Origin of the sequence: Providencia sp. PROV208 (assembly GCF_028479465.1) — a bacterium.
In the GTDB taxonomy this organism is placed as follows: domain Bacteria; phylum Pseudomonadota; class Gammaproteobacteria; order Enterobacterales; family Enterobacteriaceae; genus Providencia; species Providencia alcalifaciens.
In genome coordinates this window covers 1-57671 of record NZ_JAMPNS010000007.1, presented here as the reverse complement: position 1 = coordinate 57671, position 57671 = coordinate 1, and the positions used below count along the sequence as shown (strand labels likewise).

The following is a 57671-nucleotide window of genomic DNA, read 5'->3' as shown; positions in this document are numbered from 1 at the left end:
TAGTACATCACGACAAATGCGATTACTCAACAACAAGAGTCATGATTAATAATGATCCCGCGTATATCTGAAGCACCACATCTTAGCCAGTTAGCCATACAATTTCTGCACGAGTTACAACAGCAAGGTTTTACTGGTGATACTGGCACCAGCTATGCTGAGCGTTTGTCTATGGCAACGGATAACAGCATTTACCAATTATTACCTCACGCAGTTATATTTCCACGTTCAAGTGCTGACGTGCAAATTATTACGCGCGTAGCAGGGCAAGATAAATACCGCGAACTCAGCTTCACTCCACGGGGAGGTGGTACGGGCACAAATGGGCAGTCACTCACCGAAGGTATTGTGGTGGATATGTCCCGTTATATGAATCGAATTTTAGAAATTAACCCAGAGCAAGGATGGGTAAAGGTTGAAGCGGGGGTTATTAAAGACCAGCTTAACCAGTTTCTAAAACCGTATGGGTATTTCTTCTCCCCAGAATTATCAACGAGTAACCGTGCAACACTGGGTGGCATGATTAACACTGATGCATCTGGGCAGGGCTCATTGGTGTATGGCAAAACGTCAGATCACGTTTTGGGTGTTAAAGCGATGGTTTTAGGGGGCGCCTGCCTAGATACCCGAGCTATGCCTATCGAACTCGCCCAAACGATTGCGTTAGAGGATTCAGTAGAAGGTCGAATTTATAAAACCGTACTTGAGCGTTGTTTAGAGCAACGTCCGTTAATCGAAGAAAAATTCCCAAAATTAAACCGATTTTTAACGGGCTATGACCTACGTCATGTCTTTAGTGATGACCTTACCCAGTTTGACTTAACTCGTATTTTAACAGGTTCTGAGGGATCTCTGGCGTTTATTACCGAAGCCACATTAGATATTACGCCGTTACCGAAAGTACGTCGCCTAGTGAACGTTAAATATGATTCGTTTGAATCTGCGCTACGTAATGCACCATTTATGGTACAAGCACAGGCACTATCAGTGGAAACAGTTGATTCCAAAGTGCTCAATTTAGCGAAAGAAGATATCGTCTGGCACTCAGTAAAATCACTAATCACAGATGTCCCGAATAAAGAGATGTTAGGGCTGAACATTGTTGAGTTTAGTGGTGATGATGCGAATGAAATTAATCATTTGACCGATAGCTTATGCCAACGTCTTGATGAACTGATGGCAAACAACCAGGCTGGAGTGATTGGTTATCAGGTCTGCCATGACCTGGATGATATTACACGTATCTATAATATGCGCAAAAAAGCAGTGGGATTACTGGGTAATAGCAAAGGCGCAGCAAAACCGATCCCTTTTGTTGAGGATACTTGTGTACCACCAGAACACCTTGCGGATTATATTGCCGAGTTTAGGGCTCTGTTGGATAGCCATAAATTGAATTATGGCATGTTTGGTCACGTCGATGCCGGTGTGCTACATGTTCGTCCTGCATTAGACATGTGCGACCCTCAACAAGAAATATTGATGAAGCAAATTTCTGATGAGATCGTTGCGTTAACTGCAAAATATGGCGGGTTACTGTGGGGGGAGCACGGTAAAGGCTTTAGGGCACAATATAGCCCTGAGTTCTTTGGCGAGGTGCTATATGGTGAACTGCGCAATATAAAAGCGGCTTTTGATCCCGATAACCGTTTGAATCCAGGTAAAATATGCCCACCTGCAGGTATCGATGCCCCAATGAAGCAAGTCGATGCGGTGAAACGAGGTACTTTTGATCGTCAAATTCCAATTCAAATGCGCCAAGAATTTCGGGGAGCTATGGATTGTAATGGTAATGGGCTATGTTTTAACTTTGATGTGAAAAGCCCAATGTGCCCATCAATGAAAATCAGTGGTCAGCGGGTTCATTCACCGAAAGGTCGCGCCACGTTAGTCCGTGAATGGCTACGCCTATTGGCAGAGCAAGGCGTAACACCAGAACAGATTGATAAAGGTGTCAAAAGCGATTCTCCATCGCTGCGTGGGCTAATTGAAAAAACGCGTAATTCATGGCGTGCTAAACAGGGGGACTATGATTTTTCCCATGAAGTAAAAGCCTCCATGTCAGGCTGTTTAGCCTGTAAAGCGTGCTCCACTCAATGCCCAATTAAAATTGATGTGCCATCTTTCCGTGCAAAATTCCTTGCTCTTTACCATAGTCGCTATTTGCGACCTGTGCGTGACCATATTGTGGCGAATGTGGAAGTGAGTGCACCATTGCTGTCAAAGGCATCGGGTGTGTTTAACTTCTTTTTACGCCAAACATTGGTGCAAAAGCTTAGTGAGCGCACCATTGGTATGGTGGATTTGCCGCTGTTTTCACAACCGACGTTGAAACAAGAGTTATCGGGTCATGCCGCAACATCAATGACGTTGGAGCAACTTGAGGGAATGTCAGCGAGCCAACGTGAAAAACATGTGTTAGTCGTGCAAGATCCGTTCACCAGTTATTATGATGCGAAAGTGGTCGTTGACTTTGTTCGGCTGATTGACAAATTGGGTTATAAGCCTGTCTTATTGCCGTTTTCACCGAATGGCAAAGCGCAGCATATTAAAGGTTTTTTAAGTCGCTTTGCAAAAACCGCACGTAAAACATCGGAGTTTTTAAATCGGGTTGCTAAGCTGAAATTACCTATGGTCGGGGTCGATCCTGCGCTGGTACTATGTTATCGCGATGAATATCATGAAATATTGGGCGAGCAGCAGTGCCAATTTACGGTGATGCTAGCTCATGAATGGCTAATTTCATTACCGGCGCAAACAGAGACGAGTGGAGCGGATGAGCAGCCTTGGTATTTCTTTGGTCACTGTACAGAATCCACCGCATTGCCTAATAGTGCTAATCAGTGGGCGGCATTATTTACGCGTTATGGACGCAAGCTCATCAATGTTAGCGTGGGTTGTTGCGGTATGGCGGGTACTTATGGTCATGAAGTTGCGAACCTCGAAAACTCAAAAGGTATTTATAATTTGTCGTGGAAACCTGCGATAGAAAAATTACCCTTAGAGCGTTGTTTAAGCTCGGGATATTCCTGCCGTAGCCAAGTAAAACGAATGGAAAAAACGGCAATTAAACACCCAATTCAAGCCTTACTGGAGATTGTTTCATGATTTGGAAGCGTCAATTTAACTTACAACAAATGGCAGCAATGGCTGAAGGCTGTATGTTAGGCCACTTGGGGATTGAAATCACTGGCTTTGGTGATGATTACCTTGAAGGGACGATGCCGGTAGATCACCGTACTAAGCAACCCTTTGGGTTATTACACGGTGGAGCATCCGTGGTATTAGCGGAATCTTTAGGTTCCATTGCCGGTTATCTTTGCAGTGAAGGTGAGCAGCGAGTGGTTGGTTTGGAAATTAATGCTAACCATGTTCGTGCCGCTCGGGAAGGTATAGTGAGAGGTGTCTGCAAACCGATTCATTTAGGACGTCGTCAGCAGGTGTGGAATATCGAAATTTTTAACGAGAAAGGGCAGCTGTGTTGTACTTCTCGTTTAACCACCGCGATTTTGTTTGAATAATCAGCAATTTCGCCTGATAGATACCCTCAGTTTATTTGAGGGTATCATCCATTTATTTGTCTTTCATATCAAAACTTTATAACCTATCTGAATTATTTATTTTTACTCAATTAATTTCGTCCTATATCAAATATTACTTTATTAATTTGTGTCATTTTTATGTACTCAATAATACATAATAAATATCATCATAATCTAAAATTATTGCTTAATAATTAATTGGTTAGACTTTATCTTGTGTGGAAATGGCATCAATAATGTCCTCTCATCGCTATAACCTCTTAAAACAAGTGGTTGAAGTCATATGCGTTATCATTACCATGTCATATAGAGAAAAAATATCTGATAACAGGCTGAAAAACCATAAGAAAAGTGAGGTCAATATGACTGATGGTGTAGAAACATTTTCACTCGATGAAAATTCATGGCAGGGCGTCAGCCTAACCCCGAATGCCGCTAAACAGATTAATAAATTGGTTCTTCAAACACCGAATAGCAAGGGACTGTCGCTTGGCGTCAAACAGTCAGGATGTGCGGGTTTTGGATATGTCTTCGAGATGATTGAAAATCCAACCGATGACCACTTGCTGTTTGAACTCGATGGTGCACACCTATATGTACCAAAACAAGCTATGCCATTTATTGATGGCACCGTAGTGGATTATGTCCAAGAAGGGCTTAACCATATTTTTAAATTTAATAACCCGAAAGCTCAGCATGCCTGTGGGTGTGGTGAAAGCTTCGGCGTTTAACTTGTGAAGCTAGATTATGTCTCAGAGCAATGTAGAAGTTGGCGAAGATGTTCAAAGCTGGCTTGATGAAAAACGTTATAAAGAAGGCTTTTTTACCCAAGTTGCCACCGATGAGATGGCTAAAGGGCTCAATGAAGATGTCGTTCGCGCCATTTCAGCTAAACGTAATGAACCTGAATGGATGTTGCAGTTCCGTCTAGATGCATTCAATCATTGGAAAGGAATGGAAGAGCCGCATTGGCTCAAAGCACATTATCCAAACTTAGATTATCAAGATTATAGTTATTATTCAGCACCTTCCTGTGGGTCGTGTGATGATACCTGCGGTTCACAATCAGGGGCGACGCAATCAACGGGTACGGCTGAAGAGGCAAATTACCTGACGAGCGAAGTTGAAGATGCCTTCAACCAACTCGGTGTCCCTGTTCGTGAAGGAAGCAAAGTCGCCGTGGATGCGATATTTGACTCTGTTTCTGTATCAACAACCTACCGCGGTGATTTGGCCAAACACGGGATTATTTTTTGCTCGTTCAGTGAAGCTATTCAAGAATACCCAGAACTCGTCCAAAAATATTTAGGTAGCGTAGTCTCGAGCCATGATAATTTCTTTGCCGCACTGAATGCCGCAGTGGCATCAGATGGAACGTTTGTTTATATCCCGAAAGGGGTTCGCTGCCCGATGGAATTATCAACGTACTTCCGTATTAATGCAGCAAAAACAGGGCAATTTGAGCGTACCATCTTAATCGCAGATGAAGGCAGCTATGTGAGCTATATCGAAGGCTGTTCAGCGCCTGTGCGCGATAGCTATCAGTTACATGCAGCCGTAGTCGAAGTGATTATCCAAAAAGATGCTGAAGTCAAATATTCGACGGTGCAGAACTGGTTCTCTGGTGGCGATAGCGAAACTGGGGGGATCCTCAATTTCGTGACTAAGCGAGCCCTGTGCGAAGGTGAAAATTCCAAAATGTCGTGGACCCAATCCGAAACAGGCTCTGCGATTACATGGAAATATCCGAGTGTGATCTTAAAAGGGGATAACTCGGTAGGCGAATTTTTCTCTGTCGCGCTGACCAACGGTAATCAGCAAGCGGATACAGGGACCAAGATGATCCATATTGGTAAAAATACTCGCTCAACCATTATCTCGAAGGGAATTTCGGCTGGTAAAAGCCAAAATAGCTATCGTGGTCTAGTCAAAATTCTTCCTAGCGCCCATAACGCTCGTAACTTTACCCAGTGTGATTCGATGCTCATAGGTACTCAATGTGGAGCGCATACCTTCCCGTATGTGGAAGTGAAGAACAATACGGCACAATTGGAGCATGAAGCGACAACCTCCCGTATTGGGGAAGACCAGCTATTTTATTGCTTGCAACGTGGGATCAGCGAAGATGATGCTATCTCAATGATTGTTAACGGTTTCTGTAAAGATGTTTTCTCAGAACTGCCATTAGAGTTTGCCGTTGAGGCACAAAAATTATTGGCTATCAGCTTAGAACATAGTGTGGGCTGATCCTAACCGAGTTTAGTTGCGCTTAAGCGCCAAAGGCATGTTGATATGTTAAGTATTAAAGATTTGCATGTAAGTGTAGAAGGTAATGAAATCTTAAAAGGCTTATCTCTGGAAATTAAACCAGGGGAAGTTCACGCTATTATGGGACCAAATGGTTCGGGTAAGAGTACGTTATCCGCGACCTTAGCGGGACGCGAAGATTATCAAGTTGATAGCGGTGAAGTGACGTTCAATGGTAAGGATTTATTAGCGTTAGATCCAGAAGATCGGGCTGGTGAAGGTATTTTTCTTGCATTCCAATACCCAGTTGAAATTCCTGGCGTCAGTAACCAGTTTTTTCTGCAAACTTCAGTGAATGCAGTTCGTGAATACCGCCAACAAGAGCCTCTAGACCGTTTTGATTTTCAAGATTTTATTGAAGATAAAATCGAATTATTAGATATGCCCCAAGACCTGTTAACACGTTCTGTGAACGTGGGTTTCTCGGGTGGCGAGAAAAAACGTAATGATATTTTACAGATGGCGGCATTAGAGCCGAAGTTATGTATCTTGGATGAAACTGACTCTGGTCTAGATATCGATGCGTTAAAGATTGTCTCTAATGGGGTGAACTCTCTGCGCACACCTGAGCGTTCGTTTATCATCGTGACGCACTATCAACGCATTTTAGATTACGTAAAACCCGATTTTGTGCATGTCCTTTATCAAGGAAAAATTATTAAATCAGGTGATTTCAGTTTAGCGAAAAAACTGGAGGAGCAAGGCTATGGCTGGCTTATTGACCAACAGTGAAAGAACTGAAAAGCGGGCTGCCGTTGATGCACTAAATCAACAGGCGATGCGCCGTTTTGAAACGCTATATGAGCAGGGGGCAGGTGGAAAATCTCAGCATGCTCAAACTCATTGGAGCCTTGCTAAGCATGTAGGGCTACCAGCGTTTCGTCATGAAGATTGGCACTATACGCCGCTTAATAGCGTGTTAAATACCCAATATCGTTTTAGTTCGCCCAACCAGCAGGTACAACTGAGTGAAGCTCTTGCGTTACCTATCGATGCGTATCGCATTGTGCTGGTGGATGGTCGGTATAATGCGGAACTGAGCTCTGTGGATACAGGGGAATTTCAAGTTTCACTACTTGATAGCCAAGATTGGTTGCCAGACGCAGTGAGCAGCGAGATTTTCTTGCATCTCACGGAATGTTTAGCGGTTCAGCCGCTGATTATTCAGCTTGCTGCCAATAAAGTGGCAGCTAAGCCGCTTTATTTATTGAATATTTCCAGTAGTAGCCATGATCCAGAAGCGATGAACATGAGCCAGTATCGTTATCATCTTACGCTGGGAAATAATAGCGAATCTCACGTCATTGAACATTTTGTTAGCTTAGATGATCAACCGCATCTCACTGGCGGGCGTTTGACTGTTGAAGTAGGGGATAATGTTCAATTTACCCATTTCAAGCTCATGACAGAGAACGCTTCGGCTCAGCATTTTGCTCATAATGACATTATCGTAGGTCGCGATAGCGTAGTGAAAAGCAGTAGCTTTTTATTGGGTGCTGGACTGACTCGTCATCATACGAGTAGCCGTCTTGAAGGTGAAAATACGGAATTTGAGTTAAATAGTTTGCTGTTACCGCAAGGCAATGAAATTGCGGATACGCGCAGTTATCTTGAGCACAATGCAGGTTATTGCTCAAGCCATCAATTGCACAAAGTCATTGCTATGGATAGCAGTAAAGCGGTATTTAACGGCATGATCAAAGTTGCGCCGAATGCACTAAAAACAGATGGGCAAATGACGAACAACACCTTATTACTGGGTGAAAAAGCGGAAATCGATACGAAACCGCAACTTGAAATTTATGCCGATGATGTGAAATGTGGACACGGTGCGACAGTCGGGCGTATTGATGACGAGCAGCTCTTTTATTTGCGCTCTAGAGGAATTGATAGCCAAGCTGCGAAACAGATGATTATTAACGCATTTGCCGCCGAGTTAACGGAATCTATTGCTATTGATGGGCTGAAACAGGCAGTAATGTTGAGTATTCACCAGCGCTTAGCAGAGGTGTAAACCGATGGCCTTTGATGTTGAAACAGTGAGGCAGGATTTTCCTGCCTTAGCGCAATCAGTAAATAACCATCCACTGGTATATCTGGATAGCGCAGCCAGCGCCCAGAAACCGTTATCCGTTGTGGATACTGAAAGCCAATTTACGTTGCACGAATATGCCGCGGTTCATCGTGGCGTACATACGCTGAGCGCAAATGCGACTACGCGAGTCGAAAATGTACGACAAAAAGCCGCTGATTTTTTGCATGCCACATCCCCTGAAGAGATTGTGTTTGTTAAAGGCACGACAGAAGGGATTAATCTCGTTGCGAATAGCTTCGGGCGTGAGTTTATCCAGCAAGGTGACAATATTATTATCACTGAAATGGAACACCATGCGAATATCGTCCCATGGTTTATGCTGGCAGAAGAACGTGGATTTGAAGTCCGCATTTTGCCGATTGTTGAAGATGGCACACTGGATACGGCTCAACTAACACAACTGATTGATGCGCGGACTAAATTATTCAGCTTTACCCATATTTCCAATGTGTTGGGTACAGTTAATCCAGTGAAGGCATTGATTTCACATGCGCGCGAAATTGCCAGCCAATATGGAAATCCCCTCGCTATTGTCGTGGATGGCGCGCAAGGGGCTATGCATCAAACAGTGGATGTTCAAGCGCTGGATTGTGACTTTTATGTTTGCTCTGGGCACAAGCTGTATGGACCAACGGGGATTGGGATTTTATACGGCAAAAAGGCATGGTTAGAAAAAATGCCCCCTTGGGAAGGAGGCGGAGCGATGATCCGCCAAGTTAGTCTCACAAAAGGGATTACATTTGCAGATATTCCTTGGCGATTCGAAGCCGGAACCCCGAACATTAGTGGTATCGTTGGTTTAGGGGCTGCTTTTGATTATCTCAATGGTTTGGGACTTAGCGACGTTTTTGAATATGAAAAGCAGCTGATGCAATATGCCACAGAGTTGCTGAAGCAAGTACCTTCCCTTCGATTATATGGGAATGATCAACGAGAAGGGGTGATCGCCTTTAATTTAGGTGAGCATCACGCCTATGATGTTGGCGCATTTCTTGATAGATATGGGATTGCTATTCGTACAGGGCACCATTGTGCGATGCCGTTAATGGAGCACTATCAGGTTCCAGCTATGTGTCGAGCGTCTATAGGCATTTATACGACAAAGCAAGAGGTTGATGCTTTGTATAATGCGTTGTTGCGGATTAAACAATTACTCGGCTAAAACAGGCTTTATATAAAGACAAGTCGTATTTAGCAATGGATAGTAAAGGAAATATTATGTCGGCGTTACCCGATGAAACTAAGCTATTACGCAATTTCGCCCGTTGCCAAGATTGGGAAGAGCGCTATTTGTATATGATTGAGCTGGGTGGGCGACTCCCTGAATTATCTGAAGCTCAAAGAGTGGATGCTAATTTGATTGCAGGTTGCCAAAGCCAAGTATGGATTGATATGCAAAAGCAACCGGACGGTCATGTGGCTCTTGCGGGAGACAGTGATGCAGCAATTGTTAAAGGTCTAGTCGCGATTGTGATTATCCTTTTTCAAGGGAAAACACCCGAGCAAATTCTTGCCGTGGATGTGAAGCGGTTTTTCCAACAATTAGCGCTTGAACAGCATCTTACACCTTCGCGTACGCAAGGTTTAAATGGCATGATCAAGTCGATTTTGACGCGGGCCAGCCAACTAATTTAATGCCTCAGTGGGAAATCTTCAGAATTTCCCACATTTTTCTTTTATTCCTCTTATTCTTATACTAGAACTTATAGTTAAGTAACTTACTGTATTCTATTGTTAAATTAACAATGTCTTACGGTAGCTATCGCTTATTCTAATGATTAGCTGGCTAAAATATTTATTAAGTATTAAAGATATTCGAGATAGTTGCTATTATGAGCGATATTGTTTGAATTTTGTAATGAATCTTATTTTCCTTGGAGTAGGTATGAAAAGAGTTTTGACGGCGGTAAGTTTGTTTGTCATGAGTGCGGTGCTGGCACCAGCACAGGCTAAAGATTATCCATTACCCAATAACAATACGCGCCTAATCGGGGAAAATATCACGTATGTGGTGCCTAACGATGGGCGCCCACTGGAAGCAATTGCAAGTGACTACCAAATTGGTTTACTGGCAATGTTAGAAGCAAATCCCGGCACCGACCCTTATTTGCCTGAAGTGGGTAAGCCACTGATTATTCCAGCGCAGATGTTATTACCTTCAACGCCGCGTACAGGCATTGTGATCAACTTAGCGGAACTTCGTCTCTATTACTATCCAGAAAATAGCCGCAAAGTGGTTGTGTATCCAATTGGAATTGGCCAACTAGGACGTGATACCCCTGAAATGGTCACATCCATTAGCCAGCTGATTAAAGACCCAACATGGACACCGACAACCAATATTCGTAAGCATTATGCGCAACAAGGTATAACGTTGCCTGCGGTAGTACCAGCTGGACCTGAAAACCCAATGGGGCTATATGCGCTGCGTCTGTCTTATGGTCGAGGTGAATACCTGATCCACGGTACTAATGCTAATTTTGGTATTGGTATGCGAGTGAGTTCTGGCTGTATTCGTTTACGCCCTGATGATATCAAGGCGTTGTTCACGAATGTGCCAAAAGGTACCCGAGTTCAAGTTATTGATCAGCCTGTTAAGTATTCGAAAGAGCCGGATGGTAGTTACTATATTGAAGTGCATCAGCCGTTGTCTCGTAAAGACAGTGATAACCCACAAACGATGCCAATTAAGCTGACAGACGATTTCCAAGCGTTTTTAGCGAATCCAGGGGTTGATAAAGCGAAGGTTCAAGCAGAGCTCTCTAGACGCTCAGGGCTTCCTGTAAAAGTGAATGTTGGCGAAAACTCGGAAACGATGGGACGCGATTATCAGCAATTAAAACCGATTGCACCATTTACGATCACTCAACCTCAACCTGTGTTTGAAGGGGAAGTGAAGTCATCTATTCCTGCCAAATATCAGTCATTTAAAAGTTAATGACTACCTATCTTGAGCGAGAGTCGACGTAAAAAATAAGGGCCTATAAAATAGGCCCTCAATAATAATTCAGCTGTTAAGCTTTTCTAGATAACATCAAGTCGAACTTATTTTTTGTAAGTACGTACTTGGTTGTCCAGACGTTGGTTTGCACGAGCTGCTTCTTCTTGTGCAGTTTGTACATCAGAACGCAGAGACTGAACGTCATTGCTCAGCTGGTCAACTTTACCGTTCAGAGTTTGCACGTCTGAAGAGAGCTTTTGCACTTCAGTGCTGTTAGAACAACCCGCCAGTAATGCTGAAGCTAATACGATAGAGCCCAGTACAATTTTAGTACGAATCATTATTTTACCCTCTAGATTGATTTATCTTGAAAATATAAAAGCAAGCAACCAAAAAATAGACTTAAGAGCGTTATCTTAAAGCTACCTCTATCCCTTTAAAACAACCTAATGTAAATTAGGGTATGGTACTTACTAAGTCTTATGCTAGTACGTAATTCAAAGTTTTGCTAGAAATACTTTATATTTAACAGGGTGAAAACGAATAAAAATTTCAATTAAGGGATTGTTAGTTTGAAATTTGAGCGAATGGTTATCGTTTTATGATTAATTTTGTAAATGATTTGTAATTGAGATTTGCGTGAATTAGATTTTCGAAGATCATAACGTAACTTATTGAAATTATATTTCGCACGAATCACTAAATTCCAGTTATGTTAGCGAATAAAAAACCCTACTGCGGTGAAGCAATAGGGTTATTGTCATTCTTACTAAGGCTAAATGATTACAGAACGTGCACTGATGACGTATTCGTTGTACCGCTTTGTACTAATGCACCAGAGACCATAACCACTGCATCACCGGATACAGCTAAACCACTTTCCAGTGCAGCACGTTTACCTTCGCGATAGAAATCATCGGTTGATTCAAATGGGCCCACGATCATCGGAATAACGCCTTTAACTAACAGTAACTGACGTGCAGTTTCTTCATTCGTTGTTAGAGCTAGAATTGGCGCGGTAGGGAAGTATTTGCGTACAGATTTCGCTGATTTACCACCGTAAGTCGCTACAACGATTAATGGTACATCCAGTTTTTCTGACATTTCAACGGCACCACGACAAACCGCTTCAGTGACACGTAAACGCTGAGTTGGTTTTTGGTTTTCAATGCGAGTAGGCATTACGCGGTCAGTACGCTCACAAATTGTTGCCATGATGGTCACAGCTTCAACTGGGTATTTACCTTTCGCGCTTTCCCCTGACAACATAACTGCATCAGTACCATCTAAGATAGCATTCGCAACGTCACCTGCTTCTGCGCGGGTAGGGCGTGGGTTTTTGATCATTGAATCTAGCATTTGCGTTGCAGTAATAACCACTTTACGAGCATTAACGCATTTTTCAATCATCATTTTTTGGGCGAAAATGACTTCTTCAACTGGGATTTCAACCCCTAAGTCACCGCGTGCAACCATGATGCCGTCAGAGGCTTCAAGGATTTCGTCGAAATTGTTTAAACCTTCTTGGTTCTCAATCTTAGAGATGATTTGAATATTCTCGCCACCGTGTTTTTTCAGATGAGCACGAATCTCTTCAACGTCTGAACGTTTACGGATAAATGAAGCTGCAACAAAATCAACGCCTTGTTGGCAGCCAAAAATGAGGTCTTCTTTATCTTTTTCTGCCAGAGCCGGTAAACCGATAGAAACGCCTGGTAAGTTAACGCCTTTTTTCTCACCAAGGTCGCCATTGTTTAATACTTGGCAAACGACTTCTGTGTCAGTGATATTGGTGACAGTCATACCAATTAAGCCATCATCGACTAAAACGGTATCACCGACTTTTAAATCTTTAGTTAAGCCAGGGTAAGTAACAGCAACACGCTCTTGGTTACCGATGACGGAAGTATCTGTTGTGAAAGAGAAGGTTTGACCTGCAACGAGAGAAACGTCATTGCCGCCTTCTAATTTCATGGTGCGGATTTCTGGACCTTTAGTGTCCAGCAGAATAGCTGCTTGTTTACCGGTTTTTGCACAGACAGAGCGGAGGTTATTGATACGTTGACCATGTTCTTCATAGTCGCCGTGGGAGAAGTTAAGGCGCATGACATTCATGCCTGCATCCAGTAATTGGGTTAATTTCTCTTCTGATTCGGTTTTTGGTCCGATGGTACAAACAATTTTGGTTTTTTTCATGGCAGTCTATCTAATGGTTATAAAGGAAATCGGTATTGCCGCCGATGCTTAATGCGCAAGATAGTCTATGTTGCGCAACTCATTTATAAGAATAGGCGACAGTCTGGTATTCAAAATCTATTTATTGGAAAAGCGTCAATTTTTGATTCTTAGTATAGTGTAGATGACATTTTTCATTAAAGCTAACATGCTGATTTGTCTTTGTTGAAACCTTTCAGCTCATAGGGGTATTATAAACAACATCAAACTGTGAGACAAATCAAATTTTACTAAATTTGATTCAGAAGTAATTAAGATCAAACAACCGCGAGATTTTCAACTGAATGTGGGTTGCGCAACAAAATAAGGGAAAATAAAATCACAATCAAGACAAATATGATGTTTGAAAAAAGTATGTTTAAGCAGGATAAATAGAGGTTCAGAGTCTTTATTGATTTGAATAATTAGAATGGTGCGTCCGAGTAGACTCGAACTACCGACCCCCACCATGTCAAGGTGGTGCTCTAACCAACTGAGCTACGGACGCACTGAATTTGATGCTTTGTTTGTCGATGAAGACAAATTTAAATGGTGCGTCCGAGTAGACTCGAACTACCGACCCCCACCATGTCAAGGTGGTGCTCTAACCAACTGAGCTACGGACGCACTGAAATGATGCTAGATTTGTCGCTGATGGTAATTTAAATGGTGCGTCCGAGTAGACTCGAACTACCGACCCCCACCATGTCAAGGTGGTGCTCTAACCAACTGAGCTACGGACGCATACAATCATTACTGCTTTAACGACGGGGACGAATATTAACGTTCTGTCGTCAATCTGGCAAGGGGAAAATGTAATTTTGCGAGAGTTTGCTCGTATTTAAAACTATTCGCAAAAAAACAGAGTCTCCCTTGCCATAAAACGCTGAAAATTACGTCAATTATCGAGTTGAACGTAATAGAACAACACTATCCGACTGGCGATGGATCCACAAAATACGTGTTGCCATACCAATGGCTGCTGCGGTTAAGCCAATAATAAATCCTAGCCAAAAACCTTTTGGTCCCATAGGGTCAGTCACTAAATCTGTTAATGCCAGAATATAGCCTGACGGTAAGCCTAAAATCCAATACGCAGTAAAGGTGATAAAGAAGATTGAGCGAGTATCTTTATAACCGCGAAGTACCCCAGCGCCAATAACTTGCACAGAATCTGAAAGCTGATAAATCGCTGCGTATAGCATTAAGCTAGAGGCAAGAACAACAACCTCTGGATTCTTGTTATACATCATAGCGATAGGCTCGCGGAATGAGCTGGTAAAGATCGCCGTTAAACACGCTAAAGATAGCCCGACCGCAAGCCCGGTATAAGAAGACACTTTTGCGGCCTCTGTAGACTGGCGTCCTAAGTTATAGCCAACACGAATAGTGACGGCGATCCCCATCGATAGTGGGAACATAAACATCACGGAGCTGAAATTAAGAGCCACTTGATGACCTGCAACAGCAACAACACCTAGAGGAGCAACCAGTAGGGCAACAACAGCAAACAATGTGACTTCAAAGAACAGTGCTAAACCAATCGGCGCTCCGAGTACGATAATGCGCTTTAAAATATCTGGATTTGGCGTTGCTAATGTTTGTGCTGGACGGATATCTCGCTGATTTGGCGCATGTTTAACATACCATCTCATCATTAAGCACATCGCCCAGTACACCGTTGCAGTTGCAACACCACAACCGACGCCACCTAAGGCTGGTGCGCCAAAATGGCCATAAATAAAGATATAGTTAACGGGAATATTCACCATCAAGCCAAGAAAGCCGATAACCATCCCCGGTTTGGTTTTCGATAAACCTTCACATTGGCTACGATAGACTTGATAGAAAAGATAACCAGGCGCTCCCCACATAATCGCGTGGAGGAAACGTACCGATTTATCCGCTAACTCTTCATCGATATGAGGCATGTTACTGATAATCAGTTTGCTGTTGTATAGCAATAACATGACACTGATACCTAAAATGAATGCCAGCCATAATCCTTGCTGAACTTGGTCACCAATTAAATTCCGACGACCAGAGCCGTTCATTTGAGCAATAATTGGCGTGAGAGCCATGAGAATGCCTTGCCCTAATAAGATAGCAGGCAACCAAATAGAAAAACCAACAGCCACAGCTGACATCTCAATTTCACTAACACTTCCAGCCATAATGGTGTCCACAAACCCCATTGCAGTTTGGGAGAATTGGGCGAAGAAGATAGGGATTCCGAGAGCCAACAAGCTACGCGCTTCTGTAATATATTTCTGCACGCATACACCTTCACAATAAGTTTCGAATTAAAAAAAGAAAAAGAGGAATGAAAATTCTATGATTTACTAAAAAATCAGATAGTTAATGCTAACCCCTTATTCTATCTCTTTTATGTATTCAATCCAACATTGTTATAGTTAAGAATAATAAAACAGCATATTAGTATAGAAATGGTTTAAATATTTTGTGATGACAGCATGAATATAACCACTCAAATAAGATAGATCTCTGAAAATTCTTAGGTAAACTGAGTTCATTAATTCACAGCACTGAGAGTCATTATGTTTACAGGCATTGTTCAAGGAACCGCTCCAATTATTGCAATCACGGAAAGAGCTAATTTCCGTACTCATGTCATGAAATTCACGCCAGAATTATTAGTGGGTTTAGAAACAGGCGCATCGGTAGCACACAATGGTTGCTGCTTAACCGTGACTAAAATTGAAGGTGAAAATGTTAGCTTTGATTTAATCAAAGAGACGTTGCGCTTAACAAATTTGGGTGAATTAAAAGAAGGGGACGTGGTTAATATTGAGCGTGCGGCTAAATATGGTGATGAAATTGGTGGTCATGTTGTTTCGGGCCATATCGTGACCACGGCTGAAATTAGTAAAATTTTCACTTCGGAAGATAATCATCAAATTTGGCTATCTATCTATGATAAAGCACTGATGAAATATATTTTGCACAAAGGCTTTGTCGCGATTGATGGTATCAGTTTAACGGTTGGTGATGTGATCAATAATCGTTTTTGCGTACATTTAATTCCCGAAACGCTGGCAAGAACAACGCTTGGAAGCAAACGTCTGGGGGATAAGGTCAATATTGAGATTGATCCACAAACCCAAGCAATCGTTGATACCGTTGAGCGCGTTTTGCATCAAAAAGAACAAGAAAAATTATTGACACAAAAGCAAGCGGCAGAAGACTTAGCAGAAAGTGAGAAACCTTCCGCTTAGTTTCTCATTTGGTGAGGCTATAGCTCATCATTGAGCTATAGCTTATTTAATCGATGATGTTAAATTCACTCGAATTTTCTATTATTTTTCACTAAAGTTGACGGAAAAAATTGCATTATCACGCTCAATAGCTTCGACTAATTGTTTGAAATGTGAGCTTTTTTGATACATTTCTAATGCGTGTGCATTTTCCCACTCTTCAAAAACAATATAACCATTCTCTTTTGCCATCAGATCATACTGCAAACATCCTTTTTCCATCCGGCTGCGTTTGGCAATTTCACTAACGATTTTTTTCGTTAAATACCCATCCTTTTTTTCGGTAGTGATTTGGGCATATACAACAATACTCATACCGTTCTCCTTATATACTCGGAACTATCTTAATGGAGACTTTGTTTTTGTATTGTAAAAAAGCGAATAATTTGACTTTAAAAATGCCGATGGCGTCATAGTAAAGTAACGCTTAAAATCCCGATAAAAGTGGGATTGATCATAATAACCCGTTTCAAACCACCGGTAGGTATCTTGTTCTTTAACCATACTTTTCATGACGTGTTCTAAGCGACAATTGATTTGATAACGTTTTGGTGTAATTCCAAATTCTTTTAAAAACTCCTTTTGAACTAAGCGTGCACTGTAGCCTATTTCATCGGCAATTTCGGTGATTTTTTTATTTGGATTACGATAAAGGGAATCAAGTACGTGATCGATAAAATGGGCTTTCTTAGTCTCCTTGGTAACATAGAAACATTCATTTAGCTCCTTAAACGAGGAGTTAGCTAATGATTTAAACCAGTTATTGCTCCAAACTTGGCTAAGAGGGGTTGGGGTGTCTGTATAATTTAATGTGCGTAGTGGAAGTAAAAAACGCAATGCGTCATGGCGAATACGTAAGACCATCACACTGGCATTATTAGGGATGGCAGTAAAGATATTGATTCTGGGAATGACTAATTGAAAGGGATTAACGGATGTATGCTCATGGGTCGACATGCTGATATTTTCCGTCGAAACCCAGATTTCAGCGCCGGTACCCGGAAATATTTTAATCGCATCAGTAAATTTCTTGATGATCAAAATGGAACTCACAAATTCTTTTAATTCATCAGGAGGATAATACTGTTTCAGCATGGTTCTTCAAAACGTCATAATTGAATGTGCTAATAATAGCGTGTTATAAGTAAAAATTAACTCTATAAATTACGTATTCATCAAAATAAAAAATCAGCCACGTGACTCATGATGGTAACGTGGCTGATTTCTAATACGGTGAAGTATAAGTTTAATTAATCATGCTGGTATTCAGTATGCTTAATTGCCTCATTTGATTTAGTGGCACAGCGCTGCATAAAGTAGCCAATAATCATTGGGATAACAGTAAATGCCATCACTCCCGTAGTGGAAAGTAATGGATCAAAAGTGAGTGTAGACACTAATAAACTGGCTAAGAAACACAACCCTAACTGTAAAGCATTTTGTAACGCAGCGGCTTTACCACTGGCTGAAGGGAATGTATTGAGTGCTTTTGCAACGGCAATAGGGTACGAAGCTCCGTTCATTGCAGCCATAAAGCAGAATGGAATCAAAATCATCGTCAATGTTGGCTGCATGTAGATTGCCATTATAAATAGAATAATCATGCTGATGGCATAACCTGCTAATAATAATGGGAATAAAGTTTCAGCACGAACTTTAGCTAACACAAAACGGCAGCCATAACCCCCAACGATGAAGGCTAACGTTTGAGGTATATAACTTAAACCGATGTCAGCAGGGTTAAAGCCCATATTACGTAAAATAAATGGGGAACCTGTTAACCAGGCAAAGAAACCCGCGCTACATGCTGCATAAATCATGACGTTGCCGCTGAAAACGGGGGATCTTAGCAGGGTAATAAAAGAAATTTTTGCTTGAGCTTTTTCTTCATCAACAGTGATTTTTGGGGCAACTTTCTTTAAACATAATGTGGGTAACAGCAATAAAACGCCAACCAACATCAGTACAATAAAAATAAATTCCCAGTTTCTGTGTTCAAGTACCCATGCGCCTAACAATGGTGCTAAGGCAGGAGAGAGTGCAACCAGCGGCATAATAGAGGCAAACACTTTTTGGGTATCGGCTTCGTTATAGCGGTCGATAACAAGTGCTTGCCATAAAACAGCAGCAGCACAGACGCCAACGGCTTGTAAGAATCGTAATATTAATAACTGAGTTGCATCTGTAACCCAAATCATCCCTAAGCAACTCACAATAAATAAGGCAAGCCCGACAATAAGGATAGGTTTACGACCTAATTTATCGGAAAGAGGGCCCCACAAAAGCTGAGCAAAAGCGAAGCCAGCTAAAAAGATACTTAATGATGCGCTGATCGCACCTTCAGTGGTGTTTAATGCGGTTTGCATTGAACCAAAGGCAGGCAGATACATATCGATGGCTAAAAACCCCAGCATGCTTAAGCCGGCAAGGTAAATCAAAAATCCAGAGGAGTTTTTTGTCGCAGTATTTGTCATAGTTTTTACTTAATCTATATTTGAAATAATGTTAACGGTTATCTTATTGTATAGGCTATTTTTTTACGTTGTGAAACGGTAATATTTGGACTCTGCTATCAAATTATTTGAAGGGAAAGAAAATGTGGTCAGCTCATGCACTTGAAGTCATAGACGCAGTGGCTCGAACGGGAAGTTTTAGTGGTGCCGCAGATGAGCTGCATCGAGTCCCTTCAGCGATCAGCTATACAGTGAAACAAATCGAGGAATGGTTGGCAGTACCACTATTTGAGCGGCGTCACCGCGATGTAGTGTTGACTGAAGCGGGCGTTATCTTTATTAAAGAGAGCCGAAGTGTTATCAAAAAAATGATTGATACCCGCCATCAGTGTCAGCAAGTCGCAAATGGGTGGCGTGGGCAGTTCAGTATTGCGGTTGATTGTATTGTGAAACCACAGCGTACTGAGCAGTTGATTTTAGACTTTTATCGCCATTTTCCTGATATTGAGCTCTATATACACCCTGAAGTTTTTAATGGTGTCTGGGATGCTTTAGCGGATGGCAGAGTGGATGTGGCAATTGGTGCAACTCGTGCCTCACCCATTGGTGAGCGTTATAGTTTTCGTGATATGGGGTTTATGTCATGGCGCTGTGTGGCAAGCCCTGAACACCCATTAGCAAAAATCCAAGGTAAACTGACGGATGACCAAATGCGAGAGTATCCGAGTTTATGTCTTGAAGATACCTCTCGAAGCTTACCTAAGCGAGACACGTGGGCATTGGATAACCAGCGCCGCTTAGTTGTGCCTTATTGGGAAAGTGGTTTGGCATGTTTAGCGAATGGTCTCTGCGTTGGAATGGTGCCAGAACATCGAGCCGCACCCTTGTGTGCAGAAGGGAAATTAGTTGAATTGGAGCTAGCGCAGCCTTTCCCTGAAAGTCCATGTTGCTTAACATGGGTTGAAAACAATACATCTCCGGCGTTGAGTTGGCTTCTGGACTATCTTGGTGATAGTGAAACGCTCAACGCGGAGTGGTTTGCTAGCTAAATAATAACGACATGATTAACGGCGATAGTCGATAAATGGACCATCTGCCACGGAACGGCGTTCAACTAAACGTGGATGAACTTCAATCGTTTGTGCATCTTCACGTTTATTCACGATACGATCAAGCAACATCGCAAATGCCATTTGACCTAAACGCTCTTTTGGCTGGTGAATGGTAGTCAAAGCTGGGGTGAAGTAACGAGCGTTACGCACGTTATCATAACCAATAATGGAAATATCTTGAGGAACTCGCAGTCCCATCTCATCAGCAGCACAAATTGCCCCCATCGCCATAATATCACCACCACAAAAGACAGCTGTAGGGCGGTGCTTGTTACTGAGGATTTGCATCATCGCTTTATAACCGGATTCTGGCTCGAAATCTCCCTGAACAATCCACTCATCTTTCAGGGTGACTTTGGCTTCTTCCATGGCTTTTTTAAAACCAGTTAAACGTCCAATCCCCGTATTTCTTTCGAGAGACCCCGGGATCACGCCAATTTCCCGATGACCGCGATCAATAAGGTAACGACCGGCTAAATAACCACCGTGGAAAGAGTTATCAATAATACTATCAGTAAAGTCGCCACGAGAAGTTCCCCAATCCATTACCACCATTGGAATATTGCGGTAATCTTCCAACATGCCAATTAGGGTATCGGGGTATTCTGAGCACATGACAAGTAGACCATCGACTCGTTTTTGCGCCAGCATTTGCAGGTAGGCTTTTTGCTTACCTAAGTTATTGTGAGAATTACATAAAATTAAAGTGTAGCCTTTCTCATAGCAACTATTTTCAACAGATTCGATGACTTCTGCAAAATAGGGCGCCTCACTTGATGTCGCCAGTAGACCAATTGATTTGGTGTGATTGACTTTTAAACTACGAGCAACCGCACTTGGAGAATAATTGAGCTCTTTGATGGCGGCCCAAACGGCCGTTTTTGTATCATCAGCGACAAAACGCGTCTTGTTGATAACATGGGAGACGGTTGTGGTGGAGACGCCTGCACGCTTCGCCACATCTTTAATTGTTGCCATGAGAAGAAAAAACTCCTAACCAAAACTTGGTCTCTAAAATAATTCTAGTTAAATAATTACCTGCATATTGATGCATAGTCTCTTTGCTGGCAATAATTTAGCGATTTGTTATCGATTTTGTCTGATCTAGCGCAAAAACGAAAGAAATAATTGATGTTATAACATGTGATATAGACACTGGTTTTACGTTTTTGTGCATGTATACTGAAATAACCTTTTTATTTTATGGTTATTTGATAATTCAATTTCTCGATATGAGAGGGTCTCATGGATACAGATTTAAAATATGGATTACTAGCGGCATTTGGCTCTTTAGCTGTAATTATTTTGTTTGTTGTGCACATTTTCTGATTTCATTTCCATCCTTACTATTTAGGATGAGAAATAATTAAGGGCGAGTATTGTACTCGCCCTTAGTCATTTTAGATCTGAACTAAAATTAAGCCAGATTTTCTTCAACAAATTTCCAGTTAACCAGCGCCCAGAAATTTTCTAAGTATTTTGGACGCGCGTTACGGTAATCGATGTAGTAAGCGTGTTCCCAGATATCAACAGTCAGAACGGGCTTGTCGTCACCAGAGATTGGTGTTGCTGCGTTAGAGGTGTTGACGATAGCGAGGCTACCATCTGCTTTTTTCACTAACCAAGTCCAACCTGCACCGAAGTTTTTAACTGCGGCATCAGTGAATTGCTCTTTGAACTGAGCGAATGAACCGAATGCTTTGTTGATAGCTTCAGCAACTTTACCTGTTGGTTCGCCACCTGCATTTGGTGCTAAGCAGTGCCAGTAGAAAGTGTGGTTCCAAACTTGAGCCGCGTTATTGAATACGCCAGCGTCAGAAGTTTTGATGATTTCTTCTAAAGACAGACCTTCAAATTTGGTGCCTTTGATCAGGTTGTTCAGGTTAACAACATATGTGTTGTGGTGCTTACCATAGTGATATTCTAAGGTTTCAGCAGAGATATGCGGTTCTAAAGCATCTTTAGCATAAGGTAGAGCTGGTAATTCAAAAGACATTGCGTACTCCTTGATTGCTTTTATTCAGTGTTTAGGGTGTTTGCTCGTAAAATGAGCGAAATTAAGCGTGTATCTATTTGTTAATCTACTTCTATTATAGTGACGGGAAACGATTATCAGCTACCACGTCATCGAATCAGTTATTTATTTATCATAACAGAATACAGGCTACTGTAAGAAAAAACCTGCTACATGATGCTATTTATGTCTTAATTGTTAGTAAGTTGCATAATATCACTCTCACCCTGATCGTGATTATCATGGATAAGCGGAGAAATGCATCAAGTGTTATTAATTTGCTAATATATTAACAAATAACTCCTATGATTACACGGCAAAAACGCCAACAGCAAATTTTTTATAGCAAAAAGAAAACGTTGCTATTTGTTCTTCACCTTTTGAGTACCGCAAATAGGAGTGCTATAGTATTCACCTTATAAAACTGGCATATTGTATGAAACAATCACGGAACAATTTGCGATGTTTTGACAATGCCGGCATTACACCGGTCAATCTGTTCTGTCTAATGAGTTATCTTGGAAATGGTTCTGAGGAATGATTTAAAGTGACTCACCTGACTACAAAATCAGCACCCACGTTTTAGGATATAAAATGACAACAATCGAAAAAATTGAGCGCCAAGTTAAAGAAAACCCAATTTTATTATATATGAAAGGCTCTCCAAAACTGCCTAGCTGCGGATTTTCTGCTCAAGCTGTTCAAGCACTGTCTTCTTGCGGTGAACGCTTTGCTTACGTCGACATTCTACAAAATCCAGATATCCGCGCAGAGCTGCCAAAATATGCTAACTGGCCAACATTCCCGCAATTATGGGTTGATGGCGAGTTAGTTGGTGGTTGTGACATTATCGTTGAAATGTTCCAGCGTGGCGAGTTACAAACATTGATTAAAGAAACTGCGGACAAATACCGTCCAGCAGATGAAACCATTACTGAGTAATCAAATGGTTATGTGGGCCTTTGAGCTTACAACATATTGATAGAAAACCGTATTAGCATAAAAACTAATACGGTTTTTTTGTATTTCTGGCGGGAATAAAGGGCGTTATTGAGGTTCGCTAGGAAGCGGCCATCCGCCGAGTTTTTTCCATTTATTCACTAACTCGCAGAATAACAGTGCGGTACGATTAGTATCATACAAGGCGCCATGAGCTTGTTTTCCATCAAATGGAATACCCGCTGTGACACATGCTTTTGCGAGGATAGTTTGCCCAAAAACTAAACCACTCAGTGCTGCCGTATCGAATGTTGCAAAAGGATGGAAAGGGTTACGCTTTAACCCAGAGCGTTCAGCTGCATTCATGACAAAACTGTGGTCAAAATTAGCATTGTGCGCCACCATAATTGCTCGATTACAATCTGTGTTTTTCATGCCTTTTCGGATTGTTTTAAAAATGGCATGCAATGCGTCATATTCACTCACTGCCCCACGTAATGGGTTGGTTGGATCGATACCTGTAAATTCAAGAGCCGAGGGTTCCAAATTCGCCCCCTCAAAAGGTTCTACATGAAAATGCAGCGTTTCATCAATGGCGAGCCAGCCATCTTTATCCATCTTAAGTGTAATGGCGGCTATCTCAAGCAGGCCATCAGTTTTAGGGTTGAACCCACCAGTTTCAACATCAATAACAACAGGGTAGTAACCCCGAAATCGGTTAACCAGTGAGTTAGGATTATTTTTTTCAGACATTAGGCTTTCAATTTACAGTTTCTGGTTGGCTTCATTATGCCAAAGGGAATTCATTTTTGCAGGTAGATACTGAAGAAATTTCGGGGGATGATATCCTCCCCCGAAATTTAAAATTCATGAAGAGGATTAATTACCTAATCCTTTACTTGCACTTTTATTCTCAATGAGCTCGATTTTATATCCATCAGGATCTTCAACAAATGCGATAACGGTGGTGCCGCCTTTGACAGGACCTGCTTCACGAGTCACATTTCCACCTGCATGACGGATGTCTTCACATGTTTTAGCAACATCATCAACTCCGAGTGCAATGTGACCATATGCATTGCCTAAATCATATTCTGTTACGCCCCAATTATAAGTTAGTTCGATAACAGCACCTTCGCTTTCATCACTGTAGCCTACGAATGCTAAGGAATATTTATATTCTTCATTTTCGCTCGTACGCAGTAGGCGCATGCCTAATACTTTAGTATAAAAATCAATGGAGCGTTGCATGTCGGTGACACGGAGCATGGTATGTAGTAAGCGCATAATAAAAGTCTCCCAATAAATTCGTACGCAGTGATGCTTAAAGTCGAATCAATTTATTAATATAACGCGTGGATATGGCTAAATACAGCGATTGTGGTTTATTTTTTAGCCATATCATGGTTATACTCAATTCGAGGGAGTATATCATAATTTTATGTTTATATTACGGGTGGTTAACGATGGCTGAACAACTTGAGTTTTTTGACATTCCAAGCCCTTGTCGTGGGATATGTCAAACCAATGAGCAAGGGTATTGCCGAGGTTGCTATCGTACTCGAGATGAACGTTTCGGGTGGTTGCAATTAACCAATGCTCAGAAACGTCATGTGATTCGTTTATGCCGTCAACGACTATTAAGAGCAAATAGTAAGAAAGTGGCCCAAGAAGAAAATAATGATCCACAGCAGTCATTGTTTTAGTGGATTAATTATTTCACTACTAATTAGTAGGTTGTAAATCATTAAAGTACGAATTGATAAATTAACATTAATTTCATTGGTTATCTTTCAATAAAATTTTATTTATTCAAAATGATGATGGTATTTATGCAAATCCACTGTAAATGACATAATTTTAAGAATAACTATATTCTTTTGTTTTTAAAGGATTTATTTGCTATTGCATTTTTTATTGTTAGCTGTAATTACTATAAGGGTTAAAATAGATAGATTCGAAAGAAGAGTAAGGCTATTCTTATTAATAAGATAATTGATAGGTTATCTTATTAAGTGATTGGATTGTTTTTACATGAAAGTACATGGAAGAAAATAAAGGATATATCACGCAATAAATTATTGATACTCACTATATATAGGTATTTATTAGGTATTGAGTCAATAAAAGGTTGTCAATATAAAAGGGAATTAATATATAATTTAAAAAATAATATGTATTAGGTATATTTTTTAGACATTATAATTATATACAGGAGGGTAAATTGGAATCACAAATTGGAACTGAATTATCTCGCGTAGTACGTATGTGGCGAGCATTAATTGACTACCGTCTAAAGCCACTGAAGTTAACGCAAACACATTGGGTAACATTACATAACATTAGTCAGTTACCTCCAGAACAATCACAGATTCAGCTGGCAAAAGCCATTGGGATTGAGCAACCGTCATTGGTTCGGACGCTAGATCAATTGGAAGAGAAAAAGCTAATTTCTCGCCATACTTGTGCTAACGATCGACGAGCCAAAAGAATCAAATTAACTGAGGAATCAGAGCCTTTTATCAAAACTGTGGATCAAGTGATTAATAATACGCGTACAGAAATTCTGAGTAATATTAGCCATGATGAGCTAGGGCAGTTATCTCTATTGTTGTTAAAGTTGGAAAAAAAATATCCTACGATTACAGAATGATTCATAGCTTAATAATTGTTTATTCATGAATGAAATGTAATCGAAAATATATTGAACTAATAAATATAGCCACTATTCACGTAATATGTATTTTGATTTTATCTAATGCATGATTTTTTACGTGAGGCGGCTTTATATTTTGCTACTTTTAGATATAAAGTTTTGGACGCTGTAGATAAGGCTGAACAGTAAAGGATAGTGTGAAAATATCATATTTTCCTTTCATTAAAATAATATCAATTTAAATTATTTCATCTATGAAGTATGGGGATGTAAAGACGAATCAAAATAAATTTAAAATGAAACATACAAAAAAATTCAGTAAAATAATTTAGCATTGTTAATAACACTAAATTTTATTAACAGCCATGAGATTAAAATTAAATCACTAAAACTTGTTAACAGAAAATGCGTTCACCGAATCATGGGAGGTGAACGCATTTTATTTTAATTTGAATCAACTTAACGAGGTGAAACTGTGACTGTGCTTCCGCTGTTTGCAATCATGACACGTTGACCAACACGGAAAGCAGTTGGATCTTGTTTTTGAACAACAACAATATTTTTACCGCTGTCTAAACGAATTTCCAGTTGAACACCTTGGCTTTTATTTAAAGCGCCTTGAGCCTGTTGACCTGCTAAACCGCCGGCAATTGCACCAGCAGCGGTTGCCAGCGTTTTGCCTGTACCACCACCAACAGTATTACCTAATAGACCACCAATTACAGCTCCACCAATAGCACCAATAACGTTACCATCTTCACCCGCTTGGATAGTAACAGGGCGCGCATTCAGGACTGTACCATAAGTAACGGTTTGCACTTGTTTAGCATCTTGAGCTGAAATAGTATCACCAGAAAGCGTACTCGTATTGACACAGCCAGATAATGCAACAACCGCAGCAACACCTACAAAAACTTTCTTAAGCATAATAACTCCTATGAGACTTGCTGTTTGTGGCAGTAACGTAGCATTGAATATTTGTTCTTACCATAAGCGCAATAACATCAAAAATTTATTTTAGATAACAGAGCCTAGATTACTAATCTTGAATTAAATAATGCATCAACACTAGGTAAAATGTCTCAAATTCTACCTAAAATCCCAATTTAGGGCACCCTTTGCTAAAGAGTGATCTGTTTTTATCTATTTCAGAGCATCTCATTATAGCAATCAATAAAGAGTGCACTTTTACCTGTAATGGTGACCACTCACTTTAAGGTGTAGCAGATAATTACAGAATGAACCATTATAAATCAAATTAAATAAGCAATAGATAAAAAAAACATCTATTGCTGCTATTTTGCTCACTATTTTGAATCTTCTCTTCATTTATTTATTATTCCTGCGAAGCGGTACGAGAAATTGAATCGATCAGTTGACAAATACTTCCCTCGAAGCACAATCTTTCGTAGTTTATCTCATCAAGTGAATAGGCACGTTAAAGGGAATAAATGATGATTAAGTCAGGTCGCTATATCGGTGTTATGTCAGGAACTAGCCTAGATGGTGTTGATGTCGTTTTAGCTGCAATAAATGATAAATTTGTTGCGGAACAAGCGAGCTTGAGTGCCTCATTTCCTATCGAATTGAAAAAGCGGATTCTAAATATTTGCCAAGGGCAAGAAACAACACTTTCTGAGCTAGGGAAAATTGACAGAGAACTCGGCACAATATATGCCAATGCCATTAATCAGCTTCTTCAGCAAACGGGTTTATCTCCTGAAGATATTATTGCTATTGGCTGTCATGGGCAGACGGTTTGGCATGAACCTGATAGCGAAACCCCCTTTACTATGCAAATTGGTGATAACAATCGAGTCGCAGCCTTAACGGGAATCACTACAATTGGTGATTTTCGTCGTAGAGATATGGCTTACGGTGGTCAAGGTGCGCCATTAGTTCCTGCATTCCATTTGGCGGTATTAGGGCATCCCACTGAAAAACGAATTGTGCTCAATATTGGTGGAATAGCGAATGTTACCGCATTACTCCCAAATGCTTATGTAAAAGGTTATGACACAGGACCTGGCAATATGCTAATGGATACTTGGGTCTGGCGTAATAAGCAACAAGCCTATGATAAAGATGGAGAATGGGCAAAGACGGGTACGGTGAATCAAGCTCTATTGAACATGATGCTTAATGATGGCTATTTTAAACGTTCAGCACCCAAAAGTACTGGGCGTGAATATTTTAATATGCAATGGCTGGAGCAGCATCTAGCGCATTTTCAATTGTTATCACCTGAGGATGTTCAAGCTACATTGTGTGAATTAACCGCTGTATCTATTGTGGATCAAGTTAAATTATGCGGCGGCTGTGAACGTTTGATAGTGTGTGGTGGTGGCGCCCAGAACAAATTCTTAATGTTGCGGTTAGCGACATTATTACCGGGTATTGAAGTGGCACCCAGCGATAAATATGGACTGAGTGGCGATGATATGGAAGCACTCGCGTTTGCATGGCTTGCGGCCCGCACAATTTCAGGTTTATCCGGTAGCCTTGCTTCAGTCACTGGTGCCAGCAGAGATAGCGTATTAGGTGCGATATATCCTGCTAATATAGATAAAAAATAACCGCTATAAAGGACAGTAAAATGAACGAGCTTGAAGAGATCGATCTTGCCGCGGTACGACGTGAATATACAAAAGGTGGCTTGAGACGCAAAGATTTAACTCCTGATCCGATTCCGCTTTTTGAGCGTTGGTTAAAGCAAGCTTGCGAAGCACGGTTAACCGATCCTACCGCAATGTGTGTAGCAACCGTCGATGAAACCGGACAGCCTTATCAGCGAATCGTGTTATTAAAGCATTTTGATAAAGATGGGTTAGTTTTTTATACCAACTTAGGTAGTCGTAAAGCGCAGCATTTAGAGCATAACAATAAAATCAGCCTGCATTTCCCATGGTATCAATTGGATCGTCAGGTTCATTTTACGGGAGTTGCTGAGCGATTGAGCCCGATTGAAGTACTGAAATATTTCCATAGCCGTCCAAAAGATAGCCAAATTGCGGCTTGGGCATCGGCGCAATCTTCGAGAATTTCAGCGCGAGGGATCCTAGAAGGGAAATTTTTAGAACTTAAACAGAAATTCCAAAATGGCGAGGTTCCATTACCCAGTTTTTGGGGGGGATATCGTGTTGTTTTCAATAGTGTCGAATTTTGGCAAGGTGGTGCTCACCGCCTGCATGACCGCTTTCTATACCAAAGAGAAGGGGATGGTTGGGTAATTGACCGATTAGCCCCGTAATAAATGGTTTTTTAGCTGGCGCTTAATTGATATGCGCTTTATGCTATAGCCTCGTTTAAGAAAATTGACAAATCATATTGGCAAGCCTTTGAGCGTTGTCTCACTTTGTCCATTTTTAATATTAAAATAGATAGACAAAATTCAACCGATGGAGTCATTGATGTCTAGCAATAACCTGATTAAACAATTGCAAGAGCGGGGCCTCGTTGCCCAGGTAACGGATGAGGATGCGTTAGCAGAGAGACTGGCGCAGGGCCCTATCTCTCTCTATTGTGGCTTCGACCCTACCGCTGACAGCTTGCACTTGGGACATCTGGTTCCTTTGCTGTGTTTAAAACGATTCCAACTAGCCGGGCACAAGCCTGTGGCGTTGGTTGGTGGCGCAACGGGTCTAATTGGCGATCCGAGCTTTAAAGCTACTGAACGTAAATTAAACACCACAGAAACCGTTCAAGAGTGGGTAGAAAAAATCCGTAACCAAGTTTCACCATTCCTTAGTTTTGATTGCGGTGAAAACAGCGCACGTCTAGCTAACAACTATGATTGGTTTGGCAAAATGGACGTACTGACGTTCTTACGTGATATTGGTAAACACTTCTCTGTTAACCAAATGATTAATCGTGAGTCCGTTAAACAGCGTTTAAACCGCGATGATGTCGGCATCTCTTTCACTGAGTTTGCGTATAACCTGTTACAGGGTTATGACTTTGCGAATATGAATAAAGAGATGGGTGTTGAACTGCAAATTGGTGGTTCAGACCAATGGGGAAATATCACTTCCGGTATCGACTTAACACGTCGTTTACACCAAAACCAAGTATTTGGTTTAACCGTTCCTCTGATCACCAAAACTGACGGTACTAAATTCGGTAAAACTGAAGGTGGTGCAGTTTGGTTAGATCCAAAGAAAACCAGCCAATATAAATTCTACCAATTCTGGATCAATACAGCAGATGCTGACGTTTATCGCTTCCTGAAATTCTTTACTTTCATGGAATTAAGCGAAATAGATGCATTGGAAGAAGAAGACAAAAATAGTGGCAAAGCACCTCGAGCACAGTATGTATTAGCAGAGGAAGTGACTAAATTAGTTCACGGCGAAGCGGGTCTTGCAGCAGCAAAACGTATTACTGAAAGCCTATTCTCTGGTGCGGTATCTGATTTAACTGAGGCTGACTTCGAGCAATTGGCGCAAGATGGTATTCCATGCATCGCCCTTGAAGACGGCGCAGATCTTCAGCAAGCATTAGTTGATTCAGAGCTGGCTCCTTCCCGTGGTCAAGCTAGAACCGCAATCAGCTCAAATGCAGTATCTATCAATGGTCAAAAACAAACTGAACCAATGTATGTATTTACTGATGCTGACCGTTTATTTGGCCGTTATACCCTTATCCGCCGCGGTAAGAAGAACGACTGCTTAATTAACTGGAAATAGCTCTGACGAACCTTTGTAATATTGAGCCCGGAAATTTCCGGGCTATTCATATTGGCAATGGCTACTCACTGATTTCTCTTCATTCGACATAACAATTCTCTGGGTTTCCAATGAAAAGCGTATTATCAATTCAATCCCATGTTGTTTTCGGCCATGCAGGAAACAGTGCTGCTGCATTCCCTATGTGCCGTATGGGCGTAGATGTGTGGCCACTTAACACAGTGCAATTCTCCAACCATACACAATATCCTCAATGGACAGGTTCTGTATTTCCCGCTCAACACTTGACGGATATTGTCGAGGGATTAGCAAAGATTCATAAGCTTGAAATCTGTGATGCCGTGTTAAGTGGATATATTGGCTCCGCTGAACAAGGTAGTGACATTCTGGCAATTGTGAAAAAGGTTAAAGCTGCAAATCCTCAAGCACTCTATTTTTGTGATCCTGTTATGGGACACCCAGAAAAAGGGTGTATCGTTGCCCCCGGAGTGGCTGAGTTTCTTTGCCAGCAAGCATTAGCGGCGAGTGATGTTATTGCACCTAACTTATTAGAGTTAGAAACGTTAGCGAATGAAAAAATCACTACGGTTGAGCAAGCGGTGAACGCGGCGCGTAAGTTATGCCATCAAGGTCCTAAAACAGTATTAGTTAAGCATTTGAGCCGAGCGGGTTATCGTGCAGATCGCTTTGAAATGATTTTAGTCACTGCAGAACATAGTTGGCATGTTAGCCGTCCATTAGTGGATTTTGGTGAAAAGCAACCTGTTGGGGTTGGTGATTTAACTAGCGGTCTAATGTTGGTCAATATCTTGAAAGGCGAGCCATTAAATAAAGGCTTAGAGCATGTTGCCGCGGCGGTTTATGAAGTGATGTTGAAAACTAAAGAAATGGGTGAATACGAGCTTCAATTAGTTGCAGCTCAAGATTTGATGGTTAATCCTCAACATAAGTTCTGTGCAACTCAGTTAGATTAATTGAGATTGTAAATAAAAACAGCGCCCATTGGCGCTGTTTTTGTATAAATGGTTATTTGTGAGTGATTACTTTTTCAGTAATCCTTCTGCTTCTAATGCTTCTTGAACTTTTGGTCGTTTAGCAATTTTTTCGCAATATTCATTCAGATGGCTTAATCCACTGATATCAACACCGACCAAACGAGTCCAATTAGTGACAGTAAACAAATATGCGTCAGCGACACAGAAATCGCTTTTGGCAACAAAGTAAGGTTGGTTTTTCAGAACATCGTTCACATACTGGAATTTCTTCAGTAAATTTGCGCGGACAACATCTTTATATTCTTCTGGGGTACCAGGGGAAAATAATGGTCCGAAGTTCTTATGGAGTTCGGTAGAAATGAAGTTTAACGCTTCTAACTGATGATAACGTTTCATTGAACCCGGCAGTGCAATTAAATTTCTGTTTGGGTTTTGATCCGCAATATATTGAACAATGACTGCGCCTTCTGTTAATTGTTCATCATCATCTAAAACGAGAGTAGGGACTTGACCTTTAGGGTTAATTGCTAAGAAGTTCTCACCCGTTTCTGTGATTTTTTCTTTTAAGTTAACGCGAACAATACTGAAATCTAATCCTGCTTCACGCAGAATGATGTGAGGGGAGAGTGAGCAGGCACCGGGAGCGTAATACAATTTCATTATAAAACTCCTAAGTCATAGAATAATCATCTTTATTGTTCCACCAAGTATACACTAGATTCAAAAAGAGGATTGCTAAAGGATGTGGAATTAGTCTCAATATTTAAAATCGGTAAAAATAGGTGATTCTTACGATAAGTGAGCAGCGAGGAGCTGGCCATCTAGCCAATTGATAATCATCTGAAATTAAGATTGTTACAGGGTGGGTATCTGAGAGTAGTTTGTTATACTCTCGAGCATTGTATTGAGGTTATCCCTCAACCCCTCCGACTACATTTTATGAGCGGCTAAAATGGCATCCGTTTCTCACATATTGAACCATCTTACCAAGCTTGACTCTCTTTTGATGGCGCACAAACCTAATAATAGTAAAGGATTCAAACGCTTTATTCTTGAGTTTTGGTTTTTTGGTTTGATTAATGCGCGCTCTTGCTTGTTTGCAGGTTTTTTCTTTTTAGCACTATTCCTAGTACCAGCAAAAGGGATCTTGGGTGTTCCTCGCTATGATGTTTTATTGATTTTTGCTGTGTCATTTCAAGCGTTATTGGTGTGGGCGAAATTAGAAACGTGGGATGAATTAAAAGCTATCTGCGTGTTCCATTTAGTTGGGTTTATGATGGAATTATTTAAAACCTCTGCGGCGATTGGTTCATGGCAGTATCCTGATGATGCCTATACTAAATTATGGGGTGTCCCGTTATTTACGGGGTTTATGTATGCAGCGGTAGGCAGTTATATCATTCAATCTTGGCGTTTTTTTAACGTTAGGATTGAACATTATCCGCCTTACTGGATGGCAACTTTAGTGGCCTTGGCAATCTACATTAACTTTTTCAGCCACCATTATATTGATGATTATCGCTGGTATTTGACTGCCTTTATTTTTGGCTTATATGCTCGCAGCATGGTGTTTTACACCCCATTGGATAAAGAGCGAAAAATGCCACTGTTACTTGCATTTATGCTAATTGGCTTCTTTATTTGGCTGGCGGAGAATTTTGGGACGTTCTTCGGTGTTTGGCAATATCCAAACCAGATTGGAGCATGGTCGATGGTGCATGCAGGAAAATGGGGGGCATGGTCGTTGTTGGTGATCGTCACTTTTACTATTGTGGTGCATCTCAAACATATCAAAAGCTGTGTTTCAATCGCTCGCTAGAGACCCGATTTTCGTGAAATGCGAGCAAGTGAATCTCGCTCGCATTTTCTGTGATTACAAATCTTGCCGCCATGCATCAATGGATAATGGCTCACCAAAGTGGCTTTCAATGAGGCGACGAGTCACATCATGGAGTGGCGCTGCGAGAACTTCTGCAGTATTACCTCGCTCAACCACTTCGCCTTTATCCATCACCAGCATTTTGTCGCTAATGTGTTTCATCATACCTAAATGCTGAGTCACGTAGATATAAGCAATATCTTGCTTAGCTTGCAAATCGAGCATCAAGTTAATGATCTGCGAGCGCATCGACATATCAAGGGAAGCCAGTGCCTCATCAGCAACAATAATTTCTGGCTGTAAAATCAATGCGCGGGCGAGGGCGATTCGCTGTTTTTGACCAGATGCTAGCATATGTGGGTAATATTCAGCATGATCAGCGAGCAGACCGACTTGGCGTAGCGTTTGGATAATCCGTCGTTCCCGTTCAATTCCCGTTAAATCGGTATTCAATTTTAACGGCAATTCCAGTGTTTGCCCAATACGCTGTCGCGGATTTAAGGAGGTGCTTGGATCCTGAAATATCATGCGAATACGCTGACTGCGATAGCTATAATCACCAAAACTGAGTCGATGACCACGAATAAGAATTTCACCACCAGACGGTTCCGTTACGCCTGAAAGCATACGGGCAAGGGTTGATTTACCTGAGCCGTTTGCCCCAATGATGGCCAAAGTTTGTCCCGCCTGTAGGTTAAAACTCAGTGGCTTAACGGCTTGCAATTCATGGCGGCGAAAGAGTCCTTCACGAAAACGGAAAGTTTTGGTTAGGTTACGCACTTCAAGTAACGTTTCCATCATGGTTGCTCCTCCGTATTCAGGGGATAGTGGCAGGCAACCAGATGACCCTTAATACTGCGTAGTGGTGGCGCATCAATGCAAGTACGTTGAGCATAAGGACAGCGAGGACCTAGGCGACAGCCAATCGGTAAATGTTCTAATGATGGAATTGCGCCTGGTAAAGTATTCAATCGACCTTTATGGGGAATTGGGCTTTCAAAATCAGGAATAGAACGGATCAATGCCTGTGTATAAGGATGACGAGGACGCTGTAAAATATCTTCAGGTGTTGCACTTTCTACGGTCTGACCGCAATACAGCACATTAATGCGGTCCACCAGTTTAGACATCATTTCCATATCATGGCTGATGAGCAAAATTCCCATATTATTGTTTTGATTTAATTTATCCAATAAACGGAAAATTTGTGCTTGTGTGGTGGATTCCATCGCGTTAGTTGGTTCATCTGCAATTAATAAGCGCGGTTGGTTGGCGATAGCAATGGCGATCATCACTTTTTGGCATTCGCCATCAGTTAGCTCATAAGGGTAGCTATGCATAATATCTTTGTGATCTTTGATACCCACTCGGTGTAGTAATTCGATTGCGCGGCGTTTACGCCAATTAAAGCGCTGCCACCAACGTCCTTTATATGTCCAGCCGGGAATGGATTGAATCAACTGCTTTCCTATATCAGCCGCGGGATCAAGACACGATTGCGGCTCTTGGAAAATCATGGATATGTTATGCCCGATCAGTTGACGCCGCTTGCGCGGGCTAAGCTTAAGTAAGTCGATATCTTGAAAGCGAAAACGGTCAGCAGTGACACGGATATTATCTTTGGTGATCCCACAAATGGCTTTCGCGATGAGGCTCTTACCAGAACCCGATTCGCCAACTAAGCCACGAACTTCACCTTCAGAGAGGGTCATAGATACCCGATCAACGGCTTTAACGGGACCATTGGCGGTCATAAACTCAATCGTTAAATTACGAATATCAAGTAATGGCATTATTCTACCCCCGAATTAATCGCACGGTGTAGTCCATCACCTAGTAGGTTTACAAACAAGACACTCGACATTATCGCCACACCGGGCAAAATCACGGTCCACGGTGCAACATAAATGAGCTCTAACGTATCCCCAAGCATAGCGCCCCACTCGGAAGATGGAAGTTGAGCGCCTAGGTCTAAAAAGCCTAGAGCAGCAATATCCAAAATGGCAATTGAAAGCGCACGCGTCAGCTCAGTGACTAAAATCGGCGTGATATTCGGTAATACGGTATACCACAAAATAAAGATGTTTGAAGCGCCATCTAAGCGTGCTCCCACAATGTACTCTTTATCAAGTTCATCATGAACAGCAACATAAATTGTGCGCACCATACGTGGAATCAAAGCAAGGCAAATCGCCAGCATGGCATTGGTCAAACTGGCACCCATAAATGCGACCACGATAATGGCGAGCAACAAAGAAGGAATGGATAGCAAGGTGTCGAGAATGTGGTTAAACACTGCGGATTTAAGACCACGAGTCATCCCAGCTAAACAGCCTAAAACTAAGCCAACAATTGTTGCAATTATGGTGACTAACAAAGCAGAACCGAAGGTTGATTTTGTCCCAATGAGTAAGCGGCTTAAAATATCGCGACCTAAATCATCAGTTCCAAAGAAAAAGGCAACTTCACCATAATGAGACCATGATGGTGGCGTAATTTGGTATCCCAAAAATTGTTGATCAATGGCATAAGGCGCTAAATAGGGACCGACAAAACAGAGGATGATTAAAAAAAGAACCCCAAAAAAGCCGATCATTGCTAGGACGTCGGAGGAAAAAATATTCCACACCACCCGTGTTGGGGATGGCATTTTTTGTTCACGATAAAAATTATCTGAGGACATACCAATCCTTATGCTTTAATGGGTCCATCATCGCACCTAAAATATCGGATAATACGTTCACGGTGATCACCAATGCGCCAATCAACATGACGCCTGCGGAAATTGCGGAATAATCCCCTTGGCGTATTGCGGTAACCAACCAACGTCCTAATCCAGGCCAGTTAAACACTAATTCTGTCACCATCGTTAATGTTAGCATCGTGGAGAATTGCAGACCCAATTTGGGAATGATAGGTGGGATAGCATTATGAAAAATATGGCGGCGGATAATTTTAAATCGGGAAAGCCCTCTCGTGGCGGCAGCTTTGACATAGTTACTGCTGGCTATCTCATCGGTACTAATACGAACTAATCGAATCACTTCAGTGGTTGGCGCCAGTGCGAGTGTGACTACAGGCAGGATCATGTGTTCTAATACATTGATAATCATATCTTTACGATATGGTGAGCCCGAAATCCATGCATCGATTAACGCAAATCCAGTGACTGGCTTTAGGTTATAAAGCAGGTCAATTCTCCCCGAAACAGGTAACCAGCCTAAATGGAGAGAGAAAAATAGAGTTAAGACCAAAGCTAAAACGAAAACCGGTACGGAGAACCCAAGTAAGGCAAAGGTGCTGATTGCGATATCAACGGGTTTATTACGCCAAAATGAGGCGATCATTCCAAGTGGGATGCCCACAAACAACGCGAATAAAAAAGCGAGAATGCACAGTTCCATAGTGGCTGGGAATGTGTCTTGAAGTTGGTCCGTAATGGGTTCACCATTAATGCTGGAAACCCCAAAATCGAAATGCAATAAACCATCGAAATAGAAAATATAGGCATCAATGAGTGATGCACCACTGAGTGGCGCATTGGGTGTGAAATAACTTAAGCTAAAGCTGACCAGTGATAGAAAAAATACAGTCACCAGCAAAAGTAGCAGTCGCCTCAAAGAATAGATGATCATGGCTGCTGCTCCGCCTTATTAGGTACTACTTTTTTCGGTTCTTGCATTTCACGATAAACCCCAGCAAATGAGGTGTTCCCAAAAGCGCTAATCACTAATCCTTTCATATCAAAACGATAAGCTTGTAAACGCAGTGAATAAGCTAGGGGTAAAATGGGTAATTCTTCAGCGAGAATCTTCTGTGCTTGATGATAGTAATCAATGCGATCAGCCAGCTCTTGGGTCAGAAGGGCTTTATGTAAAACCTCATCAAATTGTGTATCGCACCAATGGCTTAAGTTAGTTTGTGAACCAATTGCGGCACAACTTAGCAGAGGGCGAAAGAAGCTATCAGGGTCATTACTGTCGGTTGTCCAACCCGCCAATGTCATATCATGAGAACGATCCATTAACTGATTTTCTTGGAAGCGACCTTCAACCGAGCGGATACTCATGACAATGCCTACTTGTGCAAGATCAGCCTGAATTAACTCTGCCATTTTTAAAGGGCTTGGGTTATAGGATTGTGATGCAACAGGAACCCATAGCTCAAGTTTCAAATTTTCTAATCCCATTTCTTGTAGCATCTGCTTCGACAGCTCTGGATTGTAATCAGTTATTTTTGTTTGATTATCAAACGCCCAAGAAGCGCGTGGCAAAATGGATGAAGCCGTCTCTGCGGTGCCATAGTAAATGGATTGCATGAGTCGCTCATTATTAATTGCATAGGATATGGCTTGGCGAACTTTGAGTTGGTCGAGTGGAGGCTTGCTGGTATTAAAGGCTAAATAGGCGATATTCATGCCTGAGCGCATGGAAATACGCAGACGAGGATCATCACGTAGGACTTTTAATTGACTGGCAGCAGGGTAAGCAAGAACATCACATTCCCCTGTGAGCAGTTTTGATATGCGCCCAGTACCACCGGCCCCCATATCAACGACCACTTCCTCCATACGAGGTTCTCCCTTCCAATAATCTTTATTACGCAATAAGCGGACAAACTGCCCAGATTGGTAATCATCAAAATAGAATGGACCTGTCCCTACGGGGCGCCAATCAATCATTTCTTGGTGATTGCTCGCAGAGAGTGCATCTGCATATTCCGCAGATAAAATCGGTGCATAGTGAGTCGCTAAATGCCACAAAAAGGAAGCATCGGGGGATTTTAAGCGAAACTCAACAGCATAATTATTTAATTTTTTTATGCTTTCGACACTACTCGCAAATTGCAAACTGTCAAAATAAGGATAACGTCCACCATTAATAAAATGGTACGGATTACTCGTTTCGAACATGCGTGAAAAGCTAAAAACCACATCATCAGCATTCATATTGCGTGTTGGTGTAAACCAAGGCGTAGTTTGAAATTTGACGTCTTTTCTGAGGTATAGCCGGTAGGTGGCACCGTTATCCAGCACTTCCCAACGTGAGGCTAGTTCGGGAATTAATCGATAAGTAAATGGGTCAACATCGAGCAAGCGGTCATACAGTTGTGCACCAAGGGGATCAATAATTAACCCACTACTGGCAAGTTGTGGGTTAAATGTAGTGACAATGCCATTGACGCAGTAAATGAAGCCATTTTGGCGAATATCTGCTGGGACATCATTGGCAATGGTGTCTTTGTAGCTTATGTCTGTTTGCTCAGCCAATGCTGACAGAGAAACAGTAAATAAAAACCAAAGAGTTAAAAGGCGCATAGATCTAATGTAGTTGACCTGAATTGCCTTATTGTAGCGTAAAAATAGGGTTACTGGGTATAAGCAAAATTTGTGGTGATATTTTGTTCATAATATCAATTGAAACGAAAGTTAATGTATGTAAATGAGAATCAACTTGGTCGTAATTAATTATAAAATAAAGAGTTATTTTGCATCTAATCTTAATGAGAAATAATCGCATTAAAAAGCTTTACAAATGATACTAATAACCATTATCATTAAATTCGTCTCCTAAGTGCTTAGCTTTTGCAGACAAGGCATGACATTGCTCACATTGCTTCCAGTGTTTTATTTGTATAGCCAGCTCGGGTGCTGGCTTTTTTTTTGCTCAATCGCCGCCTTCTAAGCTAATTTGATGTTTTTTTATCAATCCTCGAAATTGATCATAGCTGAGTGACAAGTACTGAGCGGCTTTACGCTGATTAAAATGCGCGTGACGTAGTGCTGCTTTAACATGATTTTTTTCCGATTCCAATTGCCATTGGCGTAAATCAAAAGGGAAGGAGAGGTGCGCTTCTTGGGGGGCTGATGAGGACGGGGTGGCATCATGTAGTTCGGCAAGTTTTTCCCCAAACGGATCTAAAATAATCGTATCGACAGGTTGGTCACTTTCTCCATGACGATATACCGATCGTTCCACCACATTTTTAAGCTCACGAATATTACCCGGCCAAGCATATTGCATGAGAGTCTGTTGAGCTTTTTCAGAAAAACCCGTGAAATAAGGACGTTTTAACTCCCTTATCATGCCAATCGCAAAGTGCTCAGCGAGCAAAAGAATATCTGGAATGCGCTCTCGTAAAGGTGGCATACGCAGGACTTCAAAGGCAAGCCTATCGAGTAAATCTGCGCGAAATCGGCCTTTACGTGCCAGCTCCGGAAGATTGGCATTGGTTGCGCACACTAAGCGAACATCCACTTTTAAAGATTGGCTTCCCCCGACACGCTCTAGCTCGCCATATTCAATCACTCGTAAGAGCTTTTCTTGGACAGACATAGGAGCCGTTGCGAGCTCATCAAGGAACAGTGTCCCTTTGTCCGCACGTTCGAAGCGACCTTGATGGCGCTTTTGTGCACCGGTAAATGAACCTGCTTCGTGCCCGAATAATTCAGAATCCAGTAAGTTCTCATTGAGTCCACTGCAATTTAAGGAGATAAAAGGCTCTTGCCAGCGTGGGGATAAATAATGAAGACGATCGGCGATGAGCTCTTTACCCGTTCCTCGTTCACCAATGACGAGCACAGGCTTATTGAGTTTTGCAAGTTCGGAGGCTCGTTCGAGAACATCGAGGAAATTGCTGGAAACACCAATGATAGTATTGTTAGTTTCTTTCATGGCTTTTTTTACCAAGTGTTGGTTAATTTCACCTGCCTTTAACTATAGTGTAAATGGTCATCAATAGAAAATAAAATTTTATTTTTGTTTATTTTCAATATGTTATTTGATAATTGAAAAGTTGGCACGCTGCTTGCTATTTTAGAATTGTAAAAGATTTAAATTGAAATAATTATCTGTTTAATAATTTCAATTTTATATTCATGGAGCATCACGTATTGGTTGGACGCCAACATCGGGTTGAGGCTCTACAGAAAGATAACATCCATCAAGAGGATATAAATTATGGGTATTTTTTCACGTTTTGCCGACATCATTAATGCCAACATTGCTTCACTGCTTGATAAAGCTGAAGATCCGCAGAAAATGATCCGCCTGATGATTCAGGAAATGGAAGATATGTTAGTGGAAATTCGCTCCACATCAGCACGTACGCTAGCGGAGAAAAAAAGCTTAGAGCGTCGTGTGGAAATGGGTGAAAAGCAAATTGCTGAATGGCAAGAAAAAGCGGAATTAGCACTCATTAAAGATAAAGAAGATTTAGCGCGTGCGGCATTGATTGAAAAGCAAAAAGTCAGCGCCATGGTCGATACCTTAAAACATGAGCTGATTATTGTTGATGAAACACTGACTCGCTTAAAAGGTGAAATCACTGAATTAGAAAATAAATTGCAAGAAACTCGTGCAAAACAGCAGTCAATGACAGTGCGTTTAGAAGCTGCGCAATCAAGCCGCAACGTTCGTCGCCAGTTAGATAGTGGTAAACTGGATGAAGCGATGGCACGTTTTGAGCAGTTTGAGCGCCGTATTGACCATATGGAAGGCGAAGCGCAAAGCTACGGTATTGGTAAACAACGCTCTTTAGAACAGCAATTTGCTGAGTTAAAAGCGGATGATGAAATTAGTGCACAATTAGCCGCGCTTAAAGCTAAAATTAACAAAGACGAATAATATTAAACACGCAAGGCGCAGTATTTCTGCGCCAGTGCGCTAGGCTAAATAACCATAAATAAGGAAATGTGATGGGCTACGTTTTATTGTCTCTCGTATTAATCATTTTTGTCATTTTTGTTCTGCCAATTTGGTTGTGGCTCCATTATGGTAAGAAAAATAACGGGCAGGGAAGTCAGCTTACTGAGAATGAAGTGCAACGTTTAATGCAATTGGCTGAACAGTCATCTCGTATGCAGCAACGTATTAAAACGCTTGAAGATATTTTAGATGCCGAGCATCCAAATTGGAGGCAAAAATAATGACTAATCTACGCAACCGTAAGTTATATCGCTTAACGGATAAACGGGTTTTTGGTGGTGTTTGTTCCGGTCTCGCTGACTATTTAGAGTTACCGGTTGCTTTGGTCAGAGCATTAGCAGTACTCGCCCTGTTTATGAGCTTTGGATTGACCTTAATTGTGTATGTGGTGATGTGCTTTTTTGTTGAAGCTGCGCCAAGTGGTTATCGCAGTGAACGAGACATTGGTCTTGAAGTGACGACACTATTAAACCAAATTGATGCACAGCTACAAGCTGGAGAAATGAAGTTGCGTCAAATGGAACGCTATGTGACCTCGGATACTTATACCGTGAACAGTAAATTTCGTCACCTATAACAGATTTGCACCATCACATAAATGGGAATAGAGTTTAATAACTGTATTCCCATTATATTTTTATTGGGAGAGCGAGAATTAGGAGCACTATGAAACGGCTACAAAATGAATTAACTGACTTAATGAACCGTAGCGTTGATCGCCATGTAAGGCTTGCTGTTACGGGGCTAAGCCGTAGTGGCAAAACTGCATTCATCACTTCTCTCGTCAATCAACTCCTTAATTCCACGACAGGTGCGCGTCTCCCGCTATTTTCTGCGGCAAGAGACAAACGTATTTTAGGCGTTAAACGTATCCCTCAGCGCGATATGTCTATTCCTCGTTTTGCTTATGATGAAGGTATTGCCTCACTGTATGGGAATCCGCCTCAATGGCCCACGCCAACTCGAGGTGTCAGCGAAATTCGCTTAAAACTGCATTACCGTTCAAATGACTCATTTGTTCGTCATTTCGTAGATAACTCCTCCTTGTATTTGGAGATTGTAGATTATCCGGGAGAGTGGTTACTGGATTTACCTATGCTGGATCTGAACTATTTAACATGGTCTAGCCAAATGAAGGTGCTGCTGAAAGGCAAGCGTGCTGAACTCGCTAATGAGTGGTTACAGCTTTGCGAAAAATGTGACCCATTAGCGCCCGTAGATGAGAACTTGTTAGCTGAAATTTCGGATGCTTACACTGCATATTTACATGAATGTAAGCGTCAAGGGCAGCACTTTATTCAACCTGGTCGGTTTGTCTTACCGGGAGATCTCGCGGGTGCACCTGCATTACAGTTTTTCCCATGGCCAAACATTGAAAAATATGGTGAAAAACAGTTAGTGCAAGCGGATAAACACACCAATATTGGTGCGTTGCAGCGCCGCTATCAATACTATTGTGACCATGTGGTGAAAGGGTTTTATAAAGACCATTTTCAACGTTTTGATCGTCAAATTGTGCTGGTGGATTGTTTGCAGCCCCTAAATAGCGGTGCAGACGCATTCAATGATATGCGGATGGCGTTAACACAGTTAATGCGCAGCTTCCATTATGGAAAACGCACATTACTTAGACGGATGTTTTCCCCATGTATTGATAAGCTTCTATTTGCAGCCAGTAAATCCGATCATGTTACACCCGACCAACATGCTAATTTGGTCTCGTTATTACAACAACTAGTCCAAGATGCATGGCAAAATGCAGCATTTGAAGGTATCAGCATGGATTGTGTTGGGCTTGCGTCAATTCAAGCAACGGAAAGCGGTATTGTCGATTATAAAGGCGAAAAATTACCGGCGTTGAAAGGCGAACGTCTTAGTGATGGTCAGCCACTGACTTTCTACCCAGGAGATGTGCCTAAGCGTTTGCCAAATGAACAGTTCTGGCAACAGCAGGGCTTCCAATTTGAAAATTTCCGCCCTCGTCCAACGCCGTTAGACCAACCTTTGCCTCATATCCGAATGGACAGTGCGCTGGAATTTTTGTTAGGAGATAAACTGAAATGAGTGAACCTCTAAAACAACGTGTGGATTTTGCAGATAAAGCAGGTAAACCTGCTATGGAGTCGTTAAAACAAGCTCAAACTTTTGATGAAAGTGCATTTGAAAAATTTATTCCAGTCGATATACAGGAAGAGCAAGATAGCCAAGACGGTGAAGTTGAAAGCTTGATCAATGACGCACTCAAACCTAAGCGCAGTTTTTGGCGAAAACTGGTTGGGACTGCAGCGGGTATTTTTGGCGTAAGCGTTGTTGCTCAATTAGGTATTTGGATCCACCAATCATGGATTACCCAAGATTGGACTGCACTTGGAACGGCTGCTGCGGGCGGACTGATTGTCGTGGCTGGTGTTGGCTCTGTGGTTGGTGAATGGAGGCGTTTATATCGACTCAGGGAGAGAGCTCAAGAGCGAGATTATGCACGGGAATTGCTTCATAGCCATGGAATGGGGCAGGGTAAGGCATTTTGTGAGAAGCTAGCCAAGCAATCCGCATTACCGATGCAGCATCCCGCCATTCAGAGTTGGCAAGCAACCGTTCATGACTCCCATAACGATAGGGAAGTGATTGAGCTATATAGTAAATTAGTGCAGCCAATTTTGGATGAACAAGCACGCAAAGAGATTAGCCGTTCATCGGCAGAATCTGCATTAATGATTGCAGTCAGTCCATTGGCGATTGTGGACATGGCATTTATTGCATGGCGCAATATTCGTTTAATTAATCGCATTGCGGCAATTTATGGTATTGAACTTGGGTATTATAGCCGAATTCGTTTATTTCGTATGGTACTGATTAATATTGCATTTGCAGGTGCATCCGAGCTTATTCGTGAAGTGGGTATGGACTGGCTGTCTCAGGATATTACCGCGCGGCTCTCGACTCGAGCGGCACAAGGAATAGGGGCTGGGTTACTGACGGCTAGACTTGGTATCAAGGCGATGGAGCTATGTCGTCCATTACCATGGATAGACGATAAGCCAAGATTAGGCGATTTCCGCCGCCAATTAATTGGGCAGTTGAAAAACGCGATCCCCACAAAGAAAGATAATTCATAAGCTGTAAATATAGCTGGCAGGATGAGTTGACAGTTTAATCACATCCTGCCTATCCCCTCTAAAAGAGACTTTTCCTGTTTGTTTAATCAACAACCCTGCTGTCTAAGAAAAAACTCGGACTGATATTTCTTAGAAACTAGATGGGTGTCAACAATATGTGACACGAATACTGTATTACTGACCTAATTAACGCTAAAATATCAAGAATTATGTTCTCTACAGAAGGTTTCATCATGCGCCTCGAAGTGACCTGCCAAGACCGTATCGGTTTAACGCGTGAATTACTTGATCTTTTAGTCCTACAAAACATTGACTTAAAAGGTATCGAAATTTCAGCTCAACGTCGAATTTACCTGAATTTTGCACCTGTCGATTTTCAGGTTTTTAGCACGTTAATGGCAGAGATCCGCCGTATTAATGGAGTGATTGATGTACGTCGTATCTACTTTATGCCATCAGAGCGTGAGCATAGAGCTGTTTGGGCATTGCTTAACTCATTCCCTGAAGCTGTATTATCCATTGATAATAAGCTGAATATCGAATTGATTAACCCAATGAGTTTGCAGTTATTTGGGGTTGATGAAACCAAAATCAAACAAAAATCTTTTTCGCAGTTAATTCCTAATCATGGGCTACATCGTTGGTTTGAGCGGGAGTCACCTGAGCCTTATACCGAGCGAGTCTCTGTAAAAGGAAGTGACTATTTAATGCAGGTCACACCAATCATTCTAGCGGATGAAGACGGAAAATTTCACTGCACAGGCGCAGTTATTCTCCTCAAATCGGTCGCTATATTGGAAAATCAGCGTAAGCAAGCGGCAGAAGTTGATGTGGATAACCGTGGATTTAACCAAATTGTTGCGGTTAGCCCTGCTATGGTTCAAGTGATCGAGCGAGCCAAACGAGTTGCAATGCTTGATGAGCCACTTTTGTTAGTCGGTGAAACCGGAACAGGTAAAGATATTTTGGCAAAAGCGTGCCATTTACACAGTGCTCGCGGCAATGCGCCATTTTTAGGATTAAATTGTGCATCGTTGCCGGATGATGTCGTCGAAAGTGAGTTATTTGGATATGCTGCGGGTGCCTATCCAAATGCTATTGAAGGGAAAAAAGGCTTTTTTGAGCAGGCAAACGGTGGAACTGTCTTACTGGATGAAATTGCCGAGATGTCGCCTCAAATGCAAATCAAGCTGCTACGTTTCCTGAATGATGGCACCTTCCGACGTGTCGGTGAGGAGCATGAAGTTAAGGTAAATGTACGAGTGATCTGTGCGACACAGAAAAACTTACCCGAATTAGTCGAACAGAAAAAATTCCGAGAAGATCTCTATTATCGCCTGAATGTACTGACATTGACTATTCCACCATTAAGAGAGCGCAGTGAAGATATTAAACCGCTCACTAAAATGTTTGTGGCTAACTTTGCTAAAGAATTACATATTGCTGAACCCAAAATTTCACCAGCATTAATTGAATCACTGAATTCTTATTACTGGCCAGGCAATGTTAGACAATTGAGGAATGCATTATATCAAGGATTATCGCAATTTAATGGCGATATTCTGGATGTGGGCGATGTTCAATTACCGGATGCAGTTAATGCACCTGCGATTGCTTTAGATACATTAAATGGCTCGCTGGATGATATTACCAAACGTTATGAAGCATCTGTATTAGCAAGACTATATCGTGATTATCCGAGCACAAGAAAATTGGCAAAACGTTTAGATATTTCTCATACTGCGATTGCAAATAAATTGAGAGAATATGGTCTCAGCACTAAGAAAGAGCAAGACTAACGCGATGAAGAATATTTTAAAATTGAGTGTGATCGGCATATTAATGAGCGTGAGCGTCAACAGCTTCGCACAAGAAAAACCAAACAATAAATTGATTGATAAACTTTGCAAAAATGCAGTGCAAACAATGGATGACGTGTATGAAAATGGTGCGTTAACTCAGTGCCATTTTTCTGATCGTTCATTGCTTAGCGCTTATCAAGAATATCGTGACTTGCTCGGTGAGGATAAACAGTTTTTAGAGGCGAAATTAGAACCCAATAAAAACAAGGAAGTGATTTGCTCTGATGATAATTGCCTGTCGATTATTTACCGTTGGAGTGGTGAGAATAAATTAGAAATTGAGCAAAGTTTTTCAGGAGGAGAAACCTATCTCCAGTTTATTCAAGACAAGAAAGACACTTTGCTTGAAATACGGTACTTTCCAGATTAGTGGCACCGCTCCCAACTTGTAAAGCCCATCCAATGAAAACGCTCACTAAATTAAATATAAGCGCAAATAATTTAGTGAGCTAACTCGATTAACCCAAATTTTCATGTTCTTTACCTAAAAAGCGATGCTTTGATCATTGCGTGCTGGTGATTTTTTCTGCTATAAAAATGGTGAACGCCATTTTACTTTCTCAGTTAATGATAAATAAATGCTTAAGTTGTGCATTGATTATGAATAATAGCAACGCTGGTTTTATACCTTCAAGGAGTTGCAATGGAACAATTCACTATTAATTTTATTGTCAATTTCAAGCTACGTGAGTATATGTCTAAGAGTCACTATCAAGGTGATATGTTTGAATCAGCCAATGCTGCGGCAGAACTTTATTTAATGAATAAGGCAGCGGCAAATTATTTAGCCAAAAAGACCCGTTTTACGTGGGAAGCACTAGTGAAAAATGGGGATAAACCACGGGATTTGATTATTGATATTCTCACTTCTTGTTGCCCTGTTACACAAGAGCAAGCACAGCGAGTATTAAGTACTCTGTCACACTCATTAGTGAGTATGATGAAGGAAAACATGATTTTTACTAATGTCGTTAACGCGAAAAATCACAAACGGCTATTTTGGGCTCATGTTGATTAAAACGTGCTGCGTAAACCTCGTAAACGTCAATGCTACCTGTCAACATTATTCGTAAAATACCTGTCGATAAAAAAGACCACAATCACTGAAAGTATCGGTGATTGTGGTCCAGCATAAATTGAGATTATTTCAGGCTATTTAGCGCGTTGTCATAATCAGGTTCTTCGGTAATTTCAGGAACTAGCTGGCTGTAAATGACTTTGTCATTCTCATCTAATACCACGACAGAACGTGCAGTTAAGCCTTTTAATGGTCCTGTTGTCATCTCAACACCGTGATCTGCTGCGAAATCGCTACGGAATGCAGATAATGTAACGACGTTGTCTAAACCCTCAGCACCACAAAAGCGAGCTTGTGCGAAAGGTAAGTCAGCAGAAATACATAAAACAACGGTGTTATCTAAACCACTTGCTAGTTGATTAAATTTTCGTACAGAGGCAGCGCAAACACCGGTATCTACACTTGGAAAAATATTCAGAATTTTGCGTTTACCTTGATACGTTTCTAAAGTTGCTTCGCTTAAGTCCTTAGCGACTAAAGTGAAAGGTTTCGCTTGTGAACCTGCCTGTAAAAATGTACCTGCAAGTGAAATGCTGTTGCCTTTGAGTTTAACTGTCTGTGACATTCGTTTTTCTCCCGTTTATAGGTTGAGCTGCAGAGGATGAAATGAGAAAGTAATATTTATAATCAAAAAATTACGTAATTTCACGCCCTGAACTGTTGTTTTTACATTCTATTATTGACCAATTGCATTGTCAGCTTCTCAGTATGATAAACAAGAAGGTGACGCCGCAGTATACAATTAATAAGCTCTATTAAGAGTTTATGTTTTTTATTATGTATCATCCTAAAATACCATATTCAATGGGATAAAAAGAGCGCTTTGTGCCGTGTTTTACTTGTTATATGATGAGGCGAAAGCTAATTTTAAACCGATAATCAAGTCAATGGTTTACTGGATATCATTGGGAGAGCGTTGACTTACTAAATATGAATTTAGCGGTTTTTAATGGATGAATTCATCAAAGCTCAATGGTTTTTACTGTTGAGTTACCTTCTTTTTGATTAATAGATAGAAATAATAATATGCATAAACGTTCATTGACCTCTTTAGCTGTATTCATTTCGTCACTTTTCCTTTCTACACATACTCTCAGCGCGACCATTCCCGCAGGTACTGTTTTAGCAGAAAATCAAGAAGTTGTGCGCCATCTTAAAGATGAACCCGCATCATTAGATCCAATTAAATCAGTCGGCCTTACAGAAGCTCAAGTCATGCGTGATTTATTTGAGGGTCTTGTTAATCAAGATAATCACGGTCAGCCAATCGCGGGAGTGGCATTAAATTGGCATACCAATGATAACCGAACTTGGGTTTTTCAATTACGTCCTGATGCTGCGTGGTCGAATGGTGAACCCGTTACCGCCGAAGATTTTGTTTACAGCTGGCGTCGTTTAGTGACTCCCGCTAATACTTCACCATTCGCTTGGTTTGCTGCACTGGCTGGTATTAATAATGCGCAAGATATTATTGATGGAAAGCTTCCTCCAGAGCAATTAGGAGTAGAAGCAGTAGATAAACATACATTGAAAATTATCTTAAATAAGCCAGTTCCTTATTTTCCTTCATTAACTGCTAACTTTAGCCTGTTTCCTGTCCATCGTGGAACCGTTGAACAATATGGCGCAGATTGGATAAAAGTGGGAAATTTGGTTGGAAACGGTGCATTTAAACTGAATGATCGCGTTGTGAATGAAAAAATCGTACTAACCCCAAATCCGCATTATTGGGATCATAAAAATACCGTTATCACAAAGGTCACCTTTGTTCCGATTAACCAAGAGTCTCATGCAACCAATCGCTATTTGGCGGGTGATTTAGATATTACTGAATCCTTCCCGAAACAGCGTTATCAAAAATTATTACAAGATATTCCGAATGAAGTTTTTACGCCTGACCAATTAGGTACCTACTATTACGCATTCAATACTCAGCGAGCACCGACAAATGATGTGAGAGTCCGTCAGGCATTATCTATGACGATTGACCGACAACTGATTGCCAGCAAAGTATTAGGCACTGGTGAGAAACCCGCTTATTATTTTACACCTGATGTCACCGCAGGTTTCAAGCCCCAAAAAGGACTGTATCAGTCACATAAGCAAAAAGAGTTGGATCAACAAGCTAAAATATTGTTACAACAAGCAGGGTATAGTGAAGCTCACCCTTTGGAATTGACATTGCTTTATAATAGTTCGGAAAACCACCAAAAAATTGCGATTGCGATTGCTTCTATGTGGAAGAAGAAGCTAGGGGTTCAGGTTAAGTTAGTGAACCAAGAGTGGAAAACCTACATTGATAGCCGTAACACCGGAAACTTTGATGTGATCCGCGCATCGTGGATTGGGGATTTTAATGAGCCATCGACTTTTTTATCGCTCCTGACATCTCAACATAATGGCAATATTCCTAAGTTTAATAGCTCGCAATATGATGCATTAATGACGTCAGCAAGTATTGAAACCAATGATGCTCAACGTAATGCCTATTATAATCAAGCAGAAGCGATTATTGCTAAAGAAGCGCCAATTGCGCCAATCTACCAATACACGAATGCACGGTTGATTAAGCCGTGGTTGAAAGGTTATCCGATTGAAAATCCAGAGGATGTGGCATACAGCCATAGCTTCTATATTATTAAGCATTAACAATGATATTTAGCCAGTACCCACCGTGCTGGCTAAACTTTTTGCGGTCCTAAAATAAAAAAACTCCTTCCACTGGAGAGTTAGAAGGAGGACCAAAAAGGAATAAACACTACAGAGCTAATAATAGGGAAAAACTTTGCGGTTTTATTGCTAATTTGTGTCAATCGAATGGGATCTCCCTAGCAAAAATTGAGAAATTTCATTGAGCTATAAATCCTGCACACCATCTTATTTTAATGCTTTTATTTTCTGTTCTTTAACACTAAATTAAACTTTGTATTTTTATTTTGTTATTGAAATCATTGCAATATTCCCTTTAATCAACTAAAAATACCTTACTTTTCAATTTATGGAGATATTTGCATGGCGTCGACCTATGGATCGCAATTTCAACACTCTAGCCCTGTTCATGCCTTTCAGTTAGATGGGAATGGCGGGGTTCTTCCTATCGATTTAAATGCAAATGCGACACAGCAATCTCCATTTTGGCTGCATTACGATTATAAAAATAAAGAGACCGCTAGCTGGATCCAACAGACTGATTTATTTAATGACCAAGTGAAATCATCACTGACTGGTAAAATGAATCGTATGCGTATGGTGCGTATTGGCGATGGTGTGTTACTCACATTGCAGACATTAAATAACACGACAGGTCAGCGTCCAGAGCAGCTAGTGGCATTTCGCATTTTCATGAATAGCCGTTTGATTGTTTCATGTAGACATCGACGTGTTCATTCATTGGATTCGGTTATTGATGATTTAAAAGAAGGTGTAGGTGCTCAAAGCACAGGAGAATGGCTTGCTGATGTTACGGATGCAATGACTGATGAAATTAGTGATTTTACTGATTCTCTTCACGAACGATTGATTGAAATGGAAGATGTGATATTGCATGGCGAAATTCCGGAAAGAGGGGAATTAGCCCTGTTGCGTAAACAAATTATTGTTGTTCGCCGTTATATGGCACCGCAACGAGATATGTTTTCACGGTTAACGGCCGAAAAATTATTATGGCTGGATGAAAATGATAGACGTCGTTTGCAAGAAATATCGGACAGACTCGGGCGTTGTATTGAAGATCTAGACGGTTTTATTGCGCGTACTGCGATTATGTCTGACGAAATTACGAACATGATGACAGAAATGATGAATCGCCGAATTTATACTATGTCATTAATGGCAATGATATTCTTACCCACCACGTTTTTAACCGGTTTATTTGGTGTGAATTTAGGGGGGATCCCGGGTAATGAGTTCAAGTTTGCCTTCAGTACATTCTGCTTGTTACTCGCGGGTTTGATTGCCACAGTGTTCTGGTGGTTAAAAAGAAGTCGATGGTTATAAGACGGTGAATTATTCTGGATAATGGGCACTAGTTTGAGATAAATCAATAAAGTGAATAGGGTTTTAAGGCAATATTACTCCCGCAGGTGAATGCAACGTTGAGCGATGAACGTTGTGCTCCATAATTGTAGTTTTTCTCATATTGAGTTCTTATACAGAATAATTGACCACTGTAATGCCGATGTCTCTTACATCGGCTTTTTTTTTGCATAAAATCTGACACTACCCCTATTATATAGAGGTAGTGGGATAACTATGAGTAATCTTATTTAATTTCAATTACATCTAAACGGTCAGCGTTATAGTCGGGCTGATCATCTTCATCCATCATTGGCTGAGTCGGTAGCTCTTCGCGGTCAAAAGCCATATCGCCGCCATTGATCACGGCATCTCCATGAGAGATATTTTTAAAATCAAAAAGTTCAGTGTCACACAGATGCGAGGAAACAACATTTTGAGTTGCGCTAAACATGGTTTCAATGCGACCAGGATAGCGTTTATCCCAATCACGGAGCATCTCTTTAATCACTTGACGTTGTAAATTAGGCTGAGAACCGCACAGATTACAAGGAATGATAGGGAATGCTTTGGCTTTCGCATAACGCTCAATATCTTTTTCACGGCAATAAGCCAGAGGGCGGATAACAATGTGTTTCCCGTCGTCACTCATGAGCTTTGGTGGCATGCCTTTTAATTTTCCGCCATAGAACATGTTTAAAAACAGTGTTTGTAAAATGTCATCGCGGTGATGACCTAATGCGATTTTGGTTGCACCTATCTCTGTTGCTGTACGATACAAAATACCACGGCGCAGACGAGAACACAGAGAGCAGGTCGTTTTTCCTTCAGGAATTTTTTCCTTCACAATACCGTAAGTATTTTCTTCAACGATTTTATACTCAACACCGAGTTCCTCTAAGTAAGCCGGTAAAATATGCTCAGGGAAGCCAGGCTGTTTTTGGTCTAGGTTTACCGCGACCAAAGAGAATGAAATTGGGGCACTTTTTTGCAGGCTTTGCAAAATAGACAGTAGGGTGTAGCTATCTTTTCCCCCAGATAGGCAAACCATGATGCGGTCACCATCTTCAATCATATTAAAATCGGCGATAGCTTGCCCAACATCTCGGCGGATTCTTTTTTGGAGTTTATTTAGGTTATATTGCTCTTTATTAGTCGTCATTCTCGGTTGTTCTTTCTTGTTTCTGATTGCTATTTAATTTTTTGAAAAGTATATATTTTTTGGTTTTTTGTCGTTCTCGTTGTTTCCGAATTAACCCAGTCTTACACTGACTCGTGTAGTAAGACATTGAATAAGACTGATATGTCAGAATTTAATAAAAATTCACAGACAAAAAGCTAAAAAACATTCACGGTAAAGAAATCTCTAAGCCAGCAATGATAGCAGATGGTAGGGGGCTTTCGATACTAGTAAGCAAAAAAGGTTCTACCTTATGATCATACTCTGATCGATTTGAAGGCAAATTAAGTGGGATGATAATAAGACGGCATCAGGAGGCTATATCATAAAAATAAATATTTATCAGTATGTTATGTTTTTTATGTTAAGTACATTTTCAATTCATATTGATGATTAAAATAATGATCGTATCTATATGCCGTGTGGCAACAATTAAAATCTAAAGGAATTCAATATGTCTAATACAATGACATTTTTTAGTAAAATGGTTTAACGAATCTACAGGCTTTGGTTTTATTTCTCCTGAAGATGGAAGCAAAGATGTGTTCGTACACTTTGTGCAATTCAAAGTGATAGCTTCAAAACGCTTACTGAAGGACAAAAAGTTAGTTTCTCAGTAGCGAATGGTGCAAAAGGTCCAGCTGCGGCAAATGTGGTGGCGCTTTAGGGCGATATCGTTATGAGATGTCTTTGCTGTAAAGGGACTCAGTACAGACGGTACCATTTTGAAGTAACAAAAAGTGACCCTTCTGGTGCTAAATGTATTTTTTGCAAAAGCACCATGCAAGCTCAGGCATGTTAGTCACTTGACAGGCTATGGTTAAGAACCTCGCTGTGGTGATTTTTTTATGACTGCCTATATTAAATGTAAAGAATTGTAATCATTATCTTGAAATTCTCGCTAGCAATCCTATATAAGTGATGTAACAGGATAAAAAATTAATCCATACTGGCTAATCGTGCTTATGTAATAGATATTTATTTTGATATTGAAGGAGAAATTATGTCTAACATTAGATCTTTTTCATTATTTCCAGCGTTATCTGATAACTTGCTTTCTAATAGGTTTGACCAAATGGATCGTTTATTCAGTCAATTAACAGGTAACCGACCATTAACCTCAGAGCATCCATATAATTTAAAACAAATAAATGAATCAAATTATCAATTAACTGTTAGTGTTCCTGGTTATAAGGAGGATGAGTTAAGTGTATCCTTAAAAGGTGGGAAACTCTATGTACAAGGTGAGCAATCAACTGAATTAGTTAATGATTCAGAAAAATGGATTCATCAAGGGATAACACAAAATAAGTTTTCTCTTGAATTTAATCTCGGTAAGAATGTAAAAATTGAAAATGCAGAATTATCAAGCGGTTTGTTAACATTAAATATTGAATATGAAATCCCGGAAGAAGAAAAACCTCGGGTCATAGCTATTGAAAATAAAGATACAAAATAATTTTTCTGTATTTTTTAACCCGCCAACAATGGCGGGTTTTTTATTCAATAGAGGTTGCTATGAGCATTGGTGTATAGTAAGGCAACATTGTGTGCTTAAAGAATCAATGTTAATACAAATCCGTTAATCTTATAGTATGAAATCTCGCTTTTAAGTGATTTTCATATATATTTAAATGCTATTTTTTTAAAATACATGTGTTTATTTTTCTCGTTTTGATTGATTATTTGTTTATGTTTAAGAAAAAAATTACTGTTATCCTATGAATTAAGCCCTGCTGTTATAACTAATAATTAAAATAATAAACACGTATTCTTATCTCTACTATACTTATAATATCCAAATTATAGAGCGAGTATATAATGATTGATTTTTTTAGGTTAACAAAAAAAAGTTCCAGGCATATTGGTATAGCAATATATGTTGGTATCATCGCGGGTATTTTTTCAGCATTAGTCAAGTCAGGTTTTGAAGGCTTAATTCCGCCAAGAACCATTGAAACAACACCACCGCCAATCGTCTTACTAGAAAAGCTTGGGTTAAATATAGATACAATGACTTATCATTGGATGGGCTATAGCATTAATTGGGGGGGGAATGGTGTCCATATATTATTTTCAATAGTGATTGCAGTAATATATTGTATTATTGCTGAGTACTTACCCAAAGTTAGATTATTACACGGTATTTGTTTTGGTATCGCTGTTTCTATTTTTGCTCATGGCTTAGTCGTACCATTATTAGGACTATCTGGCTGGCTATGGACTGCTGGCTATCAAGCCCTTATTTCTGAGTTTGTTGGAACAGCTTTTTGGATCTGGTCAATTGAAGCAATTAGGCAAAATTTGCGTTATTGTTTAACCAAAGAAAAAGATGCTGAGTAGATTGGGATGTTTACCCCTTATCTATTATAAATTACTGATAAAATGTAAAGGCTCGTTTAAGCTATATAAGTCATCTATTCGAGAGGTCGCCTAGTGCGACCTTTTTATTTTTTTGATTTCTAGATGATTGTCAGATATATGCAGCCTCAGAATCAATTACATTGTTATCAATTAACTCGGATGCTTGATAGGACATCATCCCGAACAAAGGTTATTGGCCACTATGGCGTGATAGTATGAGCGAAATTACACCTTATTAATAATACGATACTTAGAACAAGAACATTATCAGTTACACGCAAGGAATAAATCTGACTTAATCTTTGACTCCATTTTTCTCATATCCATATAAATTAATTCTACCCGACAAATACTCACCTAAATAGACATCACTAATTTTATTGAAGCCTTGTTTAGAGATGTTGTCTTCTAACCACCCAATGTCTTTTCCGATGATTTCAAGTAGATCACCGTTAGCTAAGCCATCCACGATAATTGGATAACGTATGTTTTCATCACCACTTTGAATAATAGTTAACTGCCCATTCTGTTCAAGAACAACGCGTTTTAGCTGTTCTATTTCATAAATACCATTGGATCTTAACTTAAACATTAAATCATTTGCGGAAACGCCATTTTTTAAACACTCTTTAACATTAACGTTGCCATTATGTACTAAGGTAATTGGCTTTCCATCAATAACACGTTTAATTAATGGGTTATTTTCTTTTAAAAATTTAAGGGTAAAAACAAGCAAAGTCCAGATGATTAACACGAGTATAAATTGCAGCACGGTTATCGACTCATTGTAAATGACACCGCCAATAATCCCACCTAAAACATAGTTTTGAACCTGGTCCATTGCGGATGAGGGGGCTAGGTTACCTTTTCCCATAAGGTTGATTTGAACAATCAAACATAGTATTCCCAATCCCAGCTTTATAATAATCGGTGCATAAATAATCATTTTCTTCCTTAATTTTTTATGATGGTTATTTCGGGATTTGTTAACCAAACCTCGACTAAATTGTAAGTTTTTTGATCTGAGCTTAAGTTAATACGGTAATAACGATCATTAATTTTAATGATGACACCATCGGATAATTGTACTGAATTGGAAAGGATAGAGCTTATATTTACATCTTTGTCTTTCGATAATACTCTTACAAAATTAACCATTTGTGATGATTTCGAGTGCATATTTTGGTTGTCAGTATACTCTGCATATTGAACACCTGAAATGAAGAGCAAAAATAAGAAGGCGATAATCGTTAAATCTCGATATTTAGTCTGTAAACGATGACGCATATACAGGATAAAAGCGACGATCAAAGTGAATAATGTGCCAAAAATAACAATATATTTTAAATAATCATTTATATTGGACTGTGTTTGTAAATAATCTATTCCATAAAAATTCATAGAGACATCTTTCCTGATTGTTTACGATATTAATTTTTATCATAGTGACTTATTGCCATTTCAGCGTCGATATTAAATAACAATTAGTGTGAAGCGGGCACTATTACGTTCTCAAATTTATGTATCCCCTGCTAACCAAAGTATACATTCACTTGCGGATAATCTATAAGCGATAATTGTAATTTGATAGGGCAAAATTACCCTTTTAACACTATTGACTTTGCTGAAATTTCTTATTATTTATAAATAATAGACTTGTTTCAATGGGCATTACCACGAGAAAATAAAGAGGAATATTTATGAATAAAGTTCTGATTTCTGCTTGTATACTGACTTCAAGTATTCTGTCATCCAACGCATTAGCTGCCGACAAAGTCACCTCGACACCCGAAAATATGACATGTAAAGAGTATGTGGACCTGAATCCTAAAAGTTGGGCTCCAGTTGCCTTGTGGGTAACATCACAAGACACTCAATTTAAAGGCGGTGATTGGGTGGCGCTATCTGAAAAAAGCGTTGCAGAAGCACCTTTAATTCTTGAATTTTGCAAGAAAAAACCAGAGGGAACCTTAAAAGATTACCTCGCTAGTAAGAAATAAGTTTTCTTAATCTCGAGTAGCCACAGTTTACATCTGCGGCTACTCGTATGACTGACTGTTAGACTCATCTTTCTACTAAACCAAGCGTTAATGACAATAAAATAAATTATTTTTCACTCAATCATAATATTTAGCCTAACTGTGGTTAATTATAGCGTCTGTGGCTTAAATATAAAATCATCGGTTGCTGTGATATTCTAATTTTGATAGGTTATAGTTTCCGTTATCTAATACTAAATATATTTAATGAAACTCATTACCTTATTTTTTTGTTTTTTTATTATTGCAGGGTGTTCATTCAATCCAACGTTTGAGCCAAATAAATCAACGTGGCCAAAGCAACATAAAGACGCGCGTTCAGATGAGCAAAAGAGAGTTGATAGGGACGCCGTTCATGAGCAACAAAGAGCCATTATGCGTGGTGAAAGACCCGATTATGGTGTATTTGAGCGCTATTAATATTTGAATAAGTATTATTTAATGCGGTGTATTTTGATTAGCTGAGAAGGTGCTAACTAAAAATTTTGTAGCTATGTTATGATTTCACTTAAGACTAATAACTGTGGATATTAAATATGAAAGATCATCACATATCTGAATGGGCAAAGGTCCGTGAAACTTCAATTGAGATTGCTCAAGCCATATTTGAATTAGCTAAAGGGAATGAGGTGTTAGCTGAAAAAATTTGGGAGGAAGGGTCTGATGAAGTACTTCCACTGGCATTTTCTAAGACAACAGAAGACAAATTGTTTTGGGGTGAGCAAACAATAGAGCGTAAAAATATTTAACTGTATTTTAATGTCCTAAAGGGGTTTGTTTATATCAGCAAAGTTGATGTGGAAAAACTCACAATAGCCCATAAAATAAGCAGAACTCGGTTTGCTCTATACAAGGCTACGCACCGCGTAGCTTTTTTATTGCCTGAGTTATCATCGTATGGTTTTTTGAATTTTCTTATTTTTCAGTTTGTTACTGTTTTTTGTTATGTATGAAAACATGTTCAATTGAAATTGATTTTAAAATAATTACAGTATTTATGAAAAAAAACATTGCTATGATTAAGGATATATGAGTAAATACGTCCATCGGTTTGAAAGTACAGACCTATTTATGAAAGCAAGTTTTGAAAAGTTCCCCATCAAGTGTTATCCATTGATATCCACTCGTAGTGAATTCCTCCTAATTAGTTCCATAAGTATAAAGAAGTATCAAACCTATATGCCGTGTGGCAACAATTAAAATTT

The 57671-nt window shown here is 40.5% G+C and carries 57 protein-coding genes, 3 tRNA genes and 2 pseudogenes; 37 read left to right on the top strand and 25 right to left on the bottom strand.

The annotated features are described in order from the left end of the window. Positions 1-51: 51 nt before the first annotated feature. The 9 genes from ydiJ to PR766_RS06365 all read left to right on the top strand — a co-directional run bounded on the left by ydiJ (position 52) and on the right by PR766_RS06365 (position 10882). Positions 52-3108, top strand: a complete 3057-nt coding sequence (ydiJ, locus tag PR766_RS06405; protein WP_036979315.1) for a D-2-hydroxyglutarate dehydrogenase YdiJ — start codon at positions 52-54, stop codon at positions 3106-3108. Further along, on the top strand, positions 3105-3521 hold the full coding sequence (gene menI, locus PR766_RS06400; RefSeq protein ID WP_006660093.1) for a 1,4-dihydroxy-2-naphthoyl-CoA hydrolase: 417 nt from the start codon (positions 3105-3107) through the stop codon (positions 3519-3521). The genes ydiJ and menI overlap by 4 nt, the downstream gene beginning before the upstream one ends. Before the next feature lie 383 nt (positions 3522-3904). Next, entirely contained in the window at positions 3905-4273 is a 369-nt protein-coding gene (sufA, locus tag PR766_RS06395) for a Fe-S cluster assembly scaffold SufA (RefSeq protein WP_036962289.1), read from the top strand. A gap of 16 nt (positions 4274-4289) precedes the next feature. Continuing rightward, positions 4290-5789 carry a Fe-S cluster assembly protein SufB gene (gene sufB, locus PR766_RS06390; RefSeq protein ID WP_154636652.1) on the top strand — a complete coding sequence of 500 codons (1500 nt, stop codon included), beginning with the start codon at positions 4290-4292 and terminating at the stop codon, positions 5787-5789. A 45-nt stretch (positions 5790-5834) separates the two neighbouring features. Continuing rightward, entirely contained in the window at positions 5835-6581 is a 747-nt protein-coding gene (gene sufC, locus PR766_RS06385) for a Fe-S cluster assembly ATPase SufC (protein WP_154632249.1), read from the top strand. Further along, entirely contained in the window at positions 6556-7863 is a 1308-nt protein-coding gene (gene sufD, locus PR766_RS06380; protein WP_154636651.1) for a Fe-S cluster assembly protein SufD, read from the top strand. Before sufC ends, sufD begins: the two co-directional genes overlap by 26 nt. A 4-nt stretch (positions 7864-7867) precedes the next feature. After that, positions 7868-9106, top strand: a complete 1239-nt coding sequence (gene sufS, locus PR766_RS06375) for a cysteine desulfurase SufS (RefSeq protein WP_036962161.1) — start codon at positions 7868-7870, stop codon at positions 9104-9106. Between the two features lie 56 nt (positions 9107-9162). Further along, positions 9163-9579: a cysteine desulfuration protein SufE gene (gene sufE / locus PR766_RS06370; RefSeq protein ID WP_006661939.1), complete on the top strand. Its 417-nt coding sequence runs from the start codon at positions 9163-9165 to the stop codon at positions 9577-9579. Between the two features lie 250 nt (positions 9580-9829). Next, a complete protein-coding gene (locus PR766_RS06365) occupies positions 9830-10882 on the top strand; it encodes a L,D-transpeptidase family protein (protein WP_036962165.1) in 1053 nt (350 codons plus the stop codon). A 107-nt stretch (positions 10883-10989) separates the two neighbouring features. Here PR766_RS06365 and PR766_RS06360 read toward each other — a convergent pair whose 3' ends face one another. From PR766_RS06360 to PR766_RS06335, 6 genes are all read right to left on the bottom strand, one after another. Beyond that, a complete protein-coding gene (locus tag PR766_RS06360) occupies positions 10990-11226 on the bottom strand; it encodes a major outer membrane lipoprotein (protein WP_004263789.1) in 237 nt (78 codons plus the stop codon). Positions 11227-11668: 442 nt separating this feature from the next. Further along, positions 11669-13081, bottom strand: coding sequence for a pyruvate kinase PykF (gene pykF / locus PR766_RS06355; RefSeq protein WP_006660085.1), 1413 nt, complete (start codon positions 13079-13081; stop codon positions 11669-11671). A gap of 449 nt (positions 13082-13530) precedes the next feature. Next, positions 13531-13607 (bottom strand) — tRNA-Val (locus PR766_RS06350). A 42-nt stretch (positions 13608-13649) separates the two neighbouring features. Next, a tRNA-Val gene (locus PR766_RS06345) sits at positions 13650-13726 on the bottom strand. 40 nt (positions 13727-13766) lie between these two features. After that, a tRNA-Val gene (locus tag PR766_RS06340) sits at positions 13767-13843 on the bottom strand. A 158-nt stretch (positions 13844-14001) separates the two neighbouring features. Then, a complete protein-coding gene (locus tag PR766_RS06335; RefSeq protein ID WP_006660084.1) occupies positions 14002-15375 on the bottom strand; it encodes an MATE family efflux transporter in 1374 nt (457 codons plus the stop codon). Between the two features lie 282 nt (positions 15376-15657). Between PR766_RS06335 and PR766_RS06330 the strand changes: the two genes are divergently transcribed. Then, a complete protein-coding gene (locus PR766_RS06330; RefSeq protein ID WP_006660083.1) occupies positions 15658-16335 on the top strand; it encodes a riboflavin synthase in 678 nt (225 codons plus the stop codon). A gap of 81 nt (positions 16336-16416) precedes the next feature. Here PR766_RS06330 and PR766_RS06325 read toward each other — a convergent pair whose 3' ends face one another. From PR766_RS06325 to punC, 3 genes are all read right to left on the bottom strand, one after another. After that, positions 16417-16689: a putative quinol monooxygenase gene (locus PR766_RS06325; protein WP_006660082.1), complete on the bottom strand. Its 273-nt coding sequence runs from the start codon at positions 16687-16689 to the stop codon at positions 16417-16419. 24 nt (positions 16690-16713) lie between these two features. Beyond that, the gene (locus tag PR766_RS06320; protein WP_006660081.1) at positions 16714-17469 is read right to left on the bottom strand and encodes a helix-turn-helix transcriptional regulator; all 756 of its coding nucleotides are present in this window, start codon (positions 17467-17469) and stop codon (positions 16714-16716) included. 155 nt (positions 17470-17624) lie between these two features. Then, positions 17625-18848 (bottom strand): purine nucleoside transporter PunC, encoded by a 1224-nt coding sequence (punC, locus tag PR766_RS06315; RefSeq protein WP_154636650.1) that lies wholly within the window; start codon positions 18846-18848, stop codon positions 17625-17627. A gap of 122 nt (positions 18849-18970) precedes the next feature. On the opposite strand from punC, the gene punR reads away from it, so the two are divergent. Next, entirely contained in the window at positions 18971-19876 is a 906-nt protein-coding gene (gene punR / locus PR766_RS06310) for a DNA-binding transcriptional activator PunR (RefSeq protein ID WP_006661936.1), read from the top strand. Between the two features lie 15 nt (positions 19877-19891). Here punR and purR read toward each other — a convergent pair whose 3' ends face one another. Then, positions 19892-20917: an HTH-type transcriptional repressor PurR gene (gene purR, locus PR766_RS06305; RefSeq protein WP_006660078.1), complete on the bottom strand. Its 1026-nt coding sequence runs from the start codon at positions 20915-20917 to the stop codon at positions 19892-19894. Between the two features lie 267 nt (positions 20918-21184). Between purR and cydH the strand changes: the two genes are divergently transcribed. Further along, positions 21185-21268, top strand: a complete 84-nt coding sequence (gene cydH / locus PR766_RS18440; protein ID WP_112860191.1) for a cytochrome bd-I oxidase subunit CydH — start codon at positions 21185-21187, stop codon at positions 21266-21268. Between the two features lie 88 nt (positions 21269-21356). Here the strand turns inward: cydH and sodB are convergent, their stop codons facing one another. Then, positions 21357-21935 (bottom strand): superoxide dismutase [Fe], encoded by a 579-nt coding sequence (sodB, locus tag PR766_RS06300; RefSeq protein ID WP_006660077.1) that lies wholly within the window; start codon positions 21933-21935, stop codon positions 21357-21359. 612 nt (positions 21936-22547) lie between these two features. Between sodB and PR766_RS06295 the strand changes: the two genes are divergently transcribed. Further along, positions 22548-22895, top strand: a complete 348-nt coding sequence (locus tag PR766_RS06295; RefSeq protein ID WP_006660076.1) for a Grx4 family monothiol glutaredoxin — start codon at positions 22548-22550, stop codon at positions 22893-22895. Positions 22896-23000: 105 nt separating this feature from the next. Here PR766_RS06295 and rnt read toward each other — a convergent pair whose 3' ends face one another. Together rnt and gloA are read right to left on the bottom strand one after the other, a co-directional pair. Beyond that, positions 23001-23645, bottom strand: coding sequence for a ribonuclease T (gene rnt, locus PR766_RS06290; RefSeq protein WP_006660075.1), 645 nt, complete (start codon positions 23643-23645; stop codon positions 23001-23003). Between the two features lie 126 nt (positions 23646-23771). Next, positions 23772-24179, bottom strand: coding sequence for a lactoylglutathione lyase (gloA, locus tag PR766_RS06285; protein WP_006661934.1), 408 nt, complete (start codon positions 24177-24179; stop codon positions 23772-23774). Between the two features lie 179 nt (positions 24180-24358). Here gloA and PR766_RS06280 point away from each other — a divergent pair, with 179 nt between their 5' ends. Both PR766_RS06280 and slyA read left to right on the top strand, forming a co-directional pair. Further along, positions 24359-24598: a DUF1289 domain-containing protein gene (locus PR766_RS06280; RefSeq protein WP_006661933.1), complete on the top strand. Its 240-nt coding sequence runs from the start codon at positions 24359-24361 to the stop codon at positions 24596-24598. A 560-nt stretch (positions 24599-25158) separates the two neighbouring features. Then, positions 25159-25545 carry a transcriptional regulator SlyA gene (gene slyA / locus PR766_RS06275; protein WP_230086870.1) on the top strand — a complete coding sequence of 129 codons (387 nt, stop codon included), beginning with the start codon at positions 25159-25161 and terminating at the stop codon, positions 25543-25545. A gap of 462 nt (positions 25546-26007) precedes the next feature. On the opposite strand, the gene PR766_RS06270 is transcribed toward slyA, so the two are convergent. Further along, entirely contained in the window at positions 26008-26475 is a 468-nt protein-coding gene (locus PR766_RS06270; protein WP_006661931.1) for a glycine zipper 2TM domain-containing protein, read from the bottom strand. A 524-nt stretch (positions 26476-26999) separates the two neighbouring features. Here PR766_RS06270 and anmK point away from each other — a divergent pair. The 4 genes from anmK (at position 27000) to pdxY (ending at position 31207) form a co-directional block, all read left to right on the top strand. Further along, positions 27000-28124, top strand: coding sequence for an anhydro-N-acetylmuramic acid kinase (gene anmK, locus PR766_RS06265; RefSeq protein ID WP_179896415.1), 1125 nt, complete (start codon positions 27000-27002; stop codon positions 28122-28124). Between the two features lie 20 nt (positions 28125-28144). After that, positions 28145-28798: a pyridoxamine 5'-phosphate oxidase gene (gene pdxH / locus PR766_RS06260; protein WP_006660069.1), complete on the top strand. Its 654-nt coding sequence runs from the start codon at positions 28145-28147 to the stop codon at positions 28796-28798. Between the two features lie 160 nt (positions 28799-28958). Further along, positions 28959-30233: a tyrosine--tRNA ligase gene (gene tyrS / locus PR766_RS06255; protein ID WP_006661929.1), complete on the top strand. Its 1275-nt coding sequence runs from the start codon at positions 28959-28961 to the stop codon at positions 30231-30233. A gap of 110 nt (positions 30234-30343) precedes the next feature. Continuing rightward, a complete protein-coding gene (pdxY, locus tag PR766_RS06250) occupies positions 30344-31207 on the top strand; it encodes a pyridoxal kinase PdxY (RefSeq protein WP_006660067.1) in 864 nt (287 codons plus the stop codon). Positions 31208-31273: 66 nt separating this feature from the next. Here the strand turns inward: pdxY and gstA are convergent, their stop codons facing one another. Beyond that, positions 31274-31888, bottom strand: a complete 615-nt coding sequence (gstA, locus tag PR766_RS06245; RefSeq protein ID WP_006660066.1) for a glutathione transferase GstA — start codon at positions 31886-31888, stop codon at positions 31274-31276. 292 nt (positions 31889-32180) lie between these two features. Here gstA and PR766_RS06240 point away from each other — a divergent pair, with 292 nt between their 5' ends. Next, a complete protein-coding gene (locus PR766_RS06240; protein ID WP_154633660.1) occupies positions 32181-33047 on the top strand; it encodes a DUF817 domain-containing protein in 867 nt (288 codons plus the stop codon). 54 nt (positions 33048-33101) lie between these two features. Here the strand turns inward: PR766_RS06240 and sapF are convergent, their stop codons facing one another. The 6 genes from sapF to pspF form a co-directional block, all read right to left on the bottom strand. After that, on the bottom strand, positions 33102-33908 hold the full coding sequence (gene sapF / locus PR766_RS06235; RefSeq protein WP_006660064.1) for a putrescine export ABC transporter ATP-binding protein SapF: 807 nt from the start codon (positions 33906-33908) through the stop codon (positions 33102-33104). Continuing rightward, the gene (sapD, locus tag PR766_RS06230) at positions 33905-34900 is read right to left on the bottom strand and encodes a putrescine export ABC transporter ATP-binding protein SapD (RefSeq protein WP_006660063.1); all 996 of its coding nucleotides are present in this window, start codon (positions 34898-34900) and stop codon (positions 33905-33907) included. The genes sapF and sapD overlap by 4 nt, the downstream gene beginning before the upstream one ends. Further along, positions 34900-35790 carry a putrescine export ABC transporter permease SapC gene (gene sapC, locus PR766_RS06225; RefSeq protein WP_154636648.1) on the bottom strand — a complete coding sequence of 297 codons (891 nt, stop codon included), beginning with the start codon at positions 35788-35790 and terminating at the stop codon, positions 34900-34902. The genes sapD and sapC overlap by 1 nt, the downstream gene beginning before the upstream one ends. Continuing rightward, on the bottom strand, positions 35777-36742 hold the full coding sequence (gene sapB, locus PR766_RS06220) for a putrescine export ABC transporter permease SapB (RefSeq protein WP_006660061.1): 966 nt from the start codon (positions 36740-36742) through the stop codon (positions 35777-35779). The genes sapC and sapB overlap by 14 nt, the downstream gene beginning before the upstream one ends. Then, positions 36739-38424 carry an ABC transporter substrate-binding protein SapA gene (sapA, locus tag PR766_RS06215; protein WP_006661926.1) on the bottom strand — a complete coding sequence of 562 codons (1686 nt, stop codon included), beginning with the start codon at positions 38422-38424 and terminating at the stop codon, positions 36739-36741. Before sapA ends, sapB begins: the two co-directional genes overlap by 4 nt. Before the next feature lie 349 nt (positions 38425-38773). Next, on the bottom strand, positions 38774-39781 hold the full coding sequence (gene pspF / locus PR766_RS06210) for a phage shock protein operon transcriptional activator (protein WP_154636647.1): 1008 nt from the start codon (positions 39779-39781) through the stop codon (positions 38774-38776). 285 nt (positions 39782-40066) lie between these two features. Here pspF and pspA point away from each other — a divergent pair, with 285 nt between their 5' ends. From pspA to PR766_RS06170, 8 genes are all read left to right on the top strand, one after another. Then, a complete protein-coding gene (gene pspA, locus PR766_RS06205; RefSeq protein WP_006660058.1) occupies positions 40067-40732 on the top strand; it encodes a phage shock protein PspA in 666 nt (221 codons plus the stop codon). A 71-nt stretch (positions 40733-40803) separates the two neighbouring features. Next, complete coding sequence (gene pspB, locus PR766_RS06200) at positions 40804-41034, top strand: envelope stress response membrane protein PspB (RefSeq protein WP_006660057.1); 231 nt, start codon at positions 40804-40806, stop codon at positions 41032-41034. Further along, positions 41034-41390 carry an envelope stress response membrane protein PspC gene (gene pspC / locus PR766_RS06195; RefSeq protein ID WP_006660056.1) on the top strand — a complete coding sequence of 119 codons (357 nt, stop codon included), beginning with the start codon at positions 41034-41036 and terminating at the stop codon, positions 41388-41390. Before pspB ends, pspC begins: the two co-directional genes overlap by 1 nt. An 89-nt stretch (positions 41391-41479) precedes the next feature. Next, positions 41480-42877, top strand: coding sequence for a YcjX family protein (locus tag PR766_RS06190; RefSeq protein ID WP_006660055.1), 1398 nt, complete (start codon positions 41480-41482; stop codon positions 42875-42877). Continuing rightward, entirely contained in the window at positions 42874-43929 is a 1056-nt protein-coding gene (locus PR766_RS06185; protein WP_036965059.1) for a YcjF family protein, read from the top strand. Before PR766_RS06190 ends, PR766_RS06185 begins: the two co-directional genes overlap by 4 nt. Before the next feature lie 233 nt (positions 43930-44162). After that, positions 44163-45728: a transcriptional regulator TyrR gene (gene tyrR / locus PR766_RS06180; RefSeq protein ID WP_036962196.1), complete on the top strand. Its 1566-nt coding sequence runs from the start codon at positions 44163-44165 to the stop codon at positions 45726-45728. A gap of 4 nt (positions 45729-45732) precedes the next feature. Beyond that, positions 45733-46161 carry a hypothetical protein gene (locus PR766_RS06175; RefSeq protein WP_036962198.1) on the top strand — a complete coding sequence of 143 codons (429 nt, stop codon included), beginning with the start codon at positions 45733-45735 and terminating at the stop codon, positions 46159-46161. A gap of 273 nt (positions 46162-46434) precedes the next feature. Next, positions 46435-46809 (top strand): hypothetical protein, encoded by a 375-nt coding sequence (locus tag PR766_RS06170; RefSeq protein ID WP_006660050.1) that lies wholly within the window; start codon positions 46435-46437, stop codon positions 46807-46809. Between the two features lie 124 nt (positions 46810-46933). Here the strand turns inward: PR766_RS06170 and tpx are convergent, their stop codons facing one another. Continuing rightward, positions 46934-47434 (bottom strand): thiol peroxidase, encoded by a 501-nt coding sequence (tpx, locus tag PR766_RS06165; RefSeq protein ID WP_154636646.1) that lies wholly within the window; start codon positions 47432-47434, stop codon positions 46934-46936. A 461-nt stretch (positions 47435-47895) separates the two neighbouring features. Between tpx and PR766_RS06160 the strand changes: the two genes are divergently transcribed. Then, the gene (locus PR766_RS06160) at positions 47896-49518 is read left to right on the top strand and encodes a peptide ABC transporter substrate-binding protein (protein WP_154636645.1); all 1623 of its coding nucleotides are present in this window, start codon (positions 47896-47898) and stop codon (positions 49516-49518) included. Between the two features lie 363 nt (positions 49519-49881). After that, on the top strand, positions 49882-50865 hold the full coding sequence (zntB, locus tag PR766_RS06155; protein WP_006661918.1) for a zinc transporter ZntB: 984 nt from the start codon (positions 49882-49884) through the stop codon (positions 50863-50865). 265 nt (positions 50866-51130) lie between these two features. On the opposite strand, the gene ttcA is transcribed toward zntB, so the two are convergent. Further along, positions 51131-52072 (bottom strand): tRNA 2-thiocytidine(32) synthetase TtcA, encoded by a 942-nt coding sequence (gene ttcA / locus PR766_RS06150; protein ID WP_262362003.1) that lies wholly within the window; start codon positions 52070-52072, stop codon positions 51131-51133. Positions 52073-52578: 506 nt separating this feature from the next. On the opposite strand from ttcA, the pseudogene PR766_RS06145 reads away from it, so the two are divergent. The 4 genes and pseudogenes from PR766_RS06145 to PR766_RS06130 all read left to right on the top strand — a co-directional run bounded on the left by PR766_RS06145 (position 52579) and on the right by PR766_RS06130 (position 54406). Continuing rightward, positions 52579-52730, top strand: a pseudogene (locus PR766_RS06145) (cold shock domain-containing protein). Between the two features lie 12 nt (positions 52731-52742). Then, a pseudogene (ymcF, locus tag PR766_RS06140) lies at positions 52743-52847 on the top strand (cold shock small protein YmcF); the annotation flags it as partial. A gap of 219 nt (positions 52848-53066) precedes the next feature. Continuing rightward, positions 53067-53522, top strand: coding sequence for an Hsp20 family protein (locus tag PR766_RS06135; RefSeq protein WP_006661916.1), 456 nt, complete (start codon positions 53067-53069; stop codon positions 53520-53522). Positions 53523-53884: 362 nt separating this feature from the next. Beyond that, positions 53885-54406, top strand: coding sequence for a YagU family protein (locus tag PR766_RS06130; RefSeq protein WP_036965053.1), 522 nt, complete (start codon positions 53885-53887; stop codon positions 54404-54406). A gap of 316 nt (positions 54407-54722) precedes the next feature. Here the strand turns inward: PR766_RS06130 and PR766_RS06125 are convergent, their stop codons facing one another. Further along, a complete protein-coding gene (locus PR766_RS06125; protein WP_006660040.1) occupies positions 54723-55373 on the bottom strand; it encodes a DUF421 domain-containing protein in 651 nt (216 codons plus the stop codon). An 8-nt stretch (positions 55374-55381) separates the two neighbouring features. Continuing rightward, positions 55382-55828, bottom strand: a complete 447-nt coding sequence (locus tag PR766_RS06120) for a DUF3290 domain-containing protein (RefSeq protein ID WP_036979328.1) — start codon at positions 55826-55828, stop codon at positions 55382-55384. Positions 55829-56127: 299 nt separating this feature from the next. Between PR766_RS06120 and PR766_RS06115 the strand changes: the two genes are divergently transcribed. From PR766_RS06115 to PR766_RS06105, 3 genes are all read left to right on the top strand, one after another. Further along, entirely contained in the window at positions 56128-56427 is a 300-nt protein-coding gene (locus PR766_RS06115; protein WP_006660038.1) for an HdeA/HdeB family chaperone, read from the top strand. 246 nt (positions 56428-56673) lie between these two features. After that, positions 56674-56886, top strand: coding sequence for a hypothetical protein (locus PR766_RS06110; protein WP_006661914.1), 213 nt, complete (start codon positions 56674-56676; stop codon positions 56884-56886). 116 nt (positions 56887-57002) lie between these two features. Next, the gene (locus tag PR766_RS06105; RefSeq protein WP_006660036.1) at positions 57003-57215 is read left to right on the top strand and encodes a YccJ family protein; all 213 of its coding nucleotides are present in this window, start codon (positions 57003-57005) and stop codon (positions 57213-57215) included. The last annotated feature ends 456 nt before the right edge of the window (positions 57216-57671 follow it).

Excerpts from the sequence above, each read along its gene's own strand:
- ydiJ (WP_036979315.1), top strand. The coding sequence starts at position 52 with ATGATCCCGCGTATATCTGAAGCACCACATCTTAGCCAGTTAGCCATA.
- menI (WP_006660093.1), top strand. The coding sequence starts at position 3,105 with ATGATTTGGAAGCGTCAATTTAACTTACAACAAATGGCAGCAATGGCT.
- sufA (WP_036962289.1), top strand. The coding sequence starts at position 3,905 with ATGACTGATGGTGTAGAAACATTTTCACTCGATGAAAATTCATGGCAG.
- sufB (WP_154636652.1), top strand. The coding sequence starts at position 4,290 with ATGTCTCAGAGCAATGTAGAAGTTGGCGAAGATGTTCAAAGCTGGCTT.
- sufC (WP_154632249.1), top strand. The coding sequence starts at position 5,835 with ATGTTAAGTATTAAAGATTTGCATGTAAGTGTAGAAGGTAATGAAATC.
- sufD (WP_154636651.1), top strand. The coding sequence starts at position 6,556 with ATGGCTGGCTTATTGACCAACAGTGAAAGAACTGAAAAGCGGGCTGCC.
- sufS (WP_036962161.1), top strand. The coding sequence starts at position 7,868 with ATGGCCTTTGATGTTGAAACAGTGAGGCAGGATTTTCCTGCCTTAGCG.
- sufE (WP_006661939.1), top strand. The coding sequence starts at position 9,163 with ATGTCGGCGTTACCCGATGAAACTAAGCTATTACGCAATTTCGCCCGT.
- PR766_RS06365 (WP_036962165.1), top strand. The coding sequence starts at position 9,830 with ATGAAAAGAGTTTTGACGGCGGTAAGTTTGTTTGTCATGAGTGCGGTG.
- PR766_RS06360 (WP_004263789.1), bottom strand. The coding sequence starts at position 11,226 with ATGATTCGTACTAAAATTGTACTGGGCTCTATCGTATTAGCTTCAGCA.
- pykF (WP_006660085.1), bottom strand. The coding sequence starts at position 13,081 with ATGAAAAAAACCAAAATTGTTTGTACCATCGGACCAAAAACCGAATCA.
- PR766_RS06330 (WP_006660083.1), top strand. The coding sequence starts at position 15,658 with ATGTTTACAGGCATTGTTCAAGGAACCGCTCCAATTATTGCAATCACG.
- PR766_RS06325 (WP_006660082.1), bottom strand. The coding sequence starts at position 16,689 with ATGAGTATTGTTGTATATGCCCAAATCACTACCGAAAAAAAGGATGGG.
- PR766_RS06320 (WP_006660081.1), bottom strand. The coding sequence starts at position 17,469 with ATGCTGAAACAGTATTATCCTCCTGATGAATTAAAAGAATTTGTGAGT.
- punC (WP_154636650.1), bottom strand. The coding sequence starts at position 18,848 with ATGACAAATACTGCGACAAAAAACTCCTCTGGATTTTTGATTTACCTT.
- punR (WP_006661936.1), top strand. The coding sequence starts at position 18,971 with ATGTGGTCAGCTCATGCACTTGAAGTCATAGACGCAGTGGCTCGAACG.
- purR (WP_006660078.1), bottom strand. The coding sequence starts at position 20,917 with ATGGCAACAATTAAAGATGTGGCGAAGCGTGCAGGCGTCTCCACCACA.
- cydH (WP_112860191.1), top strand. The coding sequence starts at position 21,185 with ATGGATACAGATTTAAAATATGGATTACTAGCGGCATTTGGCTCTTTA.
- sodB (WP_006660077.1), bottom strand. The coding sequence starts at position 21,935 with ATGTCTTTTGAATTACCAGCTCTACCTTATGCTAAAGATGCTTTAGAA.
- PR766_RS06295 (WP_006660076.1), top strand. The coding sequence starts at position 22,548 with ATGACAACAATCGAAAAAATTGAGCGCCAAGTTAAAGAAAACCCAATT.
- rnt (WP_006660075.1), bottom strand. The coding sequence starts at position 23,645 with ATGTCTGAAAAAAATAATCCTAACTCACTGGTTAACCGATTTCGGGGT.
- gloA (WP_006661934.1), bottom strand. The coding sequence starts at position 24,179 with ATGCGCTTACTACATACCATGCTCCGTGTCACCGACATGCAACGCTCC.
- PR766_RS06280 (WP_006661933.1), top strand. The coding sequence starts at position 24,359 with ATGGCTGAACAACTTGAGTTTTTTGACATTCCAAGCCCTTGTCGTGGG.
- slyA (WP_230086870.1), top strand. The coding sequence starts at position 25,159 with ATGTGGCGAGCATTAATTGACTACCGTCTAAAGCCACTGAAGTTAACG.
- PR766_RS06270 (WP_006661931.1), bottom strand. The coding sequence starts at position 26,475 with ATGCTTAAGAAAGTTTTTGTAGGTGTTGCTGCGGTTGTTGCATTATCT.
- anmK (WP_179896415.1), top strand. The coding sequence starts at position 27,000 with ATGATGATTAAGTCAGGTCGCTATATCGGTGTTATGTCAGGAACTAGC.
- pdxH (WP_006660069.1), top strand. The coding sequence starts at position 28,145 with ATGAACGAGCTTGAAGAGATCGATCTTGCCGCGGTACGACGTGAATAT.
- tyrS (WP_006661929.1), top strand. The coding sequence starts at position 28,959 with ATGTCTAGCAATAACCTGATTAAACAATTGCAAGAGCGGGGCCTCGTT.
- pdxY (WP_006660067.1), top strand. The coding sequence starts at position 30,344 with ATGAAAAGCGTATTATCAATTCAATCCCATGTTGTTTTCGGCCATGCA.
- gstA (WP_006660066.1), bottom strand. The coding sequence starts at position 31,888 with ATGAAATTGTATTACGCTCCCGGTGCCTGCTCACTCTCCCCTCACATC.
- PR766_RS06240 (WP_154633660.1), top strand. The coding sequence starts at position 32,181 with ATGGCATCCGTTTCTCACATATTGAACCATCTTACCAAGCTTGACTCT.
- sapF (WP_006660064.1), bottom strand. The coding sequence starts at position 33,908 with ATGATGGAAACGTTACTTGAAGTGCGTAACCTAACCAAAACTTTCCGT.
- sapD (WP_006660063.1), bottom strand. The coding sequence starts at position 34,900 with ATGCCATTACTTGATATTCGTAATTTAACGATTGAGTTTATGACCGCC.
- sapC (WP_154636648.1), bottom strand. The coding sequence starts at position 35,790 with ATGTCCTCAGATAATTTTTATCGTGAACAAAAAATGCCATCCCCAACA.
- sapB (WP_006660061.1), bottom strand. The coding sequence starts at position 36,742 with ATGATCATCTATTCTTTGAGGCGACTGCTACTTTTGCTGGTGACTGTA.
- sapA (WP_006661926.1), bottom strand. The coding sequence starts at position 38,424 with ATGCGCCTTTTAACTCTTTGGTTTTTATTTACTGTTTCTCTGTCAGCA.
- pspF (WP_154636647.1), bottom strand. The coding sequence starts at position 39,781 with ATGAAAGAAACTAACAATACTATCATTGGTGTTTCCAGCAATTTCCTC.
- pspA (WP_006660058.1), top strand. The coding sequence starts at position 40,067 with ATGGGTATTTTTTCACGTTTTGCCGACATCATTAATGCCAACATTGCT.
- pspB (WP_006660057.1), top strand. The coding sequence starts at position 40,804 with ATGGGCTACGTTTTATTGTCTCTCGTATTAATCATTTTTGTCATTTTT.
- pspC (WP_006660056.1), top strand. The coding sequence starts at position 41,034 with ATGACTAATCTACGCAACCGTAAGTTATATCGCTTAACGGATAAACGG.
- PR766_RS06190 (WP_006660055.1), top strand. The coding sequence starts at position 41,480 with ATGAAACGGCTACAAAATGAATTAACTGACTTAATGAACCGTAGCGTT.
- PR766_RS06185 (WP_036965059.1), top strand. The coding sequence starts at position 42,874 with ATGAGTGAACCTCTAAAACAACGTGTGGATTTTGCAGATAAAGCAGGT.
- tyrR (WP_036962196.1), top strand. The coding sequence starts at position 44,163 with ATGCGCCTCGAAGTGACCTGCCAAGACCGTATCGGTTTAACGCGTGAA.
- PR766_RS06175 (WP_036962198.1), top strand. The coding sequence starts at position 45,733 with ATGAAGAATATTTTAAAATTGAGTGTGATCGGCATATTAATGAGCGTG.
- PR766_RS06170 (WP_006660050.1), top strand. The coding sequence starts at position 46,435 with ATGGAACAATTCACTATTAATTTTATTGTCAATTTCAAGCTACGTGAG.
- tpx (WP_154636646.1), bottom strand. The coding sequence starts at position 47,434 with ATGTCACAGACAGTTAAACTCAAAGGCAACAGCATTTCACTTGCAGGT.
- PR766_RS06160 (WP_154636645.1), top strand. The coding sequence starts at position 47,896 with ATGCATAAACGTTCATTGACCTCTTTAGCTGTATTCATTTCGTCACTT.
- zntB (WP_006661918.1), top strand. The coding sequence starts at position 49,882 with ATGGCGTCGACCTATGGATCGCAATTTCAACACTCTAGCCCTGTTCAT.
- PR766_RS06135 (WP_006661916.1), top strand. The coding sequence starts at position 53,067 with ATGTCTAACATTAGATCTTTTTCATTATTTCCAGCGTTATCTGATAAC.
- PR766_RS06130 (WP_036965053.1), top strand. The coding sequence starts at position 53,885 with ATGATTGATTTTTTTAGGTTAACAAAAAAAAGTTCCAGGCATATTGGT.
- PR766_RS06125 (WP_006660040.1), bottom strand. The coding sequence starts at position 55,373 with ATGATTATTTATGCACCGATTATTATAAAGCTGGGATTGGGAATACTA.
- PR766_RS06120 (WP_036979328.1), bottom strand. The coding sequence starts at position 55,828 with ATGAATTTTTATGGAATAGATTATTTACAAACACAGTCCAATATAAAT.
- PR766_RS06115 (WP_006660038.1), top strand. The coding sequence starts at position 56,128 with ATGAATAAAGTTCTGATTTCTGCTTGTATACTGACTTCAAGTATTCTG.
- PR766_RS06110 (WP_006661914.1), top strand. The coding sequence starts at position 56,674 with ATGAAACTCATTACCTTATTTTTTTGTTTTTTTATTATTGCAGGGTGT.
- PR766_RS06105 (WP_006660036.1), top strand. The coding sequence starts at position 57,003 with ATGAAAGATCATCACATATCTGAATGGGCAAAGGTCCGTGAAACTTCA.